Source organism: Chromobacterium sp. CCUG 30098, assembly GCF_059916605.1.
On sequence record NZ_JAUCGS010000018.1, the window covers coordinates 1 to 57,671 of the forward strand.

A 57,671-nucleotide genomic window follows, 5' to 3' on the forward strand; every position below is an offset into this window, starting at 1 on the left:
TGTTAAAGATCGGTGCAGGCCGCTGCGCTTCGTTTCCGCCGCTGCGTTGTCTGCTGAGGAGGCGAACTATACGTCAGACCCCTAAACCCGTCAACACCTTTTGCGAGAAAAACCTCAACAAAAGCGGGTCCCGCAAGCCAAACCCTTGATGCAGCAAGCAATATCCGGAAAGGGTATTTGCCGACACGTCTTCCCTACCCCGCCGAACCATGAAAAACGGGCCGGCGCTTCGCCGGCCCGCACGGTTGCGGAGGCCTGAAACCGCTTAATCCTTTCTCACATCCAGCAGTTCTTGCAGCTGATTCAGCGTGGAATCGTCCTTGACCACGTGCAGCAGCCATTCTTCCAAGCTCATCTCGGCCCAGCGCGCCGCGCGTTCGGCCAATAAGGCCACCGGGCTATGCGGTTCGTTGCTGCGGAAGTAACGGGCGACTTCGCTCAACATCTGCACCGCTTCCTGGCGGCTGCGGATCTGGCCGTTGAAGGCGACGGGCGCCGCCGAAGCGGCGGGGGTGGGCGCGCTATAGCTTTGGGTCACGGCTTTTCTTTCCACGGCGGGTTCCACGGGAGCCGGCGTAACGCCGGCCGGCGCGGTTTGTTGACGGTAGCGCAACACCAGATCCTGGCAGGCGTAGATGCCGTTGCGGATCTCCGCCAGGCTGGGCGCTTCGCCGCCGAAGCGCTGGTCCACTTGCTCGTCCAGCGCTTCATAGCGGCCCAGTGCCTGGACCAGCGCCTCAGCCTGGCTCTGGAACCAGGCGTGGCCGGACAGGTTGGCGCTCTTTTCGAACTCGTCGCCGGAGAGCTTGCCCTCGGCGATGGCCGCGGCCTTGGATTCGGCGTCTTTCAAGCCCAGGTTTTCCACGTCGCGCGATTGCTGCCAGTCGTTCCAGCCGTAAGCGCCGAACTCCGGTTTCAGCAGCGGCACGTTGCGGATGGCCAGACCCAGTTGCTGATTCAGCCACTCCAGCTTGCCGACGCGCTCGTCCAGATCGTGCGGGTCCAGTTCAGGATAGCCGCTGTCCCAGTATTGGCGCAGCCAGCCCTCCAGCGCGGCCAGGCCCAGGGTCAGGCCGGGAACGCCGTTGGCCTGGACCTGGGCTTCCGCGTACCAGGCCAGCAATTGCAGGTCTTTGCTGTTCTGACTCAGCGCGTCTTCGCACAGGCGGATGACTTTGGGCCATTCCGCCGTTTTGAGCGTCTGTTCCCAATCGCCTTGGGACAGGCCCGGGTCGTCGCTGCGGCGGGCTTCGCGAATCTGGTCGAAAAGCGTGGAGTAAGCCAGGTCCTCCCCCGCCGGCCAGCCGCCGGGGATGGGGACCAGCAATTGCTGCACTGTTTGTTCGATGTTTTCCATGCTTTGTGGCTTCTATATATAGAGGTGTTGCGATCAGCCCTTGCCGACTTCCGGCATGGTGGAGATCAGCGAGGCGCCGCAGCTGACTTTATGGCCTTCCAGCGCCACCGGCTTGCCGCCGACCACCCAGCTTGGGTCGCCTTCCACGATGGTGCAGTTGACGTGCCCTTGCTGCGGGCAGGTGACGGCGTCGCCCAGGCAGGCGACCTGCTTGCCGAACAAGGTGGTGCTGGATGCGGCGCTGACGACTTTGCCGCCATGGTCGGTGGGGTCGCCCAATCGGATCACGCGTTTCATGCTGTGGCCTCCTCGCGCGGCGGTCTGGCCATGGCCAGCGCCACATGATCGTTGCTGAATTGAGTAATGAGGGCTGGAGCGGCCAGGCGCGCGCTGTGGCTGACGGCGGCGGCGGCCAGCATGGCGTCGGCGGCGACGCCGACGTCGCCCCACTCCCGCGCCAGATTGCTGGCCTCGTCGATGGGGTGCAGCTCCACCGCGTGGCGGTTCAAGGCGCTGGCGATGGCGGCCAGGCGCACGCCGCCGGCGTCTACGTCGCCGCCGTTGTGCACCAGCCAGCCCAGGCTGGCCGCCTTATCGTTTTCCGGCTTGGCGTCCTCCGGGCTGAACGGGTAGTCCAGCAGCGCGGCGTTGACCAAGGCGTTGTCCAGCACCGGTTGCAGTTGCCGCGTCAGTTGCAAGGCGCGCTCCTGCGGCGCAGCGGCCGCGCTGGACTGGCCCAATTGGGCCAAGACCGGCAGCTCGGCCAGGCCGGCCTGATGACGGGCCGGCACCACGCCCCAACTGCCGCCCGCGCGGCTGAAGTCTTTTTCCCAATAAGGCTGATAAGGGTCGGCGCCCTCGGCCACGGCGACGGGGCCCAAATCGGGCTCCGGCAATTGCTCTCGCAGGAACAGCATGACGGCGACGGCCAGGCCCGGCTTGCCCAGCCAGCGCAGGCGTTCCGCCGTGGCGGGGTCGCTCTCGTCCCGCTCTTCGCCGCCTCGCGTCAGCAAGGGCGCGTCGGCGCCCAGCATGATCACGCCCGGCAGTTCCGGCTGTTGTTGCAGCAACTGCCGCGCGCGGTCCGCCACCGTGCCGGTGCCGGCGCCCGCCAGGAAACGCGCTTCCGGCGCCGGCCATTCGCCGTCGTCCAGCGTTTCGGCCATGGCGACCGTCTGCCATTCCTTGACCGCGGCGATCTGTTCGATGCCGGACAGGCTGGGCACCACTTCCATCACCAGCGGCAGCCAGGCCGCGCCGGGCGCGACGGCGTAGAGTTCCTGCAAGGCCTCGGTCACATGCGGCCGCAGTCCTTCCAGCGCCTCGTCGGCGTCAAGGTCGGCCGCGTCCAGGCAGGACCACAGACAGCCTTCCGGCGCTTCCGCCAGCCAGTCCGGCTCGCCATGGGCCGGCACGGCGCGCGCCCACAGCCAGCGGCAGTCCACCACGGCCTGGCGTTCGCGCAGCTCGGCCAGATGCCGTTCGCGCGCGGCCTCGCGCGCGGACTGGCGCTCGGCCTCGGCCGCGCTCTCTTGCTCGGTCTCTTCCTGCTTGGCGCGCTTTTCCTTCAGATAGCCCCATAGCTTGACGCCGGCGCTGAGCAACATCGGCGGCCCCAGGTGCAGCAGCAGGATGGCCGACGGGCTGATGCGCTGCCAGCTTTGCGGCAACACCAGCCACAGCAGCCCCCACCAGGCGACGGTGCTTACCCCGAACAGGCCCAACATTTTCCACATGGACGCGTTTCCTCAGCTCAGCCGCACTTTGACCTGCTCGCCCTTGAGCGAGACGGCGATCTTCTTCACCGGGCGGCCGGAAGCCATGCGCGCCAGCAGGTCGCTGGATATCTGCGCCAGCAGGGTGCGGGTCAGGATGGCGTCGGCGTTGCGCGCGCCGCTGTCCACGTCCAGGCAGCGCGCCGCCATCTGTTCCGCCAGTTCTTCCGGGAACTCCACTTGCGCGCCGTGGTTGTCGGCGATGCGCTGGCGGATCTTGTTCAGCTTGAGGCCGACGATGGCGCGCAGCACTTCGTCGCTGATCGGCAGATAGGGCACGATGGTCAGACGGCCGAGGAAGGCCGGCTTGAACACGCTTTGCAAGGTGGGCCGCAAAATCTCCACCAGGTCTTCCGGCGTCGGATCGCGGGTTTCGCCTTCAACGGTGACGCCGTGCTCGCAGGCGCGCATCACCAGATCGGAGCCGGCGTTGGAGGTCAGCAGGATGATGGTGTTCTTGAAATCGACTTCGCGGCCTTCGCTGTCTTCCAGCAGGCCTTTGTCGAAGACCTGGAAGAACAGCTCCATCACGTCCGGATGGGCTTTCTCCACCTCGTCCAGCAGCAGTACCGAGTAGGGCTTGCGCCGCACCGCCTCGGTCAACACCCCGCCCTCGCCGTAACCGACATAGCCCGGCGGCGAGCCCTTGAGGCCGGACACGCTGTGCGCTTCCTGGTATTCCGACATATTGATGGTGATCAGATTGCGCTCGCCGCCGTACAAGGCCTCGGCCAACGCCAGCGCGGTTTCGGTCTTGCCCACGCCGGACGGCCCCACCAGCAGGAACACGCCCTTGGGCTTGCCCGGGTCTTCCAGGTTGGCCTTGGCGATCTGCACCCGCTCGGCGATCTGCTCCAAGGCGTGATCCTGGCCGATGACGCGCGCGCCCAGCAGCGAGGCCAGCTTCTGCACCTGCTCCAGCTCATTGCTGACCATGCGGCCCAGCGGGATGCCGGTCCAGCCGGAAATCACGTCGGCGATCACGCTCTCGTCCACGCACTCGAAGGCCAGCGGCTGGAGCTTCTGCAGTTCGCGCAGCGCCTTGCGCTTGGTCTGCAACGGGCTGAGCTTCTTGCCCTTGGCCGGCTTGGCCTCGGCCTGCCGCTGTTTGAGCTCGTCGATTTCCGCCACCAGCTTTTGCTGTTCATCCCAGGCGGCGTGCAATTTCTCCAGGTCCGCCTGCAGTTCGGCGCGCTGGGCTTCCAGCTCCGCGATGCGTTCGGCGTGGCCTTCTTCGCGCTGCAGCGCGGCCACTTCGCGGTCGATATTGTCTATCAGCACCGACACGTCTTCGATCGGCCCCGGCTTGCCGGCGCGCGACAGCGCGACGCGGGCGCAGGCGGTGTCGAGCACGCTGATGGCCTTGTCCGGCAGCTGGCGGCCGGCGATGTAGCGGCTGGACAGATGCACGGCGGCGGCCACCGCCTCGTTGAGGATTTCCACCTTGTGGTGCTCGGCCATCGCCGGGGTCAGGCCGCGCACCATCTGCACGGCGATTTCCGGCGCCGGTTCTTCCACCTTCACCACCTGGAAGCGGCGCGCCAGCGCGGCGTCTTTTTCAAAGTACTTTTTGTACTCGGCCCAGGTGGTGGCGGCGATGGTGCGCAGCTCGCCGCGCGCCAGCGCCGGTTTCAACAGGTTGGCCGCATCGTTCTGGCCCGCCGCGCCGCCGGCGCCAATCAAGGTGTGGGCCTCGTCGATGAACAGGATGATGGGCACCGGGCTGGCCTTGACCTCGTCTATCACCTGGCGCAGGCGGTTTTCGAACTCGCCCTTGACGCTGGCGCCGGCCTGCAACAGACCCAGGTCCAGGGTGCGCAGGGTGACGCCGGCCAGCACCGGCGGCACTTCGCCGTGCACGATCTTGCGCGCCAGGCCTTCCACCACCGCGGTCTTGCCCACGCCCGGCTCGCCGGTGAGGATGGGGTTGTTCTGCCGGCGACGCATCAGGATGTCTATCATCTGACGGATTTCAACGTCGCGTCCCAGAATGGGGTCGATCTTGCCGGCCTTGGCCTGGGCGGTCAGGTCTATCGTGTATTTATCCAGCGCCGGGCTGCCGCGCTTGCCGGCCACGGGCGCGGCCATCGTCGGTTCCGCGCCGGCTTCGGCGGCCGGCGCGTTGGCCGAGGCCTCGCCGCCGTGCTGACGCAAGGCGGCGTAAGCGCCCTGCAGGCGGCCGGCGTCCTGGCGCGCCAGCGCGGCGGAGCCGGACTGCAACGCGCCGCGCAGCGCCTCGTCCTGCCACAGCGCCAGCAACAGGTCCAAGGTGGACACATCGTCCTGCCCCTGTTCCGCGCTGGCCAGCAGCCAGGCTTTTTCCAGCCACTTGGGCAGCCAGCCGGACAGCACCGGATTGCGGGTATTGCCGCTGCGGAAGGCGTCCAGCGCGGCTTCCAGCTCGCGCTCGATGCGCGGCAGGTCCGCGCCCAGCGCGTGCAGCGCCGCCAGCGCGGCGTTGTTGTCCTGGTCGAACATCGCCAGCAGCGCGTGTTCGATCTCGATTTCAAAATGCGTGCGCGCCAGCGCGCGGCTGGCCGCCTGCTCAATCGCCTGGCGGGCGGTGGGGGTCAGCCTGTCGATCAGGGCTTTCAGGGATACGGACATATCGTTCCAATACGCTCAAAATGAAAAGTCGATTCCGCTCGCGCCGCTCAATGCAGCAGCGCGTAGCGCATGTCTTCAGGATCTTGCTTCTGCGCGCCTAGCCAGCAATTGCCGCCCAGGCGCAGGTCCGCCGGGCCGCCCAGCTGCGCCGCCGGCACGTCGCGCTTGTCCAGCACCAGGCTGACGTCGGCCGCCAGATTGTGGCCGACGGCGAATTGCAGCAGCGCCTGCAAGGCCTGCGCGCCGGGGCCGCCGGGCAGCAGGGCTTCGAACTGGGCGCGGCGCATGCTGCCCAAGCGCAGCTGCAGTTTGGTCTGACGGTCCCAAACCCGGGCGCCGGCGAACAAGGACACGCCCAGCTCGCTCTCGCTGTCGCCAAGCCGGCTTTGCTCCGCCGCCGGCACCTGCATCCACTGGCCGATGAATTGCTCCAATGCGGCGTCCACGCCGAAAAAGCCCTGGATCAGCGTTTCCAGCGCCTGCGCCGACAAGGGCTTCTGGCTGAGCAGGCCGGCGTAATAGATGAACAGGTTTTCGTCCAGGCTCGCGTCCGGCCCCATCTGCTTGCGCAGCTGGGACAGGCCCAGGCCGCCCAGGTCCAGCAGATTGCGGGTGAAACCGTCGCGCTCGCCGGCCTCCACTTCCAGCCAATAGCGGTATTTGCGCCAGGCGCCGAAGAACAAGGCGGTGGCGCGGTGGCTGAAGATGTCCAGGAAGGCGTGCAGCGATCCGTCCTTGTACTGCTGGCGGCGCTCCAGCAGCAGCTCGGTATAACTGGTGGGCAAGGCGCCGCTGGGCCCGGTCAGCCCGATGAAGCTGACCGTCATCTCGTCAGTGGCGTCCAGCTGCTCCGGCTCCTTGGCCGGCTGATAACGACACAGCTCGCTGGGCGGGAAGGACAGCGAGGCCAGCGAGCGGAAGCGCAAGCTGGCCGGCAGCCGGCCGCGGCGCTCGCCGCGCTTGCGCGCGGACAGGCCCAGGATGCGCACCGCCTGGAAAAAACCGAACTGGCTGGCGTCGCGCGCCAGCTCCAGTTTCAGATCACGAGGGCTTCGCCGGCTCGGGCTGGCCATGAGGCTACCTCCTCGTCTTGTTGAACCGCATGCACCCGCAAACGGGTGAAACTATTGGGCGCGCAATACAGCGCGAAGAAACGCTCCAGCACCGCGGCGAACAGATAAACGCTGCCGCCGACGTAGTAATCCGGGTCCAGCGTCAGGCGGATTTCGCTGCCGCGGACAAAGCCGCTGAAATCGCGGCCGGACACGCGGGTCACCGCCGGCTGGCTTTCTATCCCCACCACGCCCTGGATCTGGCGCACGTTCACCGGGGAATCGGTCAGGTTGTACAAAGCCAGCATTTCCTGCAAGGCGGCGCAGCCGGAATCCACGATGGACATGTAGTTCAGCGACAGATGCGACACCAGCCGCCACTGCACCGCGCGCCCCAGCGGGCAACGCTGGCTGGCGCTGGGCTTGCGCAACAGGCGCACGCGCTTGACCACGGAATGGCCGGGCAGCGAGAAATCCGTCCGCTGGGTGGACTGGCTGCCGCCAAAGGGAATCTGCTCCGGCAGATCGCGGTTGCTGCACAGCAGCTCCAGGCTCAGCACCTCGGTGGCCGGCCGCACCGCGTTGAACTCCAGGTCCGCCAGGTGCAGCTCCAGATCCGTGCCCTTATCGCTCTGGCGCGGCGAGGGCTCCCGGCTGGCGTGCCAATAAAAGCGCGGCGTCTTTTTTTCGCTGCCGTGGCGTATCGCGTAGAAGGACGGCACCTCCTCGCTGCTTTCGCCGTCGCCGGATTTCTCCACCCGCACCACGCGCTTGATCTGGATCGCCTCGTAAGCCTGCTGCTTGCGCGCGTCCACCAGCACCGGGTAACTGGCTTTCTGGTGGGTGACGCGGATGGGCTCGCCCGGCTGGGTGAACAGGTTGACGATGGGCGTGCAGCCCAGCTTCATGTGCTGGGCCTGCAACTGGGTCTGCAGCCGGTTGTGACGCTCGCTGTCCGGGTATTCGTCCAGCAAGATCCGCAGCACCAGCTTGTCGCCGTCCAGCCGCGCCACCGCCTTGTCCAAGCGCAGCAGATCGACGAAGAGGAATTTGTCCGGATAGCAGAAGTACTCGGTCAGCAGCCGGTAGCCCATGAAGGAGCGTTCGTCGTAGTCCAGCAGACCTTCCTCGCGGCCGAAGCCCACCGCCCGCAGGCTGTCCGCCGGCAGCTTGCGCGTGCGGGCCGGGTCTTCGCTGCCGTCGCCCACGCTGACGCTCAGGACATTGGACAGCAGCATTTCGTACAGCAGATGCATCAGCGCCGGCTCGCCGTCCAGGAAGAAGCGCAGCGATTGCAGGCCGATGGCGTTGAGCGCCAGGCCGCCGTGAGTATGGAACTCCATCGTCAGCACCGCCGCCGCGTCCGGCGCCAGCTGGCGCAGATAGGGCGAGCCGCTGGTCAGCTCCAGCTTGGCCTCGGTCAGCGACAGCGGATACAGGTCCACCGGATAGGCGCTGCGGAATTTGCACACCACGCCCTGCATCGCCGGCGCGTGCACCGGCTGGCCGCGCTCCACCCGGTAGCGTTTGGCGATTTCCGGCCGCTGCGGATCGCATTCGAACTGCACGATGGTGGCGGAGGGAATCGGCTGCAGATAATGCGGGTAGAGCACATTGAGGAAGCTGGCCGCCACCTCCGGATATTCGTCGTCCAGCTTCTTGTGGATGCGCGCGGCCAGGAAGGCGAAGGACTCGATCAGCCGCTCGGTGTGCGGGTCTTCGCACTGGTCGCCTTCCATTTGCAGACGGCCGGCGATCTTGGGATAGCGGCGCGCGAACTCGCCGGACAGCTGGCGCAGGTGTCCGAGTTCGCGTTCGTAATACGGCAATAAGGATTCAAGCATTAAGGCTCACGCGCAATCATTAAGTATTCATCTCACCAGGCGGGCAACGCCCGCCCTGTTTTATCTTTGTGCCCGGCCAAATCTTCAACCGACCCAATACCGCAGCGGCAAACGCCAATCCAGACCATGCCGCCACGCGTAGTACAGCCACAGGCCCGCAGCGGTATACAGCATCGGCAACAGATTGTAAGCCAGCAGTTCCAGCCAGGAACGCAGTTCCGATTCCCCGCTCGCTTGCCGAATCGCCTTGGGAAAGCGGCCCTCGTAGCTCAGCAGCAGCGAGGCGTAATGGCCCAGGCCCCAGATCACGAACACCGGCGTCAACGCCAGGCGCAGCCACAAAAAGCTGCGCCCCAGGTCGAAACCGCCCGGCAGGCTCAGCCGCGACACCGTCCACATGCTGCTCAAGGGGTTGGGCCACTTGCTGCGCAGCCGTTTCGGCGCCGGCACCGCGTCCGCGCCGTCTTCCATGAAGCGGCGGATATATTCCCAGAACGACAGCAAATGCTGGTAGTCGCGGCTCGGCAAACCAATGAAAGCGCCATCCACGCCCAGCGGGCTGTGCGGATTGTCGGTAGACTCCGCCCGCGCCGCCAGCACCAGCATGCCGCCTATGCCCTGGTGATTCGGCATGTCCTTGGGCAGGCCCACATCAATCATGTCCCAGTCGTAGGCTTTAACTCCCCCCAGAAACCCGGGCCGCAATAAATAGACTTTGCGCGTTTGACGGTTGAAACGCACTACCAGCCGGCGGAAAGTGAACGCCTCTAAATGCCATATACCAATAAGATAACGAAAGAAAACATAAGTAACTGGCAACAAAAAGCCTATGTTAACCAACAAAAGAACAATATACCCGACATCAAGAGCATCACCATTTGGAGCCACCCCCATATTAATGATTGACCACCATTGATTAACATTCGCACTCCACCATGGAACCAAACCATACATCAACACCAGGAAAATAAAAGTCAACAACCCTCGCTTGTCATCATTATATGTACAAACATCCAAATACTTATCTGTTTTACGATAAATAGATCCATTATCATCCAATAATTCAGACCGGCTCTCTTTCACATCAATTTCACGGGCATCCGGGTCATAATGCACACCCCGCGCCCGCATTTTCTTGGCGTCGTCCTTATTCTCTTCGGCTATGTCTTTCTGGATATCATCAAACCAGGAGCCAGGCTTATGCTTGCGCCGCCCCATCGCCAGCGACCATTCCAAAAAATACATAAGCCTCTCTTCCTGTTTTCAAACCGCCATCATCATCCGGCTTTGCCTATAACCCCAAATAAGACAGCGGCAAACGCCAATCCAGACCGTGCCGCCAAGCGTAGTACAGCCACAAGCCCACAGCGGTATACAGCAGCGGCAACAGGTTGTAAGCCAGCAACTCCAGCCAAGAACGCAGTTCCGACTCCCCGCTCGCTTGTCGAATCGCCTTGGGGAAGCGGCCTTCGTAGCTCAGCAGCAGCGAGGCGTAATGGCCCAGCCCCCAGATCACGAACACCGGCGTCAACGCCAGGCGCAGCCACAAGAAGCTGCGCCCCAGATCGAAGCCGCCCGGCAGACTCAGCCGCGACACCGTCCACATACTGCTCAAGGGGTTAGGCCACTTGCTGCGCAGCCGCTTCGGCGCCGGCACCGCGTCCGCGCCATCCTCCATGAAGCGGCGGATATACTCCCAGAACGACAGCAAATGCTGGTAGTCCCGGCTCGGCAAGCCCAGGAAGGCGCCATCCACGCCAAAATCCCGATAAGGATTTTCGTTTTCTTCCGTCTTAACCGCCAATACCAGCATGCCGCCTATACCCTCATGATTCGGCATGTTTTTTGGCAAAATGGCGTCAACCTCTTCCCAGTCATAGGCCTTGACCCCGCCCAAAAAACTAGGTCGCAACAAATAGACTTTGCGCGTCACCCTATTGAAACGGACTACCAATCGACGTTTGGTAAAGGCTTCTAAACGCCAAGCCTTTAGCAAATAACGAAAGAAACAGCCCCAAACTACAGGAGTGATAACTGCAAACCCTACAAAACCAATCCAAAAATCCAAATCTGGCTCAAAGTCGAACCCAAAACTATCTTTACCAGTTATTAGCTGAAAAATGAGAAAGCCTAAAATATAAGTACAGGTATATAATCCATAGCAAATCACGCTAAACAGAAGGGTCAGCAAGCCTCTCTTATCATCATTGTAAGTACAGACATCCAAATAGGTACTCGTTTTTCGGTAGATAGAGCAATTGTCATCTACCACCTCTGAACGACTTTCACGAATATCCGACTCCTTCGTTGTCAGCAAATGCCCCAAGCCTTGTGCGGACAGCTTTTTCTCATGCTTTTTTTCACGATCGGCATTTTTCTTTTGCTGCTCATCCCATATCGATCCAGGCTTGTAGCGCTTGTGGTCCAAGACCACCATCCACTCCATCAGATACATCTCACTTTACCTCCAAGACGGCGGCGTCCAAGCCCGCCCCCTCTTCCGCCGCACTGCCGAAGCCAGCGGCCTTTCTATCCTTACGCAGGCAGGATTTGTCACACCAGCTTTCCAACGCATTATCGCTAAACAGCCAGATCGCCACGGTCAAACCTATGCCTGCCACAGTAAACAAGCGCGCCCCGCGTAATAACAGCAACGCAATACGCTCCCCTGCAACGAACTCACTAGCGGTAAGCGCTCCTTGCAATAAAGTCCGACCAAAACTGCTGGTCGCACGCTTTAGCAACCACTCTAAAAATGGCCCGGAAGCCCCCAATGCAATACCAACGCCAACAATTGCCCCTGAAGTTGATACAACACCTCGTAAAACATAGGCAATCATCAATTTTGAATTTTTTCCTAACTGATCACTCGCATTGTCAAAATCCACAAACGCGCCAATTACACCCGCCACCGTACCCAAGCTGCCGGAAGCCAGCTTCAAGGCGCCGACGCCCACCTTGCTGCCGCTAATCAGCGCCGGGTTGCGGCTCTCGCCTATCTTCTCGCAGACGCTGCCGGTCAGCTCCAGCATCACCGCGCCCAGACCCAAGGCGGCCGCAGTCAGCTCCCAGGCCTCACGCTGCGCCGGCTTTTCCCCCAGCTTGCCGGCCTTCATCATCACATTCATCATTTCCAGCATCGCCACCACCGAGCCGAAACGCAGGCCGTTCATGCTGTTGGATTTGCTGGCCGCAGTCAGCAGCTTATTGATCTGATTGCGCTGGGCCTTGGCCGCCGCCACGCTCTTGGCGTCGAAGGCGTTGGGATTGGGGTAGGCCGCCGCCAGATCCTTGTTCATGATCTTGCCCAGCGACAGCGACAGCAGCCGGTGGACCACGCCGGCGCGCAGCACCTGCTTGTCCAGCAGCTTGCCGCCCGGCATCCGGGCCAGCCCGGCGTGGCCCAGCTGCAGCAGCAGCAGGTTGACGCCGCCCAGGTGGGCGGTGCTGACGCCGCTGACATGGGCGACGGTTTCCAGCTTCTCGGCCAGGTCCTTGACCTTGGACCAGACATCGCTGATGCCCTTGCCGGCCTCCTGCACTTTTTCATACGGCGACAGCGCGTCGCTGAGTCCGCCTTTCGCCACATAGGCCTCGGTCGCGGTCTTATAGTTCAGCATTGCGGCTTTGAACACCATCGCGCTGGGCTTCAGGTCTTTTTGCTCGACCTGCCTGATCAGCCATTCCTGACCAATGTTGCAGCTATTGAGGCCGTGCACGCAAAAACCGACCTGGCCGGCGAAAGCGACGCCGCTCTCAAAGTGCTGGTCATCGTAAAACCCCAGGGTATCGTGCAATAGCGGCGCGTTCAGCCACTGCATCAAGTCCTGCGCCCGCTCCTGGTTTTTCTGGTCGCAAACGTCGCCCAGCGCCTCAAAGCTCTTGAGCACCGCGTTGTAGGACGACTTGGGCCACAAGCGTTTGCCGTATTTCTCCCAGGCACCATCCCCTATACCCTTGGCGTACTTGCGCCGCCATTCCTGCTTTTTGCTTTCGTACTCTTCCCGGTTCTTGTAGATGCTGTCATACGGAATGCCTCTCAAATCCGGAGCCCGGAAATTCGGATTAGTTTTCGCCTCCTTGGCCAAGTCATCCAGGGCCACCCCCAGTTTGGGTTCGCGCCGACTGATGGCGCCGTTGCGCACCTGCTCCTCCGCAGCGTTGACCGAGCGGATGATGGCCATCAGTTGCTCGTTCGTATACTTGGCGAACACCGTGCTCTCCGCCGCCATCACCGTGCAGAGCCGGGCGATGGACAGATTGCGCCAGCTGTTCAGTTCCTGGGCCAGACCCAGCGGGTCGTGCAGGACGATGGCCATGCCCTTTTTATTGAGCAGTTCCACGCCCAGGTTTTTCAGCCGCCCGGTATAGGGGTAAGGCTCATTCTTGACCAGCTTGGCTTCCGCGCCGAAGAAGGGGTGCATGTGGTTGTTGAAGCGCGGGGCCAGCTTGCGCTCGCCGCCTTCGATGGAGCGGAATTCCACCACCTTGGAGCGCAGGTCGCCCGGCTGCAGCGCATGCGGCTGCGTCACGGCCTTGGCCTGGAATTTTTGCAGCTTGTTATGCAGCTTGCTGTCGGATTCGATCTTGCTCAGCGCGGCCTTGGACAGCGGGTCCGGCAGGAACAGCACGCGGAATTCGCTGACATCCTGCGCTTTCTCGATGGAGATCATCGAGGCGTTGATGTCGTCGCCCTTGGTGGTGCAGGTGAACGGCGGGGGCTGCACCGCGTCGCCCAAGGCGATTCTGGCGATGTAGCCCTGGTGATTGACCGCCCAGGCGCTCTCCCATTTGAGTTTGCCCGAACGCTTGGTCATCACGTACAGATAACCTTGGCGCAGCATGCGGACGGTGTAGGCGGCGGTGCGCAGCTTCTTGTCCGCCACGCCCTGGCCCAGGGTGCCGCTGAGTTCCGGAAACTCGGCGTGCCCTTCCTCGCTCGCCGCCACCGCATAGCGCAGCGGCAGCAGCATCAGCCCGGTCTTGCCGCAAAATTTGTTACCGCAGGGGGTTTTAGTGCTCACTTGATTGATTCCAGGTTTTCCGACGCTGCCTTGCGCCAACTTGCCTCAGGCCTTAAACCGACGATATTGGCCGCCGACATCACGCAAACGGCTGCTGCCTTGCTTTGTTCCAAAACTCCGCGCCGGCGAACAGCAGCCACTCCGTCAACGCCGGGGCTCTGTCTTGCCGGTACTGCTCCAGCTCCGCCGCCACGTCCGGATAGCGCTCTTCGCAGTCCCTTCCCAACAACCACCACAGCGCGACGCAGCCCGCGGCTTCATCCTCGGTGTCCACCCAGGGCAAGGCCGCGGCTTCGCGCAGCCAGCTCAGCGCGAGCGGGAAGTCGGGCCACTGCGCCGCCACCGCGTCGGGGTGCAGTTCGCTCAAACCCGCCACCGTGCGCAACAGCTTGTGGTAATGCGCGGCCCAGTCCAGCCGCGCCCAGTGCTCGGCGCGCAGCGACACCGCGCTGGCGCGGCCCTTGGCTTCGTCTATCGCCATATGCCGATACGCGGCCGGATGGGCCGGATAGCACCAATGATCGATAGGCCCCAGCAACTGATTCTTGTCCTCGCCGCTCAGGCTCTGGTCCAACAGGCTCGTAATCCTGGGGTCGTAGTAACGCAGATGATGTTGCCGTCCATCGGGATGCGGCTGGGCGAACAGGCGCTTCAAATGCCTAGCCACCTGCTCCGCCGGCTGCGCGGACCGAAGCCAGGCGCTGACCATGACGGCGCCGCCCTTGCGCAGCGAGTCGCCGATGTCGTCGGCCCCCCGACTTAGCCAGGCCTGGCGCTCCTCCGGTCCAAAGTCCACGGTTTGCGCCAGGTCTATCAGCAGCGGCGCCTGTTCCGGCGCATGGGCAAAAAACGCGTCGTTCAACACCGTGACCGCGGGCTCCGGAAAACAGGCCGCCAACTGCTCCGACGCCAGCGGGTCGCCCAGAGTCCGGTCCAACAGCAGATACCAGCCTGCCGGCGCATCCGCCTGCAAAATTTCATGCAAAGCCTGCATAGTTCCAATCTCTCATCCTGGCCGCAACGCTCAATCCGGATACGGCGCGCTCGCCGCGCCGGCGTGCGCGGCGTCCGCGGCCTGGTAGTTGCAGGGTTGCGGAGGTTTGAACGAAGGGGTGGGCAGACTGGTGCTGGCCGGCCCGCTCCAATCGTGGTTTGCGCCCTTGAAGCTGACGGTGCCGGGCGCATGCAGCTCTATCTTGCCGTCCTTGATCCGCACATAAGCGCCGCCGCTGGTCAGCAGAATCTCCTTCTTGCCGTTCCACAGCTGCTGGCCCTTGATGGCGGTGATCTTGACGTCCTGATCGCCGGTGACTTCAATGCTGTCGCTCTGCGCTTGAAGCTGCACCTTGCCCTTGGCCGCGATCAGCTTCAGCGCCACCTTGTCCTTCACCCCGGCGACGAACAGGCTGATGTGCTGGCCCACGTTATGGAGCCAGCGCCGGCCGCTGGTCTGGTTGGTGTCGCGCTGCGCCACCAGGTCCAGATTGGTGCCGGCCGCCACGGTCTGGCTTTGCTGGCTCAGGCTGGCGATGCCCGCCGGCGCGGACAGCACGATCAGCGGTTGTTGGCCGGCTTGGTCTTTTGCGGTCTTGCCGTCTTTGTCGGTGTTGCTGCCGGCTTCCCAGGCTTTCAGCGCGGCGGCCTGGTGTTGCAGGTGGCCTTCGGTTTTCTTGGCGGCTTTGGCGTTGTCCGGACCGATTTCCTCCGGCCCGGTTTCCATGGTGTCGGCCTGCTGGCCGGTCGCGGTTTCGCCCAGGCTCTGGCTCAGACCCAGCGCCGCGTCCAGCTGGCTTTGCGCTTGTTCGCGCGCCAGTTGTTTGCCCCCAGCGCCGTTCTGCGCTTCGGTGCTCAGCAGCAGGCCGTGGCCGGCGCGGATGGCGCCGTGGCTGTCGGTTCTGAGTTCGAAGCCGTCGCCGCGCGCTTCGGCCTTGCCGTTGCTGCGCGGGTGGGTCAGGAAGCCCTGGTTGAGCTGGGTCTTGCCCGGTTCACTCGATAGCTTGGTTCTGACTTCGCCGGGGGTGTCGTCGAACAGCAGTTCGTTGTACTGGCCGCCCTGGTGTTCCTTGGATTTGATGCCGGACAGGGTTTTATTCGCCGGCAGCGCGCCCGCGCCGCTGAAGTCCGGCGTCGGGTGGCTGCCGTTGTAGAGCACGCCGGTGATCACCGGGCGGTCGATGTCGCCTTCAATGAAGTCGACCAGTACTTCCTGGCCGATGCGCGGGATGAATTGATGGCCCCAGCCGGCGCCGGCGCTGGGCATCACCACGCGCAGCCAGCAGGAGGATTTGTCGTCCATCCCAGCGCCTATGCTCGGATGTTCGTCCGGCCGCTGCCAGTGGAATTGCACCTTGATGCGGCCGTGCTGGTCGGTGTGGACTTCTTCACCCTGGGGGCCGACCACGGTGGCGGTCTGCACGCCACGGGATTTGGGCTTGGCCAGTTCGGTGTGGGCGTAGGCCGGGGTCAGCGGCACGCCGCGGCGTTGGGCGTCGAAGTCGGCGCGGAAGGGTTGGGCTTCCTTACCATCCTGGAAGGCTTTGAGGTCCGCCGGCAGGTTGTTGCGCGCGCTTAAAGCTTGGCGGGTGACGACGAATTCGCGTTGTTCGCTGCTGTCGCCGTCGTGGGCCGGGTGGTCGTCCAGGCGGAACCACTGGCCGGCGGCCAGGCCGCGCACCGAACCGCCGCCGCTGAATTGCTTGGCGTTCAGGTCATGCGCCTGCTGGCGCAGCTGGGCGTAGTGGCTGAGCTGGTCGGCGTCGCCGGCGTAGTACAGCGATTGCGGGTCGTAGTCGTGCAAGGAGGATTGCAAGGCCTTGCCGTTCTGGCCCTGGTCGATGCGGCTGTCGTCGCCGCGGTGCTGGGTCTGCACCGGCTGATAATCGAAGCTGGCCAAAGCCACCGCGCCGGGCACGATCTGGCGTTGGGCATTCCACTCGGTCAGGCCGTCTTCGGCCTCGGTGGCGTCGCTGCGGTGGAAGCGCACCCGCTCGACGCCGGCCGGCGGCAGGCTGTAAGGGTCGTCGAAGGCAACCAAGCGCACTTGTGGCGTGTCGCCGTCCAAATGGTCGAAACGCCAGGCGTAACCCTCTTCGTGCAGCAGGCGCACGATGAAGTCGTAATCGCTCTCGCGGTATTGCAGGCAGTAGCTGCGCGGCGACGCCGGGCCGGTCTTGAAGTCCTGGGCCTGGACGCGGGCGAATACCGGATTGGCCTGCTGATGCTCGCTCAGAATCTGCGTGACGATGTCCGGCACCGATTGATCCTGGAACACCCGCGAGCTGACGCGGTGACGCAGCAGCGCGAACGGCGGTTCAATGGTCAGCTGATAACGGCTGAAGCCGCCGTCCGAGCCCAGGCACTCGGCCTTGGACACCACGCCGCAGCGCAGGCTCTCCGCGCCGGCGGCGTCGAGGATGCCGAGCCGGGCCGGCAGGCCGAGCAGGCTCTTGAGTTCGATCTTGCCGTCCGGAGACAGGCAGATGAGCTGGTAGGCGTAAGACCGGGACACGCCTTCTTCGCCGGCCAAACTCAGCGGCAGCAATTGCTCGGCCGCCACGCTGCCGTCGCCCAGGCTGAGGGTGAGCAGGCGCTGGTCCTGGTTGAAGGCGGAGGCGAAGCTGGCGAGCAGGGTGCTGGGGTCCATGGCGTTAACCTGATTCAAATCGACTGCGCAATTGGCGAGTCCTTAAGCAAACCGTGCGCGGCCGCGCCGGGTTTGCTTAAGCACCCGAAAACGCCCGGCCGCCCGCTTGCGCTGGGCGGCCCGGCGCCGAGATTCAGTTGGCGATCAGACGCACCGCGTGCAGCTGACGCTCGGTGTCGTAACGCACGGTGATTTTATTGGCCGGCACGCCGGCGTCGCTCAGGAACTGCTTGACGGCGATGGCGCGGGTTTGCGCCGCGGCGCGGGCATTGCCGATGTCGCCGCGGTAGCAGTGGCCGCGCACCAGGATGGATTTGGCGGTCTTGAGCTTGGGCAGCAGCAGTTGCAGTTGAGCCTCGCCCACCGGGGACAGTTTGGGGCTCATTTTTTCAAACGGGATCAGGTTGGGGTCTATGGCCATATTGGCGGCCACGGCCTTGTCCAGCGCGGCCTTCTCTTCCGCCGCCTTGATCACGGCGGGGTCGTTGGAGGCTTGTTGAGCGTTAGGATTGGTCTTGCAGCCCACCAGCGACAGGGCGAGCGCGGCGACCATCAGCAAACGTTTCATAGCATTACTTCCCGGATTGACTTTGACATGGGTAAAGGACATCCCGGAGCCCGCCGCGGCCAATCGGCGCGCGGCGGCCCCCGGGGTGCCTTAGAGTCTGTTCAAAGCCCGGCGGTCACGAGCGAAACAGGGCGAAAACAGCGGAAGAAACGGACTGGCCCTAGGGCGCATGAGCATTCCGAAGCGGTACTCGCCGTGCAAGGTCTCGCGCACGCGGCGGACATTGAACAGATTCTTGCAACCCGCCCAGGGCAGTGGGCGGGTTGTCACTTCTTCGCTACTGAGACTTAGGCGATCGCTTTGTTGGCGGTCAGGTCCCAGCCGGAGCTGACGTTACCGCCGCCGGCGCCGTCAGCGCGTTTCTGCTGGGTGTAGGTCCACTTGATCTTGCCGTAAGTGAAGCTCACTTTTTCGCTGGGGAAGCCGTTGTCGTTGGCGGAACCGTGCGGCTCAACCTTGGCGATCAGGACTTGTTCCATCTTGATCTCCATGTACTTCACCTTGTCACCACCGGCACGGCACAGTTCGATGGTGATTTCCTTGATGTGCTGGCCCTTGCAGCAGGCTTCGTAGATCTTCGGGCTGGCTTTGTCCAGGAAGTGGGTGATTTCGTAAGCGGCGTGGTTCACGCGCTCGGCGGTGGCGCCGCCGGCGGAGCTGGCGGTAGCCTGGGCCGGCTGTTCCAGTTTGTGGGCAAAGGACTGGATTTCGATCCAGTCTTTGTGCTTGTCGTCGCTGCTTTCGCCAGGAATACCGTCAATTTTCAGGAATGCATCAAAAGCCATTTACTTCTCCTTAGAACAAAGGTCAAAAATTGGAGGCGAGCCCTCCCATTCCAAAAGACGCCCGCGCCCGCCGCCGCGCCGGAACCCGGCGGACGCGCGCAGGCTCTCCAGCCTTAACCCGCCGGCTGCGGCAGCTCCGCCACCAGACGCAGGGAAATGGTCAGTTCATCCAGCTGGAAATGCGGCCGCAAGAAGGCGGCGGCGCGATAGACGCCCGGTTTGCCCGGCACTTCCACCACGTCGACGCGCGCTTCGCGCAGCGGATATTTGGCTTTGGCTTCCTGGCTGGCGGAGTCGTCCAGCAGCACGTATTGCGCCAGCCAGGTGTTCAGGAAGTCCTGCACGTTCTGGCGCGAGGCGAAGCTGCCGATCTTGTCGCGCATGATGGATTTCATGTAATGCGCGATGCGCGATACCGCGAAGATGTAGGGCAGCTGGGTGGACAAACGCGCGTTGGCGTTGGCCGAATCGGTGTTGTAGGTCTTGGCCTTCTGCACCGATTGCCCGCCGAAGAAGGCCGCGTAGTCGGTGTTCTTGCAGTGCACCAGCGAGATGAAACCCAGATCGGACAGCAGTTTTTCGGTGCGGTCGGTGATCGCCACTTCGGTGGGGCACTTGAGCGCCACTTCGCCGTCGTCGGTCTTGAAGGTGTGGGCCGGCAGGCCTTCCACCAGGCCGCCGCCTTCCACGCCGCGGATGGCCGCCAGCCAGCCGTATTGGGCGAAGGCGGAGGTCAGGCGCGCGGCGTAGGCGTAGGAGGCGTTGGTCCACAGGTATTTTTCGTGGGTGCTGCCGTCCACGTTTTCCTCAAAGTCGAATTCCTCCACCGGCACATTGTCGCGGCCGTAGGGCAGACGGCCCAGCACATGCGGCAAGACCAGGCCGACGTAGCGGGAGTCTTCGGATTCGCGGAAGGATTTCCACTTGGCGTATTCGACGGTGTCGAAGATCTTGGCCAGATCGCGCGGCTTGCCCACGTCGGTGAAGCTCTCCAGGCCGAACAGGCCGGAGGAAGCGGCGGTGATCAGCGGCGCGTGCGCGGAGGCCGCCACGTGGGACAGTTCGTCCAGCAGGTAGAAGTCTTCCGGGTGGCGGGTGAATTCGTAATCGCCCACCAGGCCGGCGTAAGGCGCGCCGCCGAAGGTGCCGTATTCTTCTTCGTAGATTTTCTTGAACAGCGCGCTCTGGTCGAACTCCGGCGCCGCCTTGAAGTCCTTGACCAGGTCTTTCTTGGAGGCGTTGAGCACCTTGATCTTGAGCATGGTGCTGGTTTCGGACTCCATCACCAGGTATTTCAGGCCGCGCCAGGAGGCTTCCAGCTTCTGGAAGTCGTTGTGGTGCATGATCTCGTTCAGCTGTGAGGAGATCAGCGCGTCGATTTCGGCGATGCGCGCGTCTATGCTGGCGGACAGATCGCGCGATACGCTGACGCTGCCTTCCAGCACCTGGTCGACCAGCTCGCCGATCAGGTCGCGAGTGTGGCCCTTCTCGTTGTCGTTGGTGGCGACGCGGCTTTGCTCGATGATGGAGTCGAGCAGGCTGCCTGCCGCCGCCGGGGCTGCGGCCGCGCCGGCCTCAAGTTGTTGTTCTGCGCTCATCTATCACTCTCCCGCTTTGTCCGGATGCGCGGCCTGGCTGATCGCCTTCAGCTTTTCCGTATCGCGCACCACTTCATCCAGCAATTCTTCCAGCTTGTCGTTGCCCGCCATCTTGTTGCGCAGGTCGGCCAGGCGCTTGCGCGCGTCCAGCAGCTTTTTCAGCGGCTCGACCTGATCCACCACGTTCTGCGGCTCGAAATCCGCCAGTTCGTCGAAGTTCAGCTCCATCGCCAGCTGGCTGCCGTCGTCTTTCAGCTTGTTGTCCACCTTGATGGCCAGGCGCGGCGCCATGCCCTTGAGCACTTCGTCGAAGTTGTCACGGTCGATCTGAACGAACTTGCGTTCCTTCATCTTGGGCAGCGGCTCCTTGCTGTGGCCGGAGTAATCCCCCAGCACGCCCAGCACGAAGGGCAGTTCCTTGGTTTCGATGGCGTCGCCGATTTCAACGTCGTAGGTGATCTGCACGCGCGGCGGGCGTACCCGCGACAGTTTTTTCTGTGTGCTTTCTTTGGCCATGATGGTTCTCTCTCAAGTTCACAAAGCTCTGATTGGAGCGGCCTCGGCGAATGTCGCCGGCCGCTCCGGTGTTACGCCACTACTCAGGCCACGCTGCGCGACAGGCTGGACGCCACCTCGCGCAGCTGCGCCACCGAAATGGACGGATCGTTCAGCCTCCGCCCCAGGATGTAAGCCGCTTCGGCGTAGGCCTGGTGGTTGCGCCACGGCGCGTGCGGCTCGGCCACGTCGACGATGAAGCGGGCGTCCAACTGCCCTCCCCAGCACTGTGCGACGATCTGTTCGTTCAAATCTCCCGGCAGCAAGGCCAGGAAGCGGCCTTCCGGCCGCTGAATCAGCAGGCATTGCTCCGCCTGTCCCGCCTGGCCGGCGGTGGCCGCCTGGTACAGCGACAGCCAGGTGGCCGCGGCCAGCATGTCTTCGCCGTCGCGGTCCGGCAGCGGCAGCAGATAAGTCTGCGCCGTCAGGCTGCCCTGGAACTTGCGCAGCAGCTGATGGTGGAAGGTGAAGGCCAGCAGCACCGTCTCCAGGTCCGGCAGCCCGCGGCCGCTCAACAACCGGCTCAGGTGGGAGGCCGGCGTCACGCTCAGATGCCGTTCCAGCAACTGCTGCGCCAGATCCAGATCCGCCACGGAGGAGATGCCGAACAGCGACTGCTCCTCCAGGAACTGGCGGCAGGCCAGCATTTCCACCGCATTGTCGATGGCGCTGCTCAATTGCTCCTTAAGGCCGGAGAAGAACAGTTCGTTGGCCAGCATCAGCACCGACAACGGCGGCAAGGCCGCGTCGCAAGGCATCAGCGAGGCCGCCACCAGCGGGTAATTGCGGCCGCTTTCGTCGCGGCTGGGCTGCATCACGCCCAGCGACAGCCACATCTGGTCGCGGCTGCGCAGCACGAAGCTGGTGCCCGGCATCGCGCGGTAGCGCTCCACCGCCTCCGGGCCGGATTCCAGCCCGCCCAGGCTTTGCGCCAGCAGCTGGTCCAGCTGGGTGGCCGCCGAGTGGGTGGCGTTGACGCGGACGAAATCGCCGCGGCGCGGCAATTTGCCGAAAATGCAGAATTGCGGAGGCGTTTCCTGCGCCCGCTTGAAATTGAACGCCATGACTATGTGTCTCCCTTAAAGCGTCACGCGCTCAGGCAAGGTCAGCTTGTACAGCTTGTTCAGTTGCAGCGGATTGACGCCGCCAACCATGCGGAAATTGAATTTCACCGTCTGCGCTTCGCCGTCGGCCTTGCGCAGGTTCCAGGTGAGCTGGGCGGAGTCCGGGCTGTCCTGGCTGACCTTGGCGCTGGACAGCAAACGCATCAGGCCCATGCGGCCCGGCTGGTTGCCCACCACGCTGCTGGCGCCGCTGTAGGACACTACCTGGATGCGGGCGCCGGCGTTCTGGCCGTTGCCCGGCCAGGTGAACGGCTGCCAGGCCTGCGGGCCGTTGCGGTAGCGCAGTTCCTGGCCGTCCACCTCGAACACGATTTCGGACAGGCCTGGCGTCGGCGTCGGCTGCAGTTCGAAACGGGTGTTCTCGCCGTCTTGCAACTGGGCGTTGGCCAGCGCGGACAGGCTGCTGACGCTGGACAGGAAGGCCGGGTTGAACTTGACCCCCATATTGCCCCAGGCGCGCGGCACCAATTGGTCGCCCTTCTTCTGCACCAGGCCGTTCAGGTATTTGTTGATGAATTTGTCCAGCGTGCCGTCGTTGGCTTTGACGAAGCGGCTGATCTCCGCCACCGAGGCGCTGTTGCTGGAATCCGCGAACGGGTATTTGCCGGCCAGCTGCTTCCACTGCGGCAGCACTTCATTGGCCCAGGCCTGGTTGATGTCGTTGGCCACCGGTCCCAGCAAGGCGTTGTAGGACTGGGTCAGCGGACGCACCAGCATGGGCCTCACCATCTCGCCGGTTTCCGGCGTGACCTGGCTGAGCAGAGTGTTGTCGACGAAGGAGGCGGTGTCGCCCAGCTCCGAGCCGGAACCGCCCAGGGTCGCCTGCAAGGCGGCGCGCGCCTGCGGGCCGGGCTCGTCTGTGCTGGAGATCGCCGCCAGCTTGGCTTTCAGCTTGGCCAGCTGATCCAGGTAGGCGTTGATCGGCGGATTGTCGCCCTTGACCAGTTGGGCGACGCCGGCGAACTGGCGGCCCACTTCGCCGTACAGCTTGGCCTTGTCCGCCTGGGCCGGCGCGCTGCCGCCCTTGAGGAATTCCGCGGTTTTTTCCAGCATCGACTGCTTGGCGTTTTCCAGCGAGCGGTTCAGCTCGGACGGATTGTCCCAGGCCGTCTCCATCGCCGCGCGCGCCAGCACCAGCTTGATAGGCGAGCTTTGCTTGTCGGACAGCCGCGCCATCGCGGAGGCGGACTGAGCCGGGTTGCTGAAGTCGCGGGTGGTGACGCCGATCAGGAATTTCTTCCAGGCGGCGGCGTATTGGCCGCGGTACAGGGCTTCCAGCGCGGCGCGGTTTTTCTCCACGTCGCCGTCCCGGCCCAGATTGTCCTGAGAGGACGAGGCCAGCACCCAGTCGTCGCTGCGGATTTCGCCCTTGCTGGCTTCGTCGATCGCGGCTTTGACGTAGCCGTTCCAGGCTTCGCGGGTGTAAGCCCCCTCCACCATCTGGCTGCCGGCCATCACGTCCAGGTCGCGGTTGTCCAGGATCCGCGCCACGGTCAGCGGCGCGAAGCGGGTGTTGGCGCGGGCCTTGATCTCATTGAACACCCGCTCCTGAGCGGACAGGCGCTTGAAGGAGCCGCGCAACACCTCGCGCGCCTCGCCCACCACCTTGGCGTTGTTGTCGATCAGCGGCAGGTCCGCTTCCTTGATCTGGCTGACGTAGAAAGCCACCAGCTTCTCGGCCACCGCCATCACCTCTTCCACCGAATACTGGCCGCGCTGGCTTTCCAGGTAAGGCCGCCAGTAGCGCGGCAGCTGGTCGATCAGATGCGCTTCGTCCATGCGCTTCTGCTCGTGCAGCATCAGATAGGTTTTCAAGGCGTTGTAGCTGGCGTCCAACTGCTGCGGATTGCGTTGCGCAGCGGCGGTCTCACCTTGCGCGGCGGAAGCTTCCAGCTTGGCCGTGGTGGCGCGTTGCGGCCAATCCAGCGCGCTCAAGTTGATATTGGGCAAGCCGCCGCGCGGCGCGTGCTTTTTAGGCTTGGGCTTGAACGGCGCCGGAGCCGGCGCGGCCGGCTTGGGCGGTTCGCTCACCACCGGAGCGGGCGCGGGCGTCGGCGCGGGCGCTTCCGGCTTCAGGGCCACCAGCGTGGTTTCCAGATTGCGCTGCACCGGGCGCAGCATCGCTTCCTTCAGGCCGGCGAAGTACTCGCGGCGCAGTTGCGGCTCCAGCTCCTTGCCCTGGTACAGGCCCAGGCCCACTTGCCACGGCGCGCCGTTCTTGCGGTAGGACTGCAATTCCTCCAGGCGCTTCTGCAGGATCTGCAGCGAACGCAGCTTGTCGTACAGCTGCCCGCTGGCGGCCAGCTTTTGCGCCTGCGCGCGCTCGGCCTTCACCTCGTCCAGCAAATGCTGGTTGCCGATGAAGGACCAGGTCCAGAAGCTGGCCAGCGCGGCCAGCGACAACACTCCAGCGGCCATGCCGAACAGACGCCAGCGGCTGCCGCTGGGCTTGGTCTGCCGGGAGATCAGGTGTTGATCCTGGAACAGCACGTCGCGGAACAGATTGCGCAGGAAGTAGCTGTAAGACGCCGGCGCCTGCTTCATCTCCTGGCCGCCCTGGCTCAGGTCGAACTGGCCTTGCACGCGATTGGCGGCCACGATGCGCGGCACGCCCTCTTGCAGGGCGCTGGTGAAATAGAAACCGCGCAGCAAGGGCCGCGCGTGGTAAGGGTCTTCTTCGTGCAGCAGTTTGACGAACTTGACCACCGCCTCTTTCAGGCCGTGGAATTCGATGGGGAAGGCGAAATGGGCCGGCTTGACCTGATCGCCGCGGTACTGGATCAGTTTTTCCTCGCCGGCCTGCACCAAGCCGCGGTACAGGAGCTCGAACTGCTGGCCGGTCACATTGGCCACGTCGAAGCCCGTGCCCTGGTCCGCGCTCAGCGTCGCGCCCCAGACCCTGGCGCGGTCCTCGTCGCTGGCGTCCTGGAAGAACTGGGCGAAACCGCCCAAGAGGTCCAGCTTGGTGAACACCAGATAAATGGGCACCAAGAGGCCGAAGGTGTTGCAGACCTCGTGAATGCGCTCGCGGATCTGGCGCGCGTACAGGGTGAAGCCTTCGCTATGGTGCTGCGCCAGCTCCGGCAGGCTGATGGCGATCAAGATGCCGTTGACCGGCGCCTTGGCCCGGTGTTTTTTCAGCAGCTTGAGGAATTCCAGCCACTCCACCCTATCTTCGCTCTGGGTGGCGTAGCGGCCGGCGGTGTCCAGCAGCACGCCCTCGGTGGAGAAGAACCAGTCGCAGTTGCGGGTGCCGCCCACGCCCTGGATGCCGCTCTTGTCGCTGAAGGGGAAGGTCAGGCCGGACTGCAGGATGGCCGAGCTTTTGCCCGCCGCCGGGTGGCCGATGATCATGTACCACGGCAGCTCGTACAAGGCGGCGCTGCCGCTGGCGCTGCCCAGCTTGGATTTCTTCAGGGTGTCGATCGCCCCCAGCAGCCGCTGGCGCAGCAGGGTGACCTCGGCGCGCTTGTCGGAGCTGGCGTTGATGACCGCCTCGTCCGCCTGCTTGCGCAGCATGCGCTCAAGCAGGCCGCCGGCGCGGCGCGCCAATACCTGGCCCACCAGCAGGGTCAGCACCCAAAACAACATGACGCCGATAATCCAGCCCAAACGGGCCTCCAGCGACTCCAAGCCCAACCACGGCCCCAGGAACCAGATCAAAGCGATCAGGATCAGGAACCCGATTGCCGAAGCCACTTTGGCGTGACGCAGCCAACCTTTCATAAACACCCACCACCTTCTTTTAAACCGTTATTTTTTGAGCAGGGACTTCAGCGAGCCTGAGCGCTCGATATGCCCGAAGTCCTTGAAGCTCCAGTTGCCGCCCCAAGTCAGGCCGGCCGCCGTCGCCTCTTCCCCCAGCGCGTTGTAAGCCTGCATCGCCCAGGGATCGCGTTCCGATATCACTACCTTGCCTTCGCGGATCGGCGCCAAATCCACCGCCAGGCCGTATTGATGCTTGCTCTGTCCGCCTTTGGCCTTGGTCACCAGCGTGGCCTGCCCGGCCAGCGAGTCCTGGCGCTCCGGGCTGCGATAGCCTTCCAGCAGCACCATGGGGAAGCCCCTGGCCTTCATTTTTTCCATCACCCGCAGCACCACCTGCACAAACTCCGGATTCAGCTTGCTCCAGTCCCGGTCCGCATGGCCCAAGCTGGGCCGCTCCGCTATGACGTTGACAAAAGCTTCCGGCGGAAGCGGCGGCGGGGGCACCAGTTTTTCTTCCAACAGCGTTTGCTTAATTCTTATGCCCTGCGCATATTCTGCCGCTTCGAACTCGGGACTGCGATGAAAACGATTCAATTTCAGCGTGATCGCCACCGCCAGGGCCACCAGCAACAGCGACACCACCGGCAGCCACACCCGCCAGTAACGCGCGGCGGCGCTGGGCGCCCGGCGCGACGCACGCAAAAAAGCGGCGCTCACCGCCCGCTTTTCAGTCAGTGTTTCCGGCCCTGCGGCCATGGCTCCGGCCAAAGCCTCCGCCCCAGGCAGAACAGGCTTTGGCGAGCGGCTCCCTTCCAAGATGCGGGGCTGTCCCAAGAAGAATTTCCAGCCCAGCCAGGACAGGAGCAAAACGATGCCAAGCACCAGGATCGGCAAGATATAGTTCAAATGCATTTTGACGCGAGACGATAAATGACATTACAATTTAAATCAATAGCTTGAGCTACCCGATCTCTGATTTTAACCGCCGTATGCAAATCAATTTGCGACGGAGCATGCATTCCAATTAAACCAAAAATTTGGGATACTTTCGATAGCAGATAGTCACAAATCCAATCGTTAGGAACCGCCGTCATGATGAAAAAACGCCCCAGCTGGCAACGGGCCCGCGCCCTATTTTACGCCATCGCCATAGCCTCTCTGACCGCTTGTTCCAGCACCAAGACCATCGACATCAAAGCGGAAGGCAGCCCGTCGCTAAACCGCGACGCCAAAGGCAAACCGCTGTCCGTGGTGGTGCATGTCTACCAGCTCAAAAACCAGCAGGCTTTCAACCGCCTGACCATGGAGGCCCTGTCCAGCGGCAAGCCTGAATCAGAACTGCTGGGCGACAGTCTGATCAACAGCAAAGAACTGACCTTTTTGCCAGGTGGTAAAGTGACGCTAGAAGACGTCACCATTGAAAAAGACGCTCAGTTCATCGGCGTCGTCGGCTTTTTCCGCCGTCCGGACGCCCACTTCTGGCGCCTGTTGTACGACGCCGACGCCGTCCGCAGCAAAGACCTGAGCTTCCGCGCCGCCGATTGCCACCTGGAAGCCATCAAACCCAAAGCGTTGACCCTGCCCGGCCAGCCCGCGTCCGCCAAGGCGGACTGCGCCGGCAGCCGAAACTGAAGCCTGCTGCGGCGCCGGGCCGACGCTGAAAATTAACAAACTCTTTTGCATGACAAGGGCGCCGCTCTTGCTGCAAAATGTCGCGCATTTTAGCGATCGTGTACACAGTTTGAACAGGGTGTTATTACCGGATGCGGGCCGTTCCGGCCATGACGTGGCTCAAAGCCCGTGCGCTTCTTCGCCCGCGGCGGCCAGGCCCGGCTGACAAGCCGATGAATTTCCAGGCGCAATTGAGATTGAAGTAGATTTCCAGACAAGGTGTATCAGTAATGCAACAAGCCAAACGAGTGCTCTGGGGCGAAGGCATGTTCCTGCGCCCGCAGCACTTTCAACAGCAAACCCTCTTGCTGGAGCAGCACGTCGCCGCGCGGCAGCAACTGAGCCAACGCCACGGCTGGGGCCTGCAACACATCGTCTTGGACGAGCAGGCGCTCAAGGGCGGCACCGTCCGCATCGACGGGCTGTCCATCCTGTTCCGGGACGGCACGCTGTTCCAGGCGCCGGCCAGCGCGCCGCTGCCGCTGTCCCGCGATCTGAACACCTTGCCGCAAGCCGGCATCAAGACCACGCTTTACGCCTGTCTCGCCCATATGCAGCCTTACGGCGGCAACACCCGCAACGGCGAGCTCATGTCCCGCCCCACTCGCTTCCAAAGCGCCAGCGCGGAAGTGGCCGATCTCTACACCCAGGCGCTGGACGCCGATCTGTCCACGCTGGAGCTGGACGTGCGGCTGATGATCGAGGAAGAGAACCGCGACGGCTACGACGCCATTCCGCTGTGCCGGCTGGAAAAGGACGCCACCGGCCAATGGGGCCTGGGCGGCGGCTTCATTCCCCCGCTGGCCACGGTGGAAGGCTCGCGCGAGGTCAGCCACATGCTGCGCCGCCTGCTGGACATCCTGCTGGTCAAGAACCAGGCGCTGTCCGGCGGCCAGCGCGAACGCGCCAAGAACGTGATGGAGTACAGCTCCAGCGACATCAGCTCCTTCTGGCTGCTGCACACCGTCAACCGCAACTTCGCCAAGCTGCGCCACCTGTCGCTGTCCAGCCCGCTGCATCCGGAAGAGCTGTATCTGGCGCTGGCCGAATTCTGCGGCGAGCTGCAGACCTTCTCCACCCATTACACCCTGTCCGACATCCCGGCCTATCGCCACGACGACCTGCACGCCGTACTGGCCGCGCTGGACACGCAGATCCGCGAACTGCTGGAAACCGTGATCTCCTCGCGTTACGCCATCATCCCGCTGCATTCGCCCAAGCCGTCCTTCTACATCGGCCGGCTGGAAAGCGACCGCCTGCTGGAGAACGTCGATTACTACCTGTCGGTGCAGAGCGAACTGCCTGCCAGCCAGATCATCGACAGCGTGCCGCTGAAGATGAAGATCGGCGCGCCGGACGACGTGGAAAAAATCCTCAACTCAGCCATGCGCGGCGTGGCGCTCAGCCATGCGGCGCAAACGCCGTCCGCCATTCCGGTGCGCGTGGGCAACCACTATTTCGCGCTGGAGCCGCACGGCGAAATCTTCGGCCGCATGCTGCAATCGCGCAGCATCTGCATCTATATGCCGCAGACGCTCTCCAACCTGACGCTTGAACTGATCGCCGTATTCCGCTGAGGCCGCCATGAACCAAACCGCCGCAACTCTTCAAGAACGCCCGCTGGCCGTAGCCTCCGCCTCGGCGCCCACCCTGCGCGAAATGCTGGAAGACGGCATCTACCTGCTGTTCCTGCTCCGGGACGGCAACGCCCCCAGCAGCGCAGTGGAGTTCAACCGCCGCGTCGACCAGTTCCTGAACCAGTACGAGCGCAACGCGCGCAACTTCGGCAAGGACCAGAACGCCATCAACCACTCCAAGTACGCGTTTTGCGCCTTGATGGACGAGATCATTCTGTCCTCCGAGTTCGACATCCGCGACGAATGGGAGCGCATGCCGCTGCAACTGCGGCTGTTTGGCGAGCATCTGGCCGGCGAGGGCTTCTTCAACCGCCTGGAACAACTGCGTCTGGACCCGGCCGCCCATATCGAGCCGCTGGAAGTGTTCTACACCTGCCTGTTGCTGGGCTTCCAAGGCAAATACCTGCTGGAAGGCCAGGAAAAGCTGGGCTACCTGACCCACAAGCTGGGCCAGGAAATCCAGCAAGTGCGCGGCGGCAAGGCCGAGTTCGCGCCCAACTGGCAGCTGCCGCAACGCTTCCAGGCCTTTGTCCGCCATGAACTGCCGCTGTGGCTGTACTTCGCGCTGCTGGCGGTGGTGGGCGCCGGCATCTTCGTCGCCTACCGCTGGCTGCTGTCCAACCAGCTCCAATCCATTTTCGGCCTGTAAGCCATGCAGAGCAGCCGTCACGCCCAGATCCTGCCGTCGGTGCTGGACCGGCTGCTGGACGACCAGCCGGACAACAGCCACGGCGCGGAAACCATGTTGTACGAACTGCCGCAGATCAAGCGCTCGCTGGCGCGGGATCTGGAAGCGCTGCTGAACACCCGGCTCGCGCCCTTGCAAGAACTGTTCGACATGTACCCGCAGGCCCACGACAGCATGTTGAGCTTCGGCATTCCGGACCTGTCCGGCATCAGCCTGCTCAATCCGCAAGACCGGGAACTGCTGCGCGAGCAACTGCGCCGCGCCATCGAAGTGCACGAGCCGCGGCTGTCCCGCGTGCGGGTGAACCTGGACGCGCCGCGCGAGATGGAGCGCCACCTGCGCTTCCGCGTCGACGCGGTGCTGAAAGTGCATCCGCACCGGCCGCCGGTCACCTTCGACGCCACCCTGCAACTCTCCTCCAACGTTTACAAGGTACAAGGCTGACCCAGCCTGACAGCGCCCCATGGACCCCAGCACCCTGCTCGCCAGCTTCGCCTCCGCCTTCAACCAGGACCAGCGCCTGCTCACCCTCAGCCTGGGCGACGGCAGCGTGGCGGCCGAGCAATTGCTGCCGCTGAGTTTGGCCGGCGAAGAAGGCGTGTCCCGGTCTTACGCCTACCAGCTCACCTGTTTGTCTCCGGACGGCAAGATTGAACTCAAGAGTCTGCTCGGCCTGCCGGCCCGGCTCGGCATCCTGGACGCCGCCGGCGCGGAGAGCCTGCGCTGCGGCGTGGTGTCCAAGGCCGAGTGCCTGGGCTCGGACGGCGGCTTCAGCCGCTACCAGCTGACCATAGAGCCGCCGTTCGCGCTGCTGCGGCACCGCATAAGCTCGCGGGTGTTCCAGGATCAGTCGGTGCCGGACATCGTCACGCAGATCCTGAGCGAGCATCAGCAGGCCAATCCGGTGTTCGCCCGCGTGCAGGCCCAGGACTTCAAGACCGGCCCGGCGTCGCCGCGTAGCTACTGTCTGCAATACCGCGAGAGCGATTACGACTTCATCGTGCGCCTGCTGCATGAAGAGGGTTACGCCTGGCGTTTCGACCATTTGGACGGCGACACGCCACAAGTGCGCTTGGTCGCCTTCGACGACCCTTACAGCCTGCCGCCGGCTACGGTCGAGCGAGTGCGCTTCCACCGCAGCGACGCCACCGAAGCCGAAGACGGCCTGACCGAGTGGAACGCCCAACGCCAGATCGTCCCCGGCGCGGTGGCTTTGGCCAGCTTCGACTACCAGCCTGTCTCCACCCAGCACAGCGGCGACGACAGCCGCATCGATCAGGGCCAGAACGGCAAGGCGCTGCAATCCTCCTTGCACGACTACGACCCGCAATCGCTGTACTACGCCGGCGACGCCGACCAGCTCAGTCATTACGCCCAGCTGCGCCAGCAAGCGCATGACCTGAATGCTAAGCAATTCAGCGGCGGCGGCTCGGTGCGCGGCCTGGCCGCCGGCCAGTGGTTCCGCCTGGACGACCATCCGGCCCACGACGGCGACAGCAGCGAACAGCGCGAATTCGTCGTCACCCGCCAAACCTTAAGTGCGCGTAACAACCTGCCGGCCGACCTCAAAGCGCTGGCAAAAGCCGAGGACGCCCAACCCTTCCGCGCCGACTTCGACGCCCAGCGCCGCGGCGTGCCGCTGACCCCGGCCTACGCCCACACCGAACTGGCCAAGCCCAAGTCTCGCGGCGTGCAGACCGCCACCGTGGTGGGACCGCAAGGAGAAGAAGTCCACACCGACCAGCACGGCCGCATCAAGGTGCAATTCCACTGGCAGCGGCCGGAAGAACACCCGAGCATCGGCGCGGGGATGGACGACAAATCCTCCTGCTGGCTGCGGGTGGTGATGCCCAGCGCCGGCGCCGGCTGGGGCCACCAATTCATCCCGCGCATCGGCCAGGAAGTCTTGGTCGACTTCATCGAAGGCGATATCGACCGCCCGGTGATTACCGGTGTGCTCTACAACGGCAGCCACCCGCCGCCGGACTTCAGCGGCGCGGGCGCCTTGCCGGCGAACAAGACCCTGTCCGGCATCAAATCCAAAGAACACCAGGGTGGCCAGTACAACGAACTGCTGTTCGACGACACCCCCGGCGAAGTCCGCGCCAAACTATCGAGCGAACCCGGCAAAACCCAACTCAACCAAGGCTTCCTCACCCAGCCGCGCAGCAACGGCAAGGCCGAGCCGCGCGGCGACGGCTTCGAACTGCGCACCGACAACCACGGCGCCATCCGCGCCGGCCACGGCCTGCTGCTGAGCACCGAAGCGCAGAACGGCGCGTCCGGCAAACAGCTGGCACGCGAACAGGCGCAAAGCCAGCTGGACGCGGCCTTGGCCCTGAGCCAAAGCCTGGGCGACACCGCCAGCGGCCAGCAGGCCGACACCATGGAAACCGGGCCGGAAGAAATTGGCCCGGACAACGCCAAAGCCGCCAAGAAAACCGAAGGCCATCTGCAACACCAGGCCGCCGCCTTGAAAGCCTGGGAAGCCGGTTCCAACACCGACAAGGACGGCAAAACGGCGAAAGAGCAGGCCGGCCAGCAACCTCTGATCGTGCTATCGGCCCCAGCCGGCATCGCCAGCCTGAGCCAGCAAAGCCAGACCGTGGCGGCGGGGACCAATCTGGACCTGGTGGCGCAGCGCGACACCAACCAAACCTCGGGCCGGCGCTGGCTGCATAACGTGGGCCAGCACATCAGCCTGTTCGTGGCCGGGGTCAAGGATCAGATCGCGCTGAAGCTGATCGCCGCCAAGGGCAAGATCCAGATGCAGGCACAGAGCGACAGCATCGAGGTGACCGCGGACAAGGATGTGACCGTCACCGCCTGCAAGGGCAAGGTGGAAATCGCCGCCGGCCAGGAAATCCTGCTCACCAGCGGCGGCGGCTATATCCGGCTCAAGGGCGGCAATATCGAAGTGCACTGCCCGGGCGAAGTCAGCGTCAAGGGCGCCAGCCACGCGCTCACCGGCCCGGCCAGCCTCAGCACGCCCACGCCCACCTTCAACAAGCCGGGCATGGGCAATCTGCAAGTGATTCACGATTTCGCCAACGGCTACTCCATGGATCAGGGCAAATTCGTGCTCACCGACGCGCTGGGCGTCAAGCACAGCGGCGTGCTGGACGCCGCCGGCAAGGCCATGGTCAACGGCCTGCCCACCGGACCGGCTCAAGTGCAGTTCCTGGGCCGTCCGCACAAGAGCGAGGCGGACATCTTCCCCTTTGTGCCGCAGCCGGAAGCGGCGCTGCAAAAAATGGGCGCCGCGGTGCAGCAGCAGGCCATGAGCCAGCTGGGCAGCCTGGTGGGCAAGGCGCTGCCGCCCGGCGCCGCCGGCCTGGCGCAAAACCTGGCCCAGGCCAAAGGCGCCGTGGACCAGGCCAAAGCCATGGCCTCCCAAGCCCAGGCAGCGCTGCAACAAGCGCGCGACATCAAACAACTTGCCTCCGGCGCGTCCCTCCCCGCCGCCGCCGGCATGATCAAGAATATCGTTTAAGAGCCCTCCTCCGACATGAGCACCGCAGCCCAAGCCAAACCCGTCGCCGTCATCAACGGCACGCCGCAAAACGCAGCCCAGGTCATCCAGCAAACCGGCAAGACCTTCGATCAATGGCTGCAAAGCATCAGCGACGGGCATCTGTCGGTGGACAGCCTCAAGACCATAGGCAGCGCGGTGCCCATTGTCGGCAACCTGATCTCGGTGGGCGATGTCATCGTCGACCTGATGGAGATGTCGGAAAAGAGCAAGAAAAAACAGGAAGTCGACGTCTTCGACTGGCTGTTTCTGGGCGTGGACCTGGTGGGCGTGGTGCCGGCCGCAGGCGGCCTGTTCAAAATGGGCGCGCGCCCCACGCTGAAGCTGTGCGCCAGCAGCGTGCGCCGCGCCGGCGGCGACTGGCTGAAAATGGAGCTGTCCGCCTCGCTGACCCAAAAAGTGGCCAATATGTTGCCGGCCGACTTCCGCAATATGCCGGACCAATGGGTCAAGCACGTAGACAGCAAAATGCAGAGCACGCTGGAAACCTGCGGCGGCAAAGGCAAGGTCATCATCTCGGACCTGGCCAATCTGCTGATCAGCCTGGGCTCCGGCAACTTCAGCGGCTACGTCAAACAACACGTGCCGCAAGCGCCGGTCAAATACCATCTGGAGAAAACCAATAAGCAAGGCTTCTGGGCATCGGTGGGCGCGGAACTGGACGCGCTGAACCGCGCCGCCGCCAGCGCCAAGAAAGAAGCCGCCGCCGGCATGACCGTGGCCGCGGCCAAAGGCATAGACATGGCGCTGAAAGGCAGCGCAGCCGCCCGCATGATGCTGAGCCTGGGCCGCACCCTGCTGGCCTGGGCCGGCCAGCTCACCGCCAAGCTGCTGTCCATGTACTCCAGCCACCTGAAGCCCTTGCTGAACAAATTGCTGGCAGCCTTCCTCAAGCACCTGCCCAAGAAGGCCGCCGCGGTGGCCAACAAAGTCACCAACAAGGCCAAGAAAGGCACCCAGCAGCTTTATCAGGAGGTCACCAGCCGCTTCAAGGGCAAGATCAAGCCGCCGCCCAAATGCGCCTGCGCCGCCTCGCCCAACAGCATCGGCTACGTGCTGGGCGAAGAATCGCTGCAACATACCGACTTCAGCCTGCCCGGCGTGCTGCCCATCATCTGGACCCGTCAATATCGCTCCAACTTCGACGGCAACGACGCCCGCGGCGATCTGGGCGCGCGCTGGGGCGTGGCTTATGGCGCGCGCTTCGACATCGAAGGCGAAGCGCTGAAGCTCCACGACGACAGCTGCCGCACCCTGGACTACCCCTTGCTGCCGGTGGGCGAATCCCTCAAGGACGAGCTGGAAGGCTTCACCCTCAGCCGCCTATCCGACACCCTGATCTCCCAGACCTACGGCCACGATCTGGTGCAACTATACGAACGCCACGGCGACAGCTTCCGCCTGGCGCTGATCAAGGACCGCGCCGGCAACAGCATCGCGATGAACTTCCGCGACGGCCGACTGATCCAGCTGCTCAGCAGCGCCGGCTACGTGGCGGACCTCAGCCACGACACGCGCGGCCGCATTGTCCGCATCAGCCTGCAAAACCCGGAAACCGGCCTGCCGCTGCGCACGCTGGCGCAATACCAATACGACGACGCCGGCCCGCTGGCCGCGGACGCCGGCGACCTGCTGGCCGCCAGCGATGAAAACGGTCAAAGCTGGAGCTACCAGTACCAGCACCACCTGCTGACCCGCTACACCGACCGCACCGGCCGCGGCATCCATCTGGAGTGGGACGGCAAGCACCTGGACGCGCGCGCCGTGCGCGAATACGCCGACGACGGCAGCCAGGACATCCGCCTGGCCTGGGACGACAATATCGACCTCACCTACGTCACCGACGCCTACGGCCGCACCACCGAGTACTACTTCGACGACAAGGGCTACAACTACCGCATCATCTACCCGGACCACAAGGAAGAATGGTTCGACTACGACGCCCAGAAAAACCTGGTCAACCACATCTACCCGGACGGCTCGCAAGACAGCTTCTCCTACGACGACAAGAGCAATCTGGTATTGCACGAGCGCCGCGACGGCAGCGAAGTGGCCTTCGCCTACGACGCCCAGGACAATCTGGTGGAGATCACCGATCCGCTGGGCGAAAAATGGCTGCGCGCCTACGACGACAAGGGCCAGTTGATCGAGGAAACCGACCCGCTGGGCCACAAGACCAAATACGCCTACAACGAACAGGGGCTGCCGGTGGCCATCACCGACGCCAAGGGCGGCAAGAAGCAGATTGCCTACCGCCCGGACGGCCTGCTGCAGAGCTATACCGACTGCTCCGGCAGCGCCACCCAATGGCAGTACGACGAACGCGGCCGCTCGCAGCTGATCATCGACGCCATGGGCAGCGCCACCCGCTATCAATACGCGGCCAACGGCACGCTGCAGGCCATCGTCCTACCGGACGGCCAGGCCACGCAATTGGAGCACGACGCCGAAGCGCGCCTGCTCAAACTCACCGACCCGCTGGGCCGCGCCACCCATTACGACTACGACAAAGCCGGCCGGCTTCAGACCCGCACCGACGCCAACGGCCACAGCCTGGCCTACAAATACGACAAGCTGGGCCGGCTGACCGCGCTGCGCAATGAAAACCACCGCCAGTATCTGTTCGAATACGACGCCGGCGGCCAGCTGATTTCGGAAACCGGCTTTGACGGCAGCCCCACCCGCTACCACTACAACGCCGCCGGCCAGCTGGAAAAACAACAGGAAGGCGATGTCGCCACCCTCTACCGCTACGACGGCGCCGGCCGCCTGATCGAACGCAGCGCGCCGGGCAGCCTGGAAAGCTTCGGCTACGACCCCGCCGGCCGGCTGTACCAGGCCAAGAACCGCTACGCCAGCCTGCGCTGGATTTACGATCCGGTGGGCAATGTCATAGAAGAACACCACGGCTACAACGTGGCCGGCGTCAAGGAAACCTACCGCTGGCAGCATGAACACGACCCGCTGGGCAACCGCGTCGCCAGCGTGCGCCCGGACGGCCGCCGCGTGGACATCCTCAGCTACGGCAGCGGCCACGTGCACGGCCTGCTGTTCGGCCAGCGCGACATCGTCAACCTGGAGCGCGACAAGCTGCACCGCGAAACCCAGCGCGTGCTGGGTAATGCGCTGCAACAGCACCAGAGCTACGACAAGGCCGGCCGCCTGGCCAGCCAGCGGTTGATGGGCTCCACCCAGTGGAACCGCCAATACCAGTACGACGTCGCCGGCCAGCTCACTGGCATCGCGGACAGCCGCGCCGGCCAGCTCAACTACCGCTACGACCCGGTGGGCCGCCTGCTGGAGGCCGCCACCCCCAAGGGCGTGGAAAGCTTCCGCTTCGACCCGGCCGGCAACCTGCTGGACAACGCCCCGGCCGCCGACGGCCACCAGGACAATAGCCTGCTGGGCAACCTGCTCAGCCAGTACGCCGGCCGCCACTACCGCTACGACAGCCGCGGCAACCTGGTGGAAAAACGCGTCAACGGCGCGCTCACCAAGCTGGAATGGGACAGCCACAACCGCCTGTCCCACCTGACCGCGCCGGACGGCCAACGCACCGACTACCACTACGACCCGCTGGGCCGCCGCATCGCCAAAACCCAGGCCGGCCAGACCACGCTTTACGGCTGGGACGGCGACGTGCTGGCCTTTGAAACCCGGGACGAACAAGCGGTGCATTATCTGTTTGAACCGGACAGCTTCGTGCCGCTGGCCCAAGTCCACACCGAAGCCGTGCGCGGCGTCAAAGTGCCGCGCTGGAGCCAGCACCGCCCCTATGACTCGGACCTGGACCCGCTGCGCAAACCCGCGCCGGAACCTAGCGAACCGACGGCGGTGTACTACTACCATACCGACCACCTGGGCACCCCGCAGGCGCTGACCGACGAACAAGGTGCGCTGGCGCTGGAGATGGACTACCAGGCCTGGGGGCAAGCGCGCGAAATCATCGCCGACGCCGCCAGCAAGGCCGGCATCCGCAACCCCTTCCGTTTCCAGGGCCAGTATCAGGACCAAGAGTCCGGGCTGCACTATAACCGCCATCGCTACTATGATCCGGAGATCGGGCGGTTTATTTCGCGGGATCCGATTGGGTTGATGGGTGGGATTAATATCCACAGTTATGCGCCGAACCCAATTGAGTGGGTGGACCCATTTGGCCTATCCAAAGCTTCCTCTTCGGCAGGAAGAAAACAAGCATCTGACAAGCCCAACCAGAATGCTAAATGTCCTTGTCGAAAAAAATGGGAAGTAAATAGATTCGACCGTGTATGTGCAGGCAATGTCCCAGGAGTTGGCCATGCTAAATACCTCAGAGACCCATCAACCGGTATGTGGTGGTCTGAGGATCAAACTGGCCATGGGAATAGTGCGTGGAAGGTGTTTGATAAAAATGGCACCTGGGTTGCAGATGCTGACGTTTACGGTGACTATATGAATAAGCACAAGAGCGAAGTTGGAAAAAATATCAACTTCAACTCCTTAAAATGCAAGGATTCAAAATGATCAACTCGGCCGAAGAATTTATTGCTTTACGAGACAGTGAAAAAAAAGAAGAATATGACAGGTCCGCACAAGAAGAAGCCCCAAACCATGTATGGATAGATATTATTAACCGTTTTCCTGAGTATCAAAAATGGGTCGCACACAACAAAACAGTACCTCTTGAAATACTAGAAGAGTTATGCAAACACGGGCCAGAAACAAGACAGTTTGTTGCCACAAAAAGAAAGCTATCTAAAGAGTTATTTTATTTGCTTGCAAATGATGCTGAATCAACAGTACGTCAAGCAATTGCAGCAAACAAAAAAGCACCAATCGATATATTAAATTTTTTAACAAATGACAATGATGAAGATGTAGCAAGTGTCGCAAAATACAATATCCAAAACAGATAACTTCATACAAAGAGAAAATAAATTTGTGAAAACATGAAAAACGCCCCCCAAAAAAAATAAAGTACGGGTCAACATTTTTTGCTTATGACAGCACATATGAGCCGTCTTCCCGTGTTGCAAGCCAGAGGTTCGGCCACTTCAACAGTGTTTACCTGTCGCACACAAACTGTACTAAGAAACTCAGCACGTACAGGGAAACACTTTAAGCACCAATAATGCTGATGTTTTTGGCGACTACATGACTGACAAGCATAAAGGCGACACAGGGAAAGTCATGGATATGAAGAACATGAAGTGTAAGAACGCTTAAATGAAGACATCAAGAATAAAAGAAATTTTTGGGGACAACTGTTTTTCGAGTGCGGTTTTCTACAAATACAAAGACAGCTTACGTTTCAAAATAAGTCAAAGAGACAGCAGACTTAATCAGTTTGCAACCGCATACGAAAATGCCAAAACCATATTGCACTTCATTTTCGAAAAGGATACTGAGGTATACTGCTCACTTAGTTTATCCGGTGATAATTTATTACCTGCCCGATCCCAAATCAAAGAGCTACAACATGGTGGGTTCACGATTCCAAGCCAAAGATTTATCGATTACGACATTAATGAAGACGAAAAAATTGCAAGAATAATCTTCCAAACAAGCAAAGAAGAATGCACCAAATTACTTTGGATGAAAATCGCACACGAGCTTGGCATAAGCCCATCCACTTGGCTTGATTTACACATCTTCAGCATTGAAAATAAGATATTAGCACACCCTTACGATAAGCGCGGAATTGATGTCATTGGGGAAAAAAGCACACTCAAGACTGCTTTCAATAAATTACATCACCTGCTCATTAATTATGATATAGAAAAAATGGAAAGCAGTTTTAAATAGTAAGACACGCAATCATCACCCTATTTGCAAAGCACAGAATGAAAGCCCAAAGCCCCTCCCGGGGCTTTGATCGTTTGGGAGAGTTAAGCCAGTTCCTGCATTTGCATCGTGGTCTGTTGCAAACGGCGGGCAAAAGGCTCCAGCAGGCAATACATCTGCTCGCGCTCCAGTGTTTCAAGGTTGGATTGGTCCAACATGGCCACCAGCGCGGTCAAGGCATGGCTGACCTGGCTAAGTTCCAGGCAGATCAAATAGGCGCTGTGATGGAAGCGCTCGTCGTATTCGTCGAGCCGCTGCAACAGCGGGTCAATCGGCTGTAGTGAGGCATCCTGCTGGCGCAAGCTTTTCAGCTGCATCAGCAAGGTAGACAGCGATGGGATAGGGAGGGGCGGGAAAGGGATGGCGCTAGTCATGGCGACTCCTTGATAAGCATTATGCCCGCCGTCCGACGCTAATCGGGAGCGGCGGGAACATGGCAGGATTAGCGTTACCGGCATCAAGGACCCGGCGCGTGCAAGCACGCTCCCACCATGACCCGCCTGAGAGTAGACGCATCTATGGTGTACCCGGACATGAAAAATGCCGCATGTGCGGCTGTCCGCCTTGATATTCGGAACGCTAATTCCGGTGCTGATGCACAGCACGGCCGGATTATCACGCGCTTGGGGCCGGGAGGCAAGGCGTTGGCGTCGTTCCGTAGCGCCCTCCCAGATCGACGCTAGCTCAACGGCGGCGATGAGCCCCCCGCTTTACGACGAATGCGGCGCTACGCAGGCCTTTTCAATCCCTATAACCACACCCCTCCCCCATCTGTCACACCAGCATGAAGTCTGCTACGCTGCCTATCCATTTCGACTCTGCGTCCTGCAGGATTTCATCATGCTCAAGTTTGATGTTCTGATCATCGGCAGCGGTCTGGCCGGGATGACCTTGGCCTTGCACCTGGCGGAAAGCCGCAAGGTGGGTCTGATTACCAAGCGCGATTTGCTGGAAGGCAGTTCCACTTACGCTCAGGGCGGCATCGCCGCGGTGCTGGACACCGAGGATTCGGTGGAGGAACACATCCGCGATACGCTGATTGCCGGCGCAGGGCTGTGCAATGAGGAGACCACGCGCTTCATTGTCGAGCATTCCAAGGAAGCCATTGATTGGCTGATTGCGCTGGGCGTGCCCTTCACCAAGGATGAAACCCACCGCACCGGTTATCACCTGACCCGCGAGGGCGGCCACAGCCACCGCCGCATCATCCACGCCGCGGACGCCACCGGTGCGGCGGTGACCAGCACGCTGGGACAGAAGATCAAGGCCCACCCCAATATCACGGAGCTGGAAGAGCATATCGCCATCGATCTGATCACCTCGCGCAAGCTGGGCCTGCCCGGCAACCGCGCCTATGGGGTGTACGCGCTGGACAAGCTGGCGGATCAGGTGGTGACCATCGCCGCCAAGCACACCATCCTGGCCTCCGGCGGCGCCGGCAAGGTTTACCTGTACACCACCAATCCGGACACCGCCACCGGCGACGGCATCGCCATGGGCTGGCGCGCCGGCTGCCGGGTGGGGAATATGGAATTCATGCAGTTCCACCCCACTTGCCTGTATCACCCGCACAGCAAGTCCTTTCTGATCACCGAGGCGGTACGCGGCGAGGGCGGCATCCTGAAGCTGCCGGACGGCACCCGCTTTATGCCGGAGCACGATCCGCGCGCCGAGCTGGCGCCGCGCGACGTGGTGGCGCGCGCCATCGACTTCGAGATGAAGAAGCACGGCCTGGACTGTGTCTACCTGGACATTTCCTACAAGCCGGCCCATTTCATCCGCGAGCATTTCCCCAATATCTACGCCCATTGCCTGGAGCTGGGCATAGACATCACCCAACAGCCCATCCCGGTGGTGCCGGCGGTGCATTTCACCTGCGGCGGCCTGGTCACGGACCTGACCGGCCACACCGATGTGGACGCGCTGTACGCGGTGGGCGAAGTGGCCTGCACCGGCCTGCACGGGGCCAACCGGCTGGCCAGCAATTCCTTGCTGGAATGTCTGGTGATAGGCAAGGCGGCGGCGGCGGACATCCTGGCCGCGCCGGAGATCAAGCTGCCCAAGATCCCGGACTGGGACGACAGCCAGGTGACGGACCCGGACGAGGAGGTGGTGATTTCCCACAACTGGGACGAGCTGCGCCGGGCGATGTGGGACTATGTGGGCATTGTGCGCACCAATAAGCGGCTGATGCGGGCGCAAAACCGCATCCGCCTGCTGTCCGAGGAGATCAACGAGTATTACCGCCATTTCCACGTCAGCAACGATCTGATCGAGCTGCGCAATCTGGTGCAGACTTCGGAGCTGATCGTGCGTTCGGCGCTGCTGCGCAAGGAGAGCCGCGGCCTGCACTACAGCCGCGACTATCCGGAGAAGCTGGAGCTGGCGCAGGAGACCATCCTGACGCCGGAGGCGCCGGCGCAGGCCGATGGAGCATGAGCGGCAGTTAGTGGCTTTGCTGCGCGGGCAGCCGTGGCTGATGGAGGCGCTTGGCGCTGGGCGCGCCTTGGGCCTGTCCTCCTGGGCCATCGGCGCCGGAGCCATCCGCAGCCTGGTTTGGGACCGGCTGTGCGGCCATGCACGGCCCACACCTATCCCGGACATAGATCTGGTTTACTTCGATCCCGCGGACTTAAGCCCAGAGCGCGAGCATCAGTTGGAAGCCCAATTGCGCACTGCGCTGCCAAGCTTGAACTGGGAAGTCTGCAATCAGGCGGCGGTGCACCTCTGGCGCGAACAGAAGCCGGGCCGCCCCTTGCCGCCCTTACAAAGCCTGGCGGACGGGGTGGCTAGTTGGCCGGAAACCGCCACATCTGTGGCGGCCTGGCTGGATGAGGAAGACCGCGTGCGGATTCTAGCTCCCTGCGGTCTGGACGATTTGATGAACGGCGTGTTGCGCCATAATCCCAGGCATGGCAACGCCGCCGTGTTTGAGCGCAGGCTGATGGACAAGCAGTTTTTGCAGCGCTGGCCAGCGCTGCGGCGGCTCCCCACCCGGGACTACACGCCGCCCAAGTAATCCATCTTGCCCAGCGCCACGCCGTTGTGGCGCAGGATGGCGTAGGCGGCGGTGAGGTGGAAGTAGAAGTTGGGCAGCACAAAGCCCAGCAGATAGTTCTGTCCGCTGAAGCGGATCTCGTCGCCGCGCACTTTCAGCACCACTTCCCGCATCTCGCTGCCGTCGATCTGCGCGGCGTTAAAACCCTGCAAAAACGCCACGGTCTTGGCGATGCGCTGTTGCAAATCGGCAAAGCTGGCTTCGTCGTCGGCGTAGCTGGGCACGTCGACGCCCGCCAGCCGCGCGGCGCAGCCTTTGGCGCTATCGCTGGCGATCTGCACCTGGCGCGTCAGCGCGAACATGTCCGGCGCCAGCCGGGCGTTCAGCAGCACGTCCGGCGCGATGTTGCGCGCGGCGGCGTCGGCGGCGGCCTTGTCCAGGATGGCGGACAGATTGTTCAGGCCCCGGATCAGCGCCGGGACGGAGGCTTGATACATGGAAACGGACATGGCGGGCTCCTGTCGGATGCGGTAAGGCGGGCGCGGCGGACATTCCGGCGCGCCGCCACAGCATAAGCCAATCCGCCGCCGGGAAACAGACGCGGCCCGGCAGCGGCTTATTCAAAACGGGCCTTCACCTCCCCCGTCGCCTGTCCTCTCTGCCCCGCGCGGAGGCAGGGCCCTCACTTGGCCAGCGGCAGGGTGAACCAGAACGCGCAGCCGCCGGCTACGGTGCTGTTGGCGCCGAATTCGCCGCGGTGGAATTCAACGATGGAGCGGCAGATGTTCAGGCCTATGCCCATGCCTTCCGGCTTGGTGGAGTAGAACGGGGTGAACAGATTGCTCTTCATCGCCTCGGACAGACCGGGGCCGTTGTCCACCACTTCCACCCGCCAGAAGGCGGTGCCGATGGAGGTGCGCACTTTGACCCGCGGCCGCTTGGTCTGCGCTTCCTGCATCGCTTCAATGGCGTTTTTCATCAGATTGAGCAGCACTTGCTCGATCAGCACCGGGTCCATGTCCAGCAGGCAGCCTGCCGGGTCTTGTTCCACCTGCAGCTTGACCCCGGCTTTGACCGCCAGGCCTTCCGCCAGGCCAACGGCGCGCAGCACCACCGGCCCCGGTTCCACGCGCTGCAATTGCGGCTCGTGCTTTTTGACGAAGGCGCGGATGCTGCTGACGATCTGGGCCGCGCGCTTGGCCTGTCCGGCGATTTCCTGAATCGCTTCGCGCACGCCGGCCGGCAGTTCCAGTTCCGCCGGCAGCCGGCGGCTGACGCCGGCGGCGTAGGTGTTGATGGCGGTCAGCGGCTGGTTCAGTTCATGCGCCAGCGTGGAGGCCATTTCGCCCATGGCGATCAGGCGCGAGGTGTTTTGCAGCCGTTCCTGCTGCGCCAGTTCCCGTCCTTCGCGCGCCTTGTCTTCGCTGACGTCGGCCAGGATGGCCAGCCAGGCGGATTCGCCGTTCACCCAGTCGATGCGGCGGCGGTGCATCTGAAACCAGCTGCCGCCGCCGTCGGTGGTGAACTCCAGGCCGTACTCGTCTTGTTCCGGCTGTTCCTGCAGGCCGGGCAGCAGCACGCAGCAGGGGCCGTCCGGCTCCACCGTCAGCCATAGCCGGGCAAACGCCGGATTGGCGTACAACAGCAGACCGCCGCTTTCTTCCATCACGCAGACGCCGGCCACCAGGCCGTTGAGCACGGTGAGGAAGCGCTGATGGGAGGCGTTGAGCGCCAGCCGCTGCCGCTTGCGCTCGGTGATGTCGAACAGGGACGCGATCCAGCCGCGCTGGCTGCCGTCGGCTTCCACCAACGGGGTGGCGTAGAGCCGCACTTCGATGAATTCGCCGTCCTTGCGCGCAAAGCGCAGTTCGAAGCCCTCTTCCGGCTGACGGTTGTCGCGCACAGCGGCGATCGCCGCGGTCATGGCAGCGTGGTCGTCCTCCGGCCAGAACGGATGCGGCGGCGCCTGACCCACCAGTTCGTCCGCGCCGAAGCCCAGCATGTCGCAGAAGGCTCGGTTGACGCGCACGATGCGCCCTTCGTCCTCCAAAGCCACCAGGCCGCTTTTCATGCAGTCTTCTATCGCCTGGCGCAAGGACACCTCCTTGGCCAGCGCCTGTTCCGCGTGCGCGCGTTCGCGCACGTGGCGGCGGATGCGCCAGGCGGCGTACAAGAGCGCGCTGACCAGCAGCGCGATCAGGCCGGACAGCACCGGCAGGGTCAGCCCCAGGCCGGCGCGGTAGCTGGTCGCGTGCAGATAGAGGCCGTAGCCGGGCGGGTCGAAGCTGGTTTGATGCGAGAGGGTGCCGGGACGCTCCGCCGGATCGAACTTGCTGGCCAGGATTTTGCCGCTCAAATCCTGGATGCTGATGTAGTTCTTGGAGGCGATCCACCACGGCACCTGGTTGAACAACAGCAGGTCCATCTGGTAGGCCAGCCTCAGCCCGCCCAGGGGTTTGCCGTCGTGGACGATGGGCACGGCCAGATCGAAGCGGTATTTGCCGTCGCCGCCCTGATAGGGTTCGCCGTAACTGGGCCGCAGCAGGCGGTTGGCGCGCCACAGCGCGTCGAAGGTTTCTCCGGTCAGCACGCTGCCGTCGCGACGGGTGCCGTGCTGGTCGCGCACCACCCTGCCGTCCACGTCCACCTGCTCGATGCTCAGCAGTTCCGGGTTACCCCGCAGGTAAAACGCGGCTTGCCGGGCAAAGCGCTGGCTGTCGATATTGCCGTCCTCAATTTCCCGGCCCAGATTTTCAGCCCATTCCTGCTGCCCTTCCAGATACATGCGCAAGGACTGCTCCAGCCACAGCACTTCCTGGATCAGATTGTCTTGCTGCTCGTCGCGCCAGTCCCGGTAAACCAGGTAGAACAGGCTGCCCAGCGCCAACAGCAGGGCCAGCAACAGCGCGCCGGCGCTGAGCCAGAGCATGCCGGGGGAACGGCGCGACAATAAATTTTTTATCTGCATGGCATTCTAGGGAAAGCCCTAATGCGGAAGTCCCTAATAGTTGAAAGAAATAGGAAATCCTACTTTACACGGAACAAGCAGACTGTCCACAAGGACAGCGCATAAGGAAAAACCGCCCACGGCGCCGGCCAAATCGCTTTTGCCGGCCATAAAATGCCAAGGGATTGGTGGATTCCATACAACACTATACAAGTACGATGGAGATAGAGAATGAAACTGAAGACTGCCGCCGTGGCCCTCTGCGCCGCGTTCGCTTTGTCCGGCGTTGCCAACGCCGCCGGCGAGATCCTCATCAAATTCAGCCATGTGGTGTCTCCAGACACCCCCAAGGGCAAAGCCGCCGAATATTTCAAGAAACTGGCTGAGGAGCGCACCAAGGGCAAGGTCAAGGTGCAAGTGTATCCCAACAGCCAGTTGTACAAGGACAAGGAAGAACTGGAGGCGCTGCAGCTGGGCGCGGTTCAGATGCTGGCGCCTAGCCTGGCCAAGTTCGGCCCGCTGGGGGTCAAGGAGTTCGAGGTCTTCGATCTGCCCTATCTGTTCGACAATTACGACCAGGTCAACAAGGTGATGCACGGCCCCATCGGCAAGCAGTTGCTGGGCAAGCTGGAGGGCAAGGGCATCAAGGGCCTGGCCTATTGGGACAACGGCTTCAAGAACTTCTCCGCCAACAAGCCCATCCGCACCCCGGCCGACCTCAAGGGCCTGAAGATCCGCATCCAGTCGTCCAAGGTGCTGGAAGAGGAAATGCGCACCCTGGGCGCGCTGCCGCAAGTGATGGCTTTCTCCGAGGTGTATCAGGCGCTGCAGACCGGCGTGGTGGACGGCACCGAGCTGGAGGCGTCCAATCTGTACACCAGCAAGGCCTATGAGGTGCAAAAACAGCTGACACTGACCCAGCACGGCTTCCTCGGCTACGCCGTCATCGTCAACAAGAAGTTCTGGGACGGCCTGCCGGCCGACGTGCGCGCCCAGCTGGACAGCGCGATCCGCGATGCGTCCACCTACGCCAACGATATCGCGAAGAAGGAAAACGAACGCGCGCTGGCCGGCATCAAGGCTTCCGGCAAAACCCAGATCTACACCCCCACTCCGCAGGAACGCAGCGCCTTCAAAAAGGCGTTGGCGCCGGTCCACGCCAAGATGGCCGGCCGCATTGGCCAGGATCTGCTAAACCAGATCTATAAAGAAACCGGTTTCAATCCGGCCAAATAAAGCCAGCCCGGTTCAAGAGCATGCCCTCAAGCATGCTCTTGTTCCATGCGGAGACAGATATGTTGAAATTCCTCGATCACCTTGAGGAGTGGATGATCGCCTGCCTGATGGGGGCGGCCACCCTCATCACCTTTACCGCGGTGCTGCACCGCTACGGTTCGGGCATCGCCACTCTGCAACCGCTGCTCGCCCACATCAATATGTCCTGGGCGCAGGAGCTGACCATTTACCTCTTCGTCTGGATGGCCAAGTTCGGCGCCGCTTACGGCGTGCGCACCGGCATCCATGTCGGCGTGGATGTGCTGATCAACCGGCTCAGCGACAAACGCCGCGGACGTTTCATCGTCTTCGGCCTGCTGGCCGGCGCGCTGTTCACCGGCACCGTCGCCGTCATGGGCGCGGATTTCGTCTGGGACATCGCCCACACCGATCAAACCTCGCCGGATCTGGAGGCGCCGATGTGGCTGGTCTACCTGGCCATTCCCTGTGGTTCTTCGCTGATGTGCTTCCGCTTCCTGCAAGTGGCCTGGAATTTCCTCAGGACCGGCTCGCTGCCCAAGCATGACCACGGCCATGTGGACGGCCTGGACGGCGACGAGCAGCTGGACAATATGCACCCCCACGATATGCATCACGGAGGCCGCCCATGAGCGCCTTGATCATTTTCGGCCTGTTGATGCTGCTGATGCTGACCGGCATGCCGATTTCCATCTCCCTGGGCCTGACGGTGCTGACCTTCCTGTTCACCATGACGGATGTGCCGGTCACCTCGGTGGCGCTGAAGCTGTTCACCGGCATCGAGAAGTTTGAAATCATGGCCATCCCCTTCTTCATCCTGGCCGGCAACTTCCTGATGCACGGCGGGGTGGCCAAACGGATGATCCGCTTCGCCACCACGCTGGTGGGCCACTGGTACGGCGGCCTGGGTCTGGCCGGCGTGGTGTCCTGCGCGCTGTTCGCCGCCATCACCGGCTCATCTGTCGCCACCGTGGTGGCGGTGGGTTCCATCATTCTGCCGGCCATGGTCAAGCAGGGCTATCCGCAGCGCTTCGGCGCCGGCGTGATCACCACTTCCGGCGCGCTGGGCATTCTGTTTCCGCCGTCGATCAATCTGGTGATGTACAGCATTGCCACCGCCGGCATGGATGTCACCGGCCCCAACGGCATGAGCGTCAGCACCGCCTCGGTGGGCCAGCTGTTCATGGCGGGCGTGCTGCCCGGCCTGTGCCTGTCCCTGCTGCTGGGCCTGACCACCTGGTTCCGCGCCAAGAAGTTCGACTACCCGCGCCTGCCCCGCGCCGGCTGGGGCGAGCGTTGGCAGGCTTTCCGCGACAGCGTCTGGGGGCTGTTGTTGATCGCGCTGGTGATAGGCGGCATTTACAGCGGCATCTTCACGCCCACCGAGGCGGCGGCGATGGCGGCGGTGTACGCCTTCGTGATCGCGGTCTTCGTCTACAAGGACATGGGGCTGAAGGATGTGCCCAAGGTCTTGCTGAACGCGGCGTCGATGAGTTCCATGCTGCTCTACATCATCACCAACGCGGTGCTGTTCTCCTTCCTGCTGGCGTCCGAGCAGATTCCGCAGGCGATGGCGGCCTGGATGACCGGCCAGGGCCTGGGCATCGTCGCCTTCCTGCTGCTGACCAATATCCTGCTGCTGGCGGCCGGCAACTTCATGGACCCGTCCGCCATCGTGCTGATCATGGCGCCCATCCTTTATCCGGTGGCGGTGAAACTGGGCGTCAATCCCATCCACTTCGGCATTCTGATCGCGGTGAACATGGAAGTGGGCATGTGCCACCCGCCGGTGGGATTGAACCTTTACGTGGCTTCCGGGATCACCAAGATGGGCATCACCGAACTGACGGTGGCGGTCTGGCCCTGGTTGCTGACCATGCTGGGCTTCCTGGTGGCCGTCACCTACATTCCGGAGATCTCGCTATGGCTGCCGCGCGCGCTGGGCATGGTGAATTAGCATCCGCCTGACAGGCGTGAAAACGCGATGGCATGCGCCATCGCGTTTTTTGTCCGACAAGGCGATAGCCCCGCTCGCCCTTAAGCCCGTATAATGTGTAGTTACTCTCTTACACCAACCAACCACCTAAAGATCAACCTCAGGAGTCCCAGAGAATGGACGAGCAATTGCGCCAGAGCGCACTGGAATACCACCAGTACCCCAACCCGGGCAAAATCCAGGTTGCCCCGACCAAGCCTCTCACCACCCAACGCGATCTCGCCCTGGCCTACTCCCCCGGAGTGGCGGCCGCCTGCGACGCCATCGTGGAAGATCCGCTGAACGCCTACAAATACACCGCGCGCGGCAATCTGGTGGCGGTGATCTCCAACGGCACCGCGGTGCTGGGCCTGGGCAATATCGGCGCGCTGGCCGGCAAGCCGGTGATGGAAGGCAAGGGCGTGCTGTTCAAGAAGTTCGCCGGCATCGATGTGTTCGACATCGAGGTCAACGAGCTGGATCCGGACAAGCTGGTGGACATCATCTGTTCGCTGGAACCCACTTTCGGCGGCATCAACCTGGAAGACATCAAGGCGCCCGAGTGCTTCTACATCGAGAAGAAGTGCCGCGAACGCATGAACATTCCGGTGTTCCATGACGACCAGCACGGCACCGCCATCGTGGCAGCCGCCGCGGTGCTCAACGGTCTGCGCCTGGTGGAGAAGGACATCGCGCAAGTGCGCGTGGTGGCCTCCGGCGCCGGCGCCGCCGCCATCGCCTGCCTGGACCTGCTGGTGGCGCTGGGCGTGAACCGCGACAACATCACCGTCTGCGACTCCAAGGGCGTGATCTACGAAGGCCGCGACGAGAAACTGGACGACTCCAAGAAACGCTACGCGATCAAGGACAACGGCCAACGCAAGCTGGCCGACGCCATGGCCGGCGCCGACATCTTCATGGGCCTGTCCGGTCCCAAGCTGGTGTCCCAGGACATGGTCAAATCCATGGCCCGCTCGCCGCTGATCCTGGCCATGGCCAACCCGGAGCCGGAAATTCTGCCGCCGCTGGTCAAGGAAGTGCGCCCGGACGCCATCATCGGCACCGGCCGTTCGGACTATCCGAACCAGGTCAACAACGTGCTGTGCTTCCCCTTCATCTTCCGCGGCGCGCTGGACGTGGGCGCCACCACCATCAATGAAGAGATGAAGCTGGCCACGGTGCGCGCCATCGCCGACCTGGCGCTGGCCGAGCAAAACGACGTGGTGGCCACCGCCTACGGCGACCAGGAACTGTCCTTCGGCCCGGAATACGTGATTCCGAAACCGTTCGACCCGCGTCTGATCGTCAAGATCGCGCCCGCCGTGGCCAAGGCCGCAATGGATTCCGGCGTGGCCACTCGCCCGATCCAGGACTTCGACGCCTACGCCGATCAACTGGCCCAGTTCGTGTACAAGACCAATCTGTTCATGAAGCCGGTGTTCGCCCAGGCCAAGAAAGACCAGAAGCGCGTGGTGCTGACCGAGGGCGAAGACGAGCGCGTGCTGCACGCCACTCAGGAAATCGTCACCCAAGGCCTGGCCAAGCCCATCCTGATCGGCCGCCCCAGCGTCATCGACATGCGCATCCAGAAGCTGGGCCTGAAACTGGTGGCCGGCAAGGACTTCGAGATCGTCAACAACGAATCCGATCCGCGCTTCGCCGAGTACTGGAAAGAGTACTACCAGCTGACCAAGCGCAAGGGCGTGTCCCAGGAGCAGGCTCGCCGTCGCGTGATCGGCAACACCACGCTGATCGGCGCAATGATGGTGCGCCGCGGCGACGCCGACGCGATGATCTGCGGCACCTACGGGCCGTACCGCCAGCACTTCGACATCGTTGAAACCGTGCTCGGCTACAACAACCCGGAGCAAGTGGCCGGCGCGATGAACGCGCTGATCCTGCCCACCGGCAACATCTTCATCGCCGACACCTACGTCAACGCCGACCCGAGCGCTGAACAACTGGCCAGCATCACCCGCATGGCCAGCGAATCGATCAAGCGCTTCGGCATTGCGCCCAAGGCCGCGCTGCTGTCCAACTCCAGCTTCGGCACGCTGAACAGCGCCTCGGCGCAGAAGATGCGCGCCGCCTTCGACCAGATCCGCTCGGCGCAGCCGGATCTGGAAATCGACGGCGAAATGCAGGGCGACGCCGCGTTGGTGGAAAGCATCCGCAACCAGGCCATGCCGGACAGCACGCTGAAAGGCTCGGCCAATCTGTTGATCATGCCGAATGTGGAAGCCGCCAACATCAGCTACAACCTGTTGCGCGTTTCCGCCTCCGACGGCGTGACCATCGGCCCCATCCTGATGGGCATGAGCAAGCCGGCTCACATCCTGACCCCGATCGCTTCGGTGCGCCGCATCGTCAACATGGTGGCCCTGGCCGCCGTGGACGCGCAGAACAGCAAGTAAGCGTTTGCCTGGCATTTAAGGCATATACTGAACGGGCAAGCACAGCTTGCCCGTTTTTTCTTCGCCAAGGGAGCCGCTCATGAGCAACGAATTCAACCCCAACGACCCCTTCTCCCTATTCCGCCAGTTCTGGCAAACTGCCACGCCGCCGGGCATGCAGCCCTTTCTGCCGCCGATGAGCGAGGAGGAGATCGAGCGCAAGCTGGCGGAATTGCGCGTGGTGGAAAGCTGGCTGACCATGAATATGGGCATGCTGAGCATGCAGATCAAAGCCCTGGAAATGCAGAAGTCCGCGCTGCACTCGATGCGGCCTAAAGACCCGCCTCACAATTGAAACCGCCCCCGCCCCGATGCGGCCGCGCTCAAGTTTGCTTGGCGCGCAAACAACGCTACACTCTACCGTCCGGCCGCGGATCTTCCTGGCAGAAGCCCGCGGTCGCCATGTCTCAAGGTGATGAACGGGACGGCTCGCCCTCCCCTTTCCCATAACAATTAACGACCACTTTTCCGCGGACTCCATGCGTTTCTCCACTTCTTACGCCGCGCAGCCCGCAGATTCCGGCCTGCCTTCCATCCCCGTCTGGCTGTTCTTGCTCATCGCCGTCGCCTGGCTGCTGCCCGGCCTGGTGGGTCATGAGCCCTGGAAGCCGGACGAAGCCTACACCTTCGGCCTGATCCGCCATATCGCTCAGACCGGCGACTGGATCGTGCCGACGCTGGCCGGCGAGCCCTTCATGGAAAAGCCGCCGCTGTTCTTCATCAGCGCCGCCTTCACCATGCAATTGTTCAGCGGCTGGCTCAGCGCGCCGGACGCCGCGCGGCTGGCCGCCGGCGGCTGGATGGCGCTGGCCCTGGCCGGCACCGCCGTCTCCGCCGGCGCCTTGTACGGCCGCCGCGCCGCCGCCTGGGGCGCCTTGCTGCTGCTGGGCTGCCTGGGCCTGCCGATGCGCGCCCATCAAATGATCACGGACACCGCCCTGTTGGCCGGCGTGGCCTGGGGGCTGGCCGGACTGGTGCTGCTGCGCCGACGCGCCTTGCTCGGCGGCGCGCTGCTGGGCCTGGGCGGCGGCGTCGCCTTCTTGAGCAAGGGCCTGCTCGGCCCCGGCTGCCTGGGCCTGACCGCCTTGTTGCTGCCGCTGCACCCGGATTACCGCAACCGCCGTTACGCCGGCGGCCTGCTGCTGGCCGCGTTGATCGGCCTGCCGCTGGCCGCGCTGTGGGGCTTGAGCCTGTACTTGCGCGACCCGGCCTTGTTCCAGCTGTGGTTCAAAGTGAACAACTTCGGCCGCTTCGACGGCAGCGCCCACCTGGGCCCCAAGGCGCCGCGCCTGTTCTACGGCCGCACCCTGCCCTGGTACGGCATCCCGGTCTTGCCGCTGGCCTTGTGGGGGCTGTGGCGCGGCCGCCGACAATGGACCCGCGCCTGGCCGGCGGCGCCGGCGCTGCTCTGGCTGGTGACGCTGACCGTCTTGTCGCTGGCGGGCGACGCCCGCGAACTCTATGCGATGCCCTTGCTGCTGCCGCTGGCGCTGCTGGCCATCGCCGGTTTGCGCGCCGGCGAATCCCATCGCGGCTGGCGCGCGCTGTCCGGCTTCAGCCTATTTCTCTGCCTGGCGCTTGGCGCCTTCGTGCTCGCCGTCGCCTGGGTACTTTCCACCGGCGAACCGGCACAATGGTCCCGTCACCTGCTACACCGCAAGTTCACCGATTGGCACCCGCAGTGGCATCCATGGACCTGGCTGGCCTTCGGCCTGATCGCCGGCGGCGCGGCCTGGCTATGGCGACGCTTCCCGGCCGATACCGCGCCCGGCTTCGCCTGGCGCTGGAGCCTGACCATCGTGCTGTTGTGGGGCGGCCTGGCCACGCTATGGCTGCCGGCGCTGGATCACGGCATGCGCTACCGCGAAACCTTCGCCCCGCTGCGCCCTGTCCTGGCCGACATCGGCCGGCAAGGCGAATGCGTCGCCAGCGTCGGCCTGGGCGAACCCCAACGCGCGCTGCTGGACTACTACGCCGATTACCGCACGCTGCGGCTGGAAAGCACGTCGCAAGCCAAAGACTGCCGCTGGTTGCTGGTCCAGTCTCTTCACGACCAGCTGCCGGCCTTTCTCCGCGGTCTGACGCCGATGGCGAGCTTCCAGCGTCCGGGCGACCCGAAGGAACGCTTCCGCCTGTATCGGCTGGAACAACCTCTGGGCCAGCTGTTGGATACGGGAAAATAATTACAATGTATTTAATTTCAGACGAAATCGTCACAATTCGTCACAATTTGCCCCATATTCATTAACAATCACAGCGCCGCGATAACGTAGCCTTAACCCTTTTTTTCTTGAGGTTATGGTATGTCGGCGCTGAACGCGGTGGATTTATTCTGGTCTCTGGCCAGCGGGCGCTTCTCCCGCAAGGACGGATTCGACGAAGGGAAGAATCGCTGCAAATTCGCGCTGCGCGGACTGCTGACCCTGCCCTGGACGCTGCGCTGGCTGGACAGCTGGGGCCAACCCGCGCTGCGCCGCCATCTGCAGGCCAATCCGCGGCTGGCCTGCAAGCTGCACCGCCCCTATCTGTACCGCGCTCTTGGCCCAAGCGGCAAGCTGGCAGCTCTGCGCGAACACTATCAGACGCTGGCGACGCGGGTGTCTCCCGCCGCCTACCGCAGCCTGCTCAGCGACGCCGGTCTGCCGCTGGCCACGCTGCTCGGCAAAAACGAGGCCGCGATCACGGCGGTGCTGACGCACCGCCACAGCTTCGACAAAGAAGGCGAGTTGTCCTTGCAGATCTGCTCGGAGGAAGGGATCGCCATCGCCACGCTGACCTTCACCATCACCCGCCATCAAGGCGAAACCGCCATCATCATCGGCGGCCTGCAAGGCCCGCGCAAACCCCATGGCGCGGAAGCCGTGCACCAGCTCACCAAGCAAAGCCACGGCCTGTTTCCCAAGCGTTTGGCGGTTGAGGCCTTGGTCGCGCTGGCCCAGGAAATAGGCGCTAACCAGGTGCTGGCCGTCAGCAAATGGCAGCATATCTACAGCTCCTGGCGCTATCGCCGCCAGTTCTTCGCCGATTACGACAGCTTCTGGGACACCTTCGACGCCCAGCCCACCGCTTGCAAGCGCTTCTTCAGCCTGCCGCTGCAACTGCCGCGCAAGCCCCTGAGCGAGATCGCCAGCAAGAAACGCGCGGAATATCAGCGCCGCTACGCCTTGCTGGACGAACTGGCCAGCCAGAGCCGCAGCGCCGTCACGCGCCGGGCCGCCGCAAACTGAAAGCCGTCTTCGCGCGGCTGAACTCGTCGCCGCCCAGCTTGCCCACCAAGTCCAGGGCCTTGCTCGCCACGCGGCCGTCCCGCCACGCCTCGTCCGCCACATGCACGTGGCGCACCTCGCCCAATACCAGATTGCCGGCGCCCGCGCCTTCGCCCAGCACCAGGCACTGGCTCAGCACGCATTCGAAACGCAGCGGCGCCTGTTCCACGCCCGGCGCCCTCACCTGCCGACTGCGCGCCTTGCTCACGCCGGCCAGATCGAACTCGTCCACCTCCGGCGCATAAGAGCCGCAGCTGAGGTTCATCGCCTCCGCCAAGCGCTCCGGCACCACATTAACGACGAACTCGCCGGTGGCGCGGATATTGGCCAGGGTATCCTTCTCGCCGCCGCTGGCCGGCGTCAGAATGCTCAGCGCCAGCACCGGCGGCTTCACGCTGGCCACGGTGAAGAAGGAAAACGGCGCCAGATTGGCCACGCCCCGCAAGTCCTGAGTGCTGACCCAGGCGATGGGCCGGGGCTGCACGCTGCCCACCAGCAAAGGGTAGACCGCCTCCGGCGGCAAGCTCTTGATGTCGCAGTCCATGGGGATTCCTCCTAGATGCCATCATTCTAATGCTGCACAGCAACAAAATACCAGCGCCGCCAATTGCGCCCGGCGATGGTGTCGCAACCGCTCGGCAGGTAAAATGACACGATGAACTCACCTCGTTTTATCCATCTGCGCCTCCATTCGGAGTTCTCCATCACCGACGGCATCGTACGCCTGGATGACGCCATCAAGCGCGCCATCAAGGACAATATGCCCGCGGTGGGCATGTCCGATCTGATGAACATCTTCGGCATGGTCAAGTTCTACAAGGGCTGCCGGGACAAAGGCGTCAAGCCCATCGTGTCCTGCGATGTCTGGCTGGAAAACGAGGATGACCGCGACAAACCCTATCGCCTGATGCTGACGGTGAAGAACCGCCAGGGCTACGGGCGCTTGTGCGAACTGCTGGCCGACGCCTACACCCACAATCAGTACCGCGGCCGCGCCGAACTCAAGCGCGCCTGGCTAGAAAACGGCGACAACAGCGGCCTGATCTGCCTGTCCGGCGCCCACATGGGCGACGTGGGCCAGGCCCTGCTGATGGGCCAGCGCGACGAGGCGCGCCGCCGCGCCGAATATTGGGAAAGCTGCTTTCCGGACAGCTTCTACCTGGAGTTGCAGCGCCTGAACAACCCGCAGGTGGAGCACGCGCTGCAAGCCTCGCTGTGGCTGGCCGGCGAGACTGGCCTGCCGGTGGTGGCCACCCACCCCATCCAGTTCATGGACCCGGACGACTTCAAGGCCCACGAGGCCCGCGTCTGCATCGCCGAGGGCTTCACCCTGGGCGACAAGCGCCGGCCGCGCAGCTTCGAGGAAAACCAATACTTCCTGTCCACCGAGCAGATGCTGGAGCGCTTCGCCGACATCCCCGAAGCGCTGGAAAACTCGGTGGAAATCGCCCGCCGCTGCAATATCAGCGTGCAACTGGGCAAGAACTACCTGCCGCAATTCCCGACGCCGGACGGCATGACGCTGGACGACTACCTGGTACATCTGTCCCAGGAAGGACTGGAAGAACGGCTGGCCAAGCTCTATCCCGATCCGGAAACGCGCGCCCAAGAGCGGCCGCGCTACGACGAGCGCTTGAAGATCGAGTGCGACACCATCATCCAGATGGGCTTCCCCGGCTACTTCCTGATCGTGGCGGACTTCATCAACTGGGCCAAGAACAACGGCTGCCCGGTGGGTCCCGGCCGCGGCTCCGGTGCCGGCTCGCTGGTGGCCTACAGCATCGGCATCACCGACATCGACCCGCTGGCCTACGCGCTGCTGTTCGAACGCTTCCTCAACCCCGAGCGGGTCTCCATGCCCGACTTCGACATCGACTTCTGCCAGGACAACCGCTACCGCGTGATCGAATACGTGCGCCAGAAATACGGCGCCGAAGCGGTGTCGCAGATCGCCACCTTCGGCACCATGGCGGCCAAGGCCGTGGTGCGCGACGTCGGCCGGGTGCTGGACCTGCCGTATATGTTCTGCGACGGCATCTCCAAACTGATTCCCGCCGCGCCCGGCAAGCAATACTCGCTGGACGACGCGGTGGAAATGGAGCCGGTGCTGCGCGAGCGGCTGGAAAACGAGGAGGAACTGCGCGAGCTGTGGGAGTTGGCCAAGAAGCTGGAAGGCCTGACCCGCAACATCGGCATGCACGCCGGCGGCGTCTTGATCGCGCCGGGCAAGATCACCGACTTCTGCCCGATGTACCAGGCCAGCGGCGACGGCTCGGTGCCGGTGTCCATGCTGGACAAGGACGATGTGGAAAAAGTGGGCCTGGTGAAGTTCGACTTCCTCGGCCTGCGCAACCTGACGATTATCGAACTGGCCGTCGGCTACATCAAGGACCTGGACCCCAGCTTCGACACCGACCTCAATCTGCTCGAGTTCACCGACGCCGCCGCCTACAAAGTGCTGCAGCAGGCCAATACCACCGCCGTCTTCCAGCTTGAATCGGACGGCATGAAGCGGCTGCTGGAAAAACTGAAGCCCGACCGTTTCGAAGACATCATCGCTGTGCTGGCCCTGTACCGTCCGGGCCCGCTCGGCTCCGGCATGGTGGACGACTTCATCCTGCGCAAGGCCGGCAAGCAAGAGGTCGACTACTACCACCCGGACCTGCAGGCCTGCCTGGACCCGACCTACGGCGTGATCGTCTACCAGGAACAGGTGATGCAGATCTCGCAGATCATCGGCGGTTACACCCTGGGCGGCGCCGACATGCTGCGCCGGGCGATGGGCAAGAAAAAACCGGAGGAAATGGCCGAGCACCGCGGCAAGATCGCCCAGGGTGCGGCCACCAAGGGCTACGACCCCAAGCTCGCCGAAATGCTGTTCGACCTGATGGCCAAGTTCGCCGAGTACGGCTTCAACAAGTCGCACACCGCCGCCTACGCCGTGGTCTCCTATCAGACCGCCTGGCTCAAGGCCCACCACACCGCGGCCTTCATGGCGGCCACCATGTCCTCGGAATTGGACAACACCGACCAGCTCAAGGTGTTCTACGACGACAGCGTGGACGGCAAAAACGGCCTGATCTTCCTGCCGCCCGACGTCAACCAGAGCTACTACCGCTTCGTGCCGGTGGACCGCAAGCACATCCGCTACGCGCTGGGCGCGATCAAGGGCACCGGCGAAGCCGCCGTCGACCACATCGTCGCGATCCGCGCCGCGTCCGGGCCGTTCAAGGACTTGTTCGACTTCTGCAGCCGCACCGACAAGAAGATCGTCAACAAGCGCGTGATCGAAGCGCTGATCCGCGCCGGCGCCTTCGACAGCATAGAGCCCAACCGGGCCAAGCTGTTCGGCAACGTCGGGCTGGCGATGGACGCCGCCGAACAGGAGCACGCCAACGCCAATCAGGGCGGCTTGTTCGACATGTTCGGCGACGACGTCGCCCCCAGCGTGGAAATGGTCGAGATCAAGCCGTGGAGCGACGCGGTCAAGCTGGCGGAAGAAAAGCTGGCCATCGGCTTCTACCTGTCCGGCCACCCTTTCGCCGCCTACGCCAAGGAAATTCGCGGCTTCATCAAGACCCCGCTGTCCCGGCTCAGCCCGCGCAAGGAGCCCCAGTTGCTGGCCGGCTTCGTCACCGGCATCCGCGTCAAAGTGGGCAACCGCGGCAAAATGGCCTTCGTGCAGCTGGACGACGGCAGCACCAAATTGGAAGTCAGCCTGTTCGCGGAAAGCTTCGAAGCCAACCGCAGCCGCTTGAAAGACGACGTGGTCCTGGTGATAGAAGGC

Annotated in this window: 40 protein-coding genes (1 of these 40 running past the window's edge); 18 read left to right on the forward strand and 22 right to left on the reverse strand. The window is 63.1% G+C overall.

Annotated elements, in window-relative coordinates; genetic code table 11:
• Positions 1-265 precede the first annotated feature (265 nt).
• The 18 genes from tssA to QUG03_RS22710 form a co-directional block, all read right to left on the reverse strand.
• Positions 266-1,357, reverse strand: a complete 1,092-nt coding sequence (tssA, locus tag QUG03_RS22625) for a type VI secretion system protein TssA (RefSeq protein ID WP_107798038.1) — start codon at positions 1,355-1,357, stop codon at positions 266-268.
• A 33-nt stretch (positions 1,358-1,390) separates the two neighbouring features.
• Positions 1,391-1,654 (reverse strand): PAAR domain-containing protein, encoded by a 264-nt coding sequence (locus tag QUG03_RS22630; RefSeq protein WP_043641377.1) that lies wholly within the window; start codon positions 1,652-1,654, stop codon positions 1,391-1,393.
• On the reverse strand, positions 1,651-3,093 hold the full coding sequence (locus QUG03_RS22635; protein ID WP_486636490.1) for a hypothetical protein: 1,443 nt from the start codon (positions 3,091-3,093) through the stop codon (positions 1,651-1,653). Before QUG03_RS22635 ends, QUG03_RS22630 begins: the two co-directional genes overlap by 4 nt.
• 12 nt (positions 3,094-3,105) lie before the next feature.
• On the reverse strand, positions 3,106-5,739 hold the full coding sequence (gene tssH, locus QUG03_RS22640) for a type VI secretion system ATPase TssH (RefSeq protein WP_500821060.1): 2,634 nt from the start codon (positions 5,737-5,739) through the stop codon (positions 3,106-3,108).
• A gap of 47 nt (positions 5,740-5,786) precedes the next feature.
• A complete protein-coding gene (tssG, locus tag QUG03_RS22645; protein ID WP_500821061.1) occupies positions 5,787-6,812 on the reverse strand; it encodes a type VI secretion system baseplate subunit TssG in 1,026 nt (341 codons plus the stop codon).
• Positions 6,776-8,635, reverse strand: coding sequence for a type VI secretion system baseplate subunit TssF (gene tssF, locus QUG03_RS22650; protein ID WP_166453147.1), 1,860 nt, complete (start codon positions 8,633-8,635; stop codon positions 6,776-6,778). The genes tssG and tssF overlap by 37 nt, the downstream gene beginning before the upstream one ends.
• A gap of 84 nt (positions 8,636-8,719) precedes the next feature.
• Entirely contained in the window at positions 8,720-9,880 is a 1,161-nt protein-coding gene (locus QUG03_RS22655; protein WP_500821062.1) for a DUF6708 domain-containing protein, read from the reverse strand.
• Between the two features lie 46 nt (positions 9,881-9,926).
• On the reverse strand, positions 9,927-11,090 hold the full coding sequence (locus QUG03_RS22660; RefSeq protein ID WP_259046241.1) for a DUF6708 domain-containing protein: 1,164 nt from the start codon (positions 11,088-11,090) through the stop codon (positions 9,927-9,929).
• A 1-nt stretch (position 11,091) separates the two neighbouring features.
• The gene (locus QUG03_RS22665) at positions 11,092-13,659 is read right to left on the reverse strand and encodes a T6SS effector BTH_I2691 family protein (protein ID WP_500821063.1); all 2,568 of its coding nucleotides are present in this window, start codon (positions 13,657-13,659) and stop codon (positions 11,092-11,094) included.
• 79 nt (positions 13,660-13,738) lie between these two features.
• Positions 13,739-14,653 (reverse strand): DUF4123 domain-containing protein, encoded by a 915-nt coding sequence (locus tag QUG03_RS22670; protein ID WP_500821064.1) that lies wholly within the window; start codon positions 14,651-14,653, stop codon positions 13,739-13,741.
• A gap of 30 nt (positions 14,654-14,683) precedes the next feature.
• On the reverse strand, positions 14,684-17,302 hold the full coding sequence (locus tag QUG03_RS22675; protein WP_500821065.1) for a type VI secretion system Vgr family protein: 2,619 nt from the start codon (positions 17,300-17,302) through the stop codon (positions 14,684-14,686).
• Positions 17,303-17,435: 133 nt separating this feature from the next.
• Positions 17,436-17,870, reverse strand: a complete 435-nt coding sequence (locus QUG03_RS22680) for an OmpA family protein (protein ID WP_158274210.1) — start codon at positions 17,868-17,870, stop codon at positions 17,436-17,438.
• Between the two features lie 287 nt (positions 17,871-18,157).
• Positions 18,158-18,655: an Hcp family type VI secretion system effector gene (locus tag QUG03_RS22685; RefSeq protein ID WP_043640831.1), complete on the reverse strand. Its 498-nt coding sequence runs from the start codon at positions 18,653-18,655 to the stop codon at positions 18,158-18,160.
• 113 nt (positions 18,656-18,768) lie between these two features.
• Complete coding sequence (gene tssC, locus QUG03_RS22690; RefSeq protein ID WP_107798026.1) at positions 18,769-20,253, reverse strand: type VI secretion system contractile sheath large subunit; 1,485 nt, start codon at positions 20,251-20,253, stop codon at positions 18,769-18,771.
• A gap of 3 nt (positions 20,254-20,256) precedes the next feature.
• The gene (gene tssB / locus QUG03_RS22695; protein ID WP_107798025.1) at positions 20,257-20,769 is read right to left on the reverse strand and encodes a type VI secretion system contractile sheath small subunit; all 513 of its coding nucleotides are present in this window, start codon (positions 20,767-20,769) and stop codon (positions 20,257-20,259) included.
• A gap of 83 nt (positions 20,770-20,852) precedes the next feature.
• Entirely contained in the window at positions 20,853-21,872 is a 1,020-nt protein-coding gene (tagF, locus tag QUG03_RS22700; protein ID WP_500821066.1) for a type VI secretion system-associated protein TagF, read from the reverse strand.
• Positions 21,873-21,887: 15 nt separating this feature from the next.
• Positions 21,888-25,658, reverse strand: a complete 3,771-nt coding sequence (gene tssM, locus QUG03_RS22705) for a type VI secretion system membrane subunit TssM (protein WP_253315662.1) — start codon at positions 25,656-25,658, stop codon at positions 21,888-21,890.
• Between the two features lie 27 nt (positions 25,659-25,685).
• On the reverse strand, positions 25,686-26,534 hold the full coding sequence (locus QUG03_RS22710; RefSeq protein ID WP_253315661.1) for a M15 family metallopeptidase: 849 nt from the start codon (positions 26,532-26,534) through the stop codon (positions 25,686-25,688).
• A gap of 198 nt (positions 26,535-26,732) precedes the next feature.
• Here QUG03_RS22710 and tssJ point away from each other — a divergent pair, with 198 nt between their 5' ends.
• The 8 genes from tssJ to QUG03_RS22750 all read left to right on the forward strand — a co-directional run bounded on the left by tssJ (position 26,733) and on the right by QUG03_RS22750 (position 38,952).
• Positions 26,733-27,272: a type VI secretion system lipoprotein TssJ gene (gene tssJ, locus QUG03_RS22715; RefSeq protein ID WP_107798022.1), complete on the forward strand. Its 540-nt coding sequence runs from the start codon at positions 26,733-26,735 to the stop codon at positions 27,270-27,272.
• 269 nt (positions 27,273-27,541) lie between these two features.
• Positions 27,542-28,888, forward strand: a complete 1,347-nt coding sequence (tssK, locus tag QUG03_RS22720) for a type VI secretion system baseplate subunit TssK (RefSeq protein ID WP_107798021.1) — start codon at positions 27,542-27,544, stop codon at positions 28,886-28,888.
• A 7-nt stretch (positions 28,889-28,895) separates the two neighbouring features.
• Entirely contained in the window at positions 28,896-29,597 is a 702-nt protein-coding gene (gene icmH / locus QUG03_RS22725; protein ID WP_081548565.1) for a type IVB secretion system protein IcmH/DotU, read from the forward strand.
• Positions 29,598-29,600: 3 nt separating this feature from the next.
• Entirely contained in the window at positions 29,601-30,080 is a 480-nt protein-coding gene (gene tssE / locus QUG03_RS22730) for a type VI secretion system baseplate subunit TssE (RefSeq protein ID WP_048416125.1), read from the forward strand.
• A 19-nt stretch (positions 30,081-30,099) separates the two neighbouring features.
• Complete coding sequence (locus tag QUG03_RS22735) at positions 30,100-33,129, forward strand: type VI secretion system Vgr family protein (protein WP_500821067.1); 3,030 nt, start codon at positions 30,100-30,102, stop codon at positions 33,127-33,129.
• 15 nt (positions 33,130-33,144) lie between these two features.
• A complete protein-coding gene (locus QUG03_RS22740; protein WP_500821068.1) occupies positions 33,145-37,671 on the forward strand; it encodes an RHS repeat-associated core domain-containing protein in 4,527 nt (1,508 codons plus the stop codon).
• A complete protein-coding gene (locus QUG03_RS22745) occupies positions 37,668-38,063 on the forward strand; it encodes a hypothetical protein (RefSeq protein WP_500821069.1) in 396 nt (131 codons plus the stop codon). The genes QUG03_RS22740 and QUG03_RS22745 overlap by 4 nt, the downstream gene beginning before the upstream one ends.
• A gap of 310 nt (positions 38,064-38,373) precedes the next feature.
• Positions 38,374-38,952, forward strand: a complete 579-nt coding sequence (locus tag QUG03_RS22750; protein ID WP_500821070.1) for a DUF3885 domain-containing protein — start codon at positions 38,374-38,376, stop codon at positions 38,950-38,952.
• Positions 38,953-39,035: 83 nt separating this feature from the next.
• On the opposite strand, the gene QUG03_RS22755 is transcribed toward QUG03_RS22750, so the two are convergent.
• Complete coding sequence (locus QUG03_RS22755) at positions 39,036-39,365, reverse strand: DUF1484 family protein (protein ID WP_500821071.1); 330 nt, start codon at positions 39,363-39,365, stop codon at positions 39,036-39,038.
• Between the two features lie 466 nt (positions 39,366-39,831).
• On the opposite strand from QUG03_RS22755, the gene nadB reads away from it, so the two are divergent.
• Together nadB and QUG03_RS22765 are read left to right on the forward strand one after the other, a co-directional pair.
• Complete coding sequence (nadB, locus tag QUG03_RS22760; protein ID WP_235084688.1) at positions 39,832-41,430, forward strand: L-aspartate oxidase; 1,599 nt, start codon at positions 39,832-39,834, stop codon at positions 41,428-41,430.
• Positions 41,431-41,440: 10 nt separating this feature from the next.
• Positions 41,441-42,010 (forward strand): nucleotidyltransferase family protein, encoded by a 570-nt coding sequence (locus QUG03_RS22765; RefSeq protein WP_500821072.1) that lies wholly within the window; start codon positions 41,441-41,443, stop codon positions 42,008-42,010.
• Here QUG03_RS22765 and QUG03_RS22770 read toward each other — a convergent pair.
• Both QUG03_RS22770 and QUG03_RS22775 read right to left on the reverse strand, forming a co-directional pair.
• A complete protein-coding gene (locus QUG03_RS22770; protein WP_500821073.1) occupies positions 41,992-42,498 on the reverse strand; it encodes a DUF1993 domain-containing protein in 507 nt (168 codons plus the stop codon). The genes QUG03_RS22765 and QUG03_RS22770 overlap by 19 nt on opposite strands.
• 173 nt (positions 42,499-42,671) lie before the next feature.
• Complete coding sequence (locus QUG03_RS22775; RefSeq protein ID WP_233246740.1) at positions 42,672-44,957, reverse strand: PAS domain S-box protein; 2,286 nt, start codon at positions 44,955-44,957, stop codon at positions 42,672-42,674.
• 210 nt (positions 44,958-45,167) lie between these two features.
• Between QUG03_RS22775 and QUG03_RS22780 the strand changes: the two genes are divergently transcribed.
• From QUG03_RS22780 to QUG03_RS22810, 7 genes are all read left to right on the forward strand, one after another.
• Entirely contained in the window at positions 45,168-46,172 is a 1,005-nt protein-coding gene (locus QUG03_RS22780; protein ID WP_107800818.1) for a TRAP transporter substrate-binding protein, read from the forward strand.
• A 59-nt stretch (positions 46,173-46,231) separates the two neighbouring features.
• Positions 46,232-46,822 (forward strand): TRAP transporter small permease, encoded by a 591-nt coding sequence (locus QUG03_RS22785; RefSeq protein ID WP_107800819.1) that lies wholly within the window; start codon positions 46,232-46,234, stop codon positions 46,820-46,822.
• Positions 46,819-48,147, forward strand: coding sequence for a TRAP transporter large permease (locus tag QUG03_RS22790; protein ID WP_081548523.1), 1,329 nt, complete (start codon positions 46,819-46,821; stop codon positions 48,145-48,147). Before QUG03_RS22785 ends, QUG03_RS22790 begins: the two co-directional genes overlap by 4 nt.
• Before the next feature lie 155 nt (positions 48,148-48,302).
• The gene (locus tag QUG03_RS22795) at positions 48,303-50,579 is read left to right on the forward strand and encodes an NADP-dependent malic enzyme (protein WP_107800820.1); all 2,277 of its coding nucleotides are present in this window, start codon (positions 48,303-48,305) and stop codon (positions 50,577-50,579) included.
• A 79-nt stretch (positions 50,580-50,658) separates the two neighbouring features.
• Positions 50,659-50,913: a PhaM family polyhydroxyalkanoate granule multifunctional regulatory protein gene (locus QUG03_RS22800; protein WP_107800821.1), complete on the forward strand. Its 255-nt coding sequence runs from the start codon at positions 50,659-50,661 to the stop codon at positions 50,911-50,913.
• Positions 50,914-51,097: 184 nt separating this feature from the next.
• The gene (locus tag QUG03_RS22805) at positions 51,098-52,801 is read left to right on the forward strand and encodes an ArnT family glycosyltransferase (RefSeq protein ID WP_500821074.1); all 1,704 of its coding nucleotides are present in this window, start codon (positions 51,098-51,100) and stop codon (positions 52,799-52,801) included.
• A gap of 120 nt (positions 52,802-52,921) precedes the next feature.
• The gene (locus QUG03_RS22810) at positions 52,922-53,845 is read left to right on the forward strand and encodes a VirK/YbjX family protein (protein ID WP_235084695.1); all 924 of its coding nucleotides are present in this window, start codon (positions 52,922-52,924) and stop codon (positions 53,843-53,845) included.
• On the opposite strand, the gene QUG03_RS22815 is transcribed toward QUG03_RS22810, so the two are convergent.
• Positions 53,820-54,428, reverse strand: a complete 609-nt coding sequence (locus tag QUG03_RS22815) for a flavin reductase family protein (protein WP_107800824.1) — start codon at positions 54,426-54,428, stop codon at positions 53,820-53,822. The two genes, QUG03_RS22810 and QUG03_RS22815, sit on opposite strands and share 26 nt — an antisense overlap.
• Before the next feature lie 111 nt (positions 54,429-54,539).
• On the opposite strand from QUG03_RS22815, the gene dnaE reads away from it, so the two are divergent.
• A protein-coding gene (gene dnaE / locus QUG03_RS22820; protein WP_500821075.1) for a DNA polymerase III subunit alpha crosses the window boundary here: on the forward strand, positions 54,540-57,671 show its 5' portion. Its footprint extends 318 nt past the window's final position; 3,132 of the gene's 3,450 nt are visible here — the first part of the coding sequence; its start codon is at positions 54,540-54,542; its stop codon lies off the right edge, out of view.

Bases quoted from the DNA above. Each gene is read 5' to 3' on its own strand.
- tssA (WP_107798038.1), bottom strand. From the start codon at position 1,357: ATGGAAAACATCGAACAAACAGTGCAGCAATTGCTGGTCCCCATCCCC.
- QUG03_RS22630 (WP_043641377.1), bottom strand. From the start codon at position 1,654: ATGAAACGCGTGATCCGATTGGGCGACCCCACCGACCATGGCGGCAAA.
- QUG03_RS22635 (WP_486636490.1), bottom strand. From the start codon at position 3,093: ATGTGGAAAATGTTGGGCCTGTTCGGGGTAAGCACCGTCGCCTGGTGG.
- tssH (WP_500821060.1), bottom strand. From the start codon at position 5,739: ATGTCCGTATCCCTGAAAGCCCTGATCGACAGGCTGACCCCCACCGCC.
- tssG (WP_500821061.1), bottom strand. From the start codon at position 6,812: ATGGCCAGCCCGAGCCGGCGAAGCCCTCGTGATCTGAAACTGGAGCTG.
- tssF (WP_166453147.1), bottom strand. From the start codon at position 8,635: ATGCTTGAATCCTTATTGCCGTATTACGAACGCGAACTCGGACACCTG.
- QUG03_RS22655 (WP_500821062.1), bottom strand. From the start codon at position 9,880: ATGTATTTTTTGGAATGGTCGCTGGCGATGGGGCGGCGCAAGCATAAG.
- QUG03_RS22660 (WP_259046241.1), bottom strand. From the start codon at position 11,090: ATGTATCTGATGGAGTGGATGGTGGTCTTGGACCACAAGCGCTACAAG.
- QUG03_RS22670 (WP_500821064.1), bottom strand. From the start codon at position 14,653: ATGCAGGCTTTGCATGAAATTTTGCAGGCGGATGCGCCGGCAGGCTGG.
- QUG03_RS22675 (WP_500821065.1), bottom strand. From the start codon at position 17,302: ATGGACCCCAGCACCCTGCTCGCCAGCTTCGCCTCCGCCTTCAACCAG.
- QUG03_RS22680 (WP_158274210.1), bottom strand. From the start codon at position 17,870: ATGAAACGTTTGCTGATGGTCGCCGCGCTCGCCCTGTCGCTGGTGGGC.
- QUG03_RS22685 (WP_043640831.1), bottom strand. From the start codon at position 18,655: ATGGCTTTTGATGCATTCCTGAAAATTGACGGTATTCCTGGCGAAAGC.
- tssC (WP_107798026.1), bottom strand. From the start codon at position 20,253: ATGAGCGCAGAACAACAACTTGAGGCCGGCGCGGCCGCAGCCCCGGCG.
- tssB (WP_107798025.1), bottom strand. From the start codon at position 20,769: ATGGCCAAAGAAAGCACACAGAAAAAACTGTCGCGGGTACGCCCGCCG.
- tagF (WP_500821066.1), bottom strand. From the start codon at position 21,872: ATGGCGTTCAATTTCAAGCGGGCGCAGGAAACGCCTCCGCAATTCTGC.
- tssM (WP_253315662.1), bottom strand. From the start codon at position 25,658: ATGAAAGGTTGGCTGCGTCACGCCAAAGTGGCTTCGGCAATCGGGTTC.
- tssJ (WP_107798022.1), top strand. From the start codon at position 26,733: ATGATGAAAAAACGCCCCAGCTGGCAACGGGCCCGCGCCCTATTTTAC.
- tssK (WP_107798021.1), top strand. From the start codon at position 27,542: ATGCAACAAGCCAAACGAGTGCTCTGGGGCGAAGGCATGTTCCTGCGC.
- icmH (WP_081548565.1), top strand. From the start codon at position 28,896: ATGAACCAAACCGCCGCAACTCTTCAAGAACGCCCGCTGGCCGTAGCC.
- tssE (WP_048416125.1), top strand. From the start codon at position 29,601: ATGCAGAGCAGCCGTCACGCCCAGATCCTGCCGTCGGTGCTGGACCGG.
- QUG03_RS22735 (WP_500821067.1), top strand. From the start codon at position 30,100: ATGGACCCCAGCACCCTGCTCGCCAGCTTCGCCTCCGCCTTCAACCAG.
- QUG03_RS22740 (WP_500821068.1), top strand. From the start codon at position 33,145: ATGAGCACCGCAGCCCAAGCCAAACCCGTCGCCGTCATCAACGGCACG.
- QUG03_RS22745 (WP_500821069.1), top strand. From the start codon at position 37,668: ATGATCAACTCGGCCGAAGAATTTATTGCTTTACGAGACAGTGAAAAA.
- QUG03_RS22750 (WP_500821070.1), top strand. From the start codon at position 38,374: ATGAAGACATCAAGAATAAAAGAAATTTTTGGGGACAACTGTTTTTCG.
- QUG03_RS22755 (WP_500821071.1), bottom strand. From the start codon at position 39,365: ATGACTAGCGCCATCCCTTTCCCGCCCCTCCCTATCCCATCGCTGTCT.
- nadB (WP_235084688.1), top strand. From the start codon at position 39,832: ATGCTCAAGTTTGATGTTCTGATCATCGGCAGCGGTCTGGCCGGGATG.
- QUG03_RS22770 (WP_500821073.1), bottom strand. From the start codon at position 42,498: ATGTCCGTTTCCATGTATCAAGCCTCCGTCCCGGCGCTGATCCGGGGC.
- QUG03_RS22775 (WP_233246740.1), bottom strand. From the start codon at position 44,957: ATGCAGATAAAAAATTTATTGTCGCGCCGTTCCCCCGGCATGCTCTGG.
- QUG03_RS22780 (WP_107800818.1), top strand. From the start codon at position 45,168: ATGAAACTGAAGACTGCCGCCGTGGCCCTCTGCGCCGCGTTCGCTTTG.
- QUG03_RS22785 (WP_107800819.1), top strand. From the start codon at position 46,232: ATGTTGAAATTCCTCGATCACCTTGAGGAGTGGATGATCGCCTGCCTG.
- QUG03_RS22790 (WP_081548523.1), top strand. From the start codon at position 46,819: ATGAGCGCCTTGATCATTTTCGGCCTGTTGATGCTGCTGATGCTGACC.
- QUG03_RS22795 (WP_107800820.1), top strand. From the start codon at position 48,303: ATGGACGAGCAATTGCGCCAGAGCGCACTGGAATACCACCAGTACCCC.
- QUG03_RS22800 (WP_107800821.1), top strand. From the start codon at position 50,659: ATGAGCAACGAATTCAACCCCAACGACCCCTTCTCCCTATTCCGCCAG.
- QUG03_RS22805 (WP_500821074.1), top strand. From the start codon at position 51,098: ATGCGTTTCTCCACTTCTTACGCCGCGCAGCCCGCAGATTCCGGCCTG.
- QUG03_RS22810 (WP_235084695.1), top strand. From the start codon at position 52,922: ATGTCGGCGCTGAACGCGGTGGATTTATTCTGGTCTCTGGCCAGCGGG.
- QUG03_RS22815 (WP_107800824.1), bottom strand. From the start codon at position 54,428: ATGGACTGCGACATCAAGAGCTTGCCGCCGGAGGCGGTCTACCCTTTG.